Here is a 57,671-nt window from a genome sequence, read left to right on the forward strand (position 1 = left end):
AAAGGACGGAGCTGGTTTGCTCAATCCTTTAAATTATTATCTAAGAAATGTTGGAATATAAGTTGTAGAGCCGTATACGAGACCCGTACGTACGGTTCAATGAGAGGGAAATAATACTAGCTATTATTTCTCTACTCTATTGAAATAGAGTAAGAAAATTTTTTTGTTAGGAATGCGCAAGTGCAGACAAGTTAAAGGAAATTTGATGTAAATAAATTTAGGAAAACGTATATAAATCTAGTTTAATCTAAATGATTGTAGTATAATATATACAAAACTACTTTACAAAACAATCGGATTTAGTTATAATTTAAATATAGTTTAGAATTAACTAAAATAATTTAGTTGTACGAGCGAAAAGAGGGAATCAATATGAAAAAACATTTTAGCACGAAGAAAATAACTGTGTTTTGCTGTTTGATGTCAATGTTACTTTTGGCTGGTTGTAAGAAGGATCATACAAATGATCAAGGAAATGAACAAGTAAACGAACAAGTAAATGATCAAACGAATGACCAAACTAATGAATTGGAGGAGGAAGAAATGAAAGATACGAATTATTGCTTACAGATTAATGGTGAGAAGCAAGGAATTGATATTAGTGACAACTTGTACGGACTATTTTTCGAGGATATAAACTTTGCTGCAGATGGAGGTCTATATGCTGAAAAAGTAATCAACCGTTCGTTTGAATTCGATGCATCGCTTGCAGAGAATGGTCAACTTCATGGTTATGAAGTAGTTAATAATGCAAAATTAACAATATGTACAGAAGATGCATTAAATAAAAACAATCCAAGCTATGTAGAGTTAACAGCAGAGTCAGAAGATAGTGGAATGCGCAATAAAGGTTTTCTTGAAGGTATGTCTTTTGAAAAAGATGAGGAATATCGTTTTACAGTATATATAAAGAGCGATTCTTATAAAGGAAAAGTCAAAGTTGCTTTAGAAAATCGCGATGGCAATAGCATCGGCAGTGCCTACATAGAAGACGTAGATTCTTCATGGGAGAAAAAAGAAATTATAATCAAAGCAGAAGAAACCGTAGAGAAGGGAAGTTTATCATTGCTACTTGAAGAAAAGGGTAGTGTGTACATGGATATGGTCTCTTTGTTCCCTGTTAATACATATAAGAACCGTGAAAACGGACTTAGAGCAGATATGGTTAAGATGCTTGAAGAGTTAAATCCAACATTTATTCGTTTCCCAGGAGGTTGTATCGTAGAAGGAAATCCACTTGAGAATGCATACAACTGGAAAGACACTGTTGGAGATGTTGCACAAAGAAAGCAAAATGAAAACTTATGGATTGGAACAACAAAATACCCTTATTACCAAACATACGGAATTGGATTTTATGAATATTTCTTACTATGTGAAGATTTAGGAGCACAAGCAGTTCCGATTGTAAACTGCGGAATGTCTTGTCAAGCAAGAGCAGCGGGTCAAACAAACACATTAGCGGCTTTGAACGAGTTAGATGAATATATTCAAGATGCTTTAGATTTAGTTGAGTTTTGCAGAGGAGATGCATCAACAACATGGGGAAGCGTTCGTATCGGTATGGGACATACAGAACCATTTGAAATTACATGCATAGGAATTGGAAATGAGCAATGGGGTGATGAATACTTTAAGAGATATGAAAAGTTTGTCCAAGTATTCAGAGAGAAATATCCTGATATTGAATTGATTTCTTCTTCTGGACCATTATCAAGTGGAGATTTGTTTGATAATGCATGGAAAGAGATAAACAGTCATAATGATGATGCAGTTTCTTATGCAGACTTAGTAGATGAACATTACTACAATGAACCAGAATGGTTCTTAAAGAATACGAGCAGATATGATAGTTATGATAGAGAAGGCGCAGGTGTTTTCCTAGGAGAATATGCAGCGAAATCTAATACATTAGGAGCAGCAGTAGCAGAAGCGGCCTATATGACAGCACTTGAAAGAAACAGTGATATTGTTAAGATGGCAGCATATGCTCCATTGTTTGGTAACACCCTTTCTTCACAGTGGAGACCAGACATGATTTGGTTTAACAACAGTAATGTATTTGGTTCTGTAAATTACTATGTACAAAAGATGTTCGCAAACAACACAGGAGACTATATCCTTGAAAGTGCATTAGAAGGTGTAGAAGGAGAAGGCGCAACTGGTAAGGTTGGAGTAGGAACTTGGAAAACAGCAGCCGTGTTTGATGATATTAAAGTAGTTGATAATGAGACAAACGAAGTATTATATGAAAATGATTTCTCTGAAAAAGATCCAAACTTTGAAGGAAGCAGCCAAGGTATCTATGAGATTATTGAAGAGGAAGACGGCAATAAAGTTTTTGCACAAACCAATGCTTCCTATCCAACAAATGATGCCATTATGGGAAGTGCTTCCTATATAGGAGATACAAGTTGGACAAATTATACATACACAGTTAGAGCTAAGAAACTATCTGGAGATGAAGGATTCCTAATTCCTTTTGCAGTAAAAGACCAAAAGAACTTCTATCACTGGAATATCGGTGGTTGGAACAATACAAGAAGTGTAGTTGAAGAAGCTCTTGGAGGAACAAAAAACACAGTTTCTGATATTCGCAATGTTAATATTCAAGCAAATCGTTGGTATGAGATTAAAGTAGTAGTGACGAAAGATACAATCACATGTTACTTAGACGAAAAAGAAATGCATGTAATTGAAGTTCCAGAAGTGTTCCCAGTATATCAAACTGTTAGTAAAGATGAAGCAACAGGAGATATTATTGTAAAATTGGTTAACACAAAAGCAGAAGAACATAAAGTAGATATGAAATTAGAAAACTGTGATATTACAGGAGAAGGAACAGTGGAAGTTCTTTCAGGTGAGGATACGAAAGCTGAGAATAGCATTAAGAATCCTGAAAACATCGTGCCTGTAACAACAGAGATTAAAGTAACACAAGAGTATGAATATATTGCACCAGCAAATTCAGTATCGATATTCAGATTAAAAACAAATAAATAAAATTATAACTATACTACGGTGGGAAACAATGTTAGTAAAAGTCACCAACAATGTTAGTGACAAGCACTAACATATAAGAAGAAAGAGAGGGCTTTCAAATGGAAAACAATACAAACGCAACATACACAAAATATAACGTACCTTTAATTGAACAAAGAGCAGATCCTTATGTATACAAACATACAGACGGAAATTATTACTTTACTGCATCCGTACCAGCGTATGATAAGATTATTCTTAGACGCGCGACTACGATTGCAGGGCTTGCAGATGCAGAAGAAATTACAATTTGGAATAAGCATGAGTCTGGCGAGATGAGTAAGCATATCTGGGCACCAGAGATTCACTACATCTTTGGTAAATGGTACATATATTTTGCGGCAGGTGAAAGAGATGACATCTGGAAGATTCGACCATTCGTGTTAGAATGTCAAGGACAAGACCCAATGAACGATGCATGGGAAGAAAAAGGCAAGATGCAATGTGCAGATGATGATGAATTTTCGTTCCAAGCATTTTCGTTAGATGCAACGGTATTTGAAAACAAGGGTGAGTACTTCTATATTTGGGCAGAAAAAGTTAGTGTTGGAAAACAAATATCAAATCTTTATATTGCGAAGATGGAATCAGGAACAAAATTAAGTACAGTTCAAGTGTTATTAACAACTCCTGATTATGATTGGGAAAGAGTTGATTTCTGGGTAAATGAAGGACCTGGAGTGTTAAAGAAAGATGGAAAGATATTCGTAACATTTTCTGCAAGTGGAACAGGAGCATGTTACTGCGTAGGTTTACTTTATGCAGACGAAGAATCTGATATGTTAGATCCATTGTCTTGGACGAAATTAAGAAATCCCGTTCTTGCAACAGATGAGGAAAAAGGAATCTATGGACCAGGACACAACAGTTTTACAAAATCAGAAGATGGTACAAAGGATTTAATGATTTATCATGCAAGAACCTATGAAAAGATTGTAGGTGATCCATTACAAGATCCAAATCGTCATGCAATGATTCTTGAAGTAAAATGGAGTGAAACGGGATTCCCAATATTCGAAATAGAAGGGTAAGGTGCAAGATATGAAAAAAAATATCCGAAAGATAGCATTGTGTTTGTCTTTGGTGATTGCATTAACGGGATGTAAGAAAAACAATGATACAAAGAATCAAGAGCAAGTAAAAGAGACTACTGAGCAAAGCGAAGTAAAGCAAGATGAGCCAGAAGACACAACGTCTGATGATACAAAGCAAGTAGAGGAAACACCAGACGAGGAAGAAGGCTATATAGAAAGTAAATTGAATGCACAGACAGAAGTAAATTACAGTTTTAGTAATGTCGGTGTTCATGATCCATCTGTTATAGAAGTTGATGGTACTTACTATATATTTGGTTCTCATCTTGCAGGAGCAAAATCAGATGATTTAATGAACTGGGAATTGATTGGATCTGGTGTAAATAAAACAAATCCAATCATACCAAATGCCCCGGAAGAATTAGAAGAAGCACTAACATGGGCACAATCGGATACGTTATGGGCACCTGATGTTATTCAGTTAGCAGACGGAAAGTTCTATATGTACTACTGCGCATGTAAAGGAGATTCACCAGTATCTGCACTTGGAATTGCTGTGTCTGATCAAGTAGAGGGTCCATATAAAAACTTGGGAATTATCTTGAAGTCGGGAATGGATGCGAATACACCTAGTGAAGATGGAAACACATATAATGCAACGGTTCATCCGAATGTAGTAGATCCAAGTGTCTTTTTTGACAAAGAAGGACGTTTATGGATGATGTATGGTTCCTACTCTGGTGGTATCTATATATTAGAGCTTGATGCACAAACTGGTTTCCCATTAGAAAAAGGATATGGAAAGAAACTACTTGGTGCAAATCATCTTCGAATTGAAGCTCCTTATGTTATCTATAGTGAAGAAACCGATTACTACTACATGTTCCTTTCTTTCGGTGGTTTAGATTCAACAGGCGGTTATAATGTTCGAGTATGCCGTTCAAAAACTCCAGATGGCCCATATTATGATGCGGCTGGAAACGATATGATTGACTGTAAAGGTGCAGCAGGTACATTCTTTGATGATACTACGGCTGCAAAATACGGAACAAAGATTTTAGGAAATATAAAATTCAATTATATTGATGGAGAAACAGGGAAGTTAAGAAACGGATATGTATCACCAGGACATAACTCCGTTACTTATAATAAAGAAACAAACAGCTACTATATGATTTTCCATACAAGATTTGAGAACAGAGGAGAAAACCACGAAGTGAGAGTGCATCAGCTCTATCTCAATGAAGACGGCTGGTTTGTTGTTTCTCCTTATCGCTATGTAGGAGAAACACTTGGTAGCTACACAGAGGAAGATGTTGTTGGTCCGTACAAGTATATTAATCAAATGCAGGACATCTCATCTCTAATGAAGAAATCAACAGAAATCACGCTTAATGCAGATCACACGATAACTGGTCAAGTTACAGGAACATGGACATTCAAAAATGAAAACCAAATTGAACTTACGATTAAAGATGAAGTCTATAAAGGTATCATAACAAAGCAATGGGATGAGTTTGGTAAGAAAAATGTAATGATATTTTCTGTGTTATCTGAACAAGGAGTTTCTGTATTGGGAAGTGGTATTTACGCTCTTCCTGATGAGAACTAGTGAAAACGTTTAAAGAATTTTAAATTGCTATATATTTAATTGAATTATTTGGCTTGAAAGTATGTTATTACCACAACTATTTCACATTTATCTAAAGAAAGTAGTTAAAATGCATAAAAAGTGACGATAAAGCATTGACGAAACTATACATTGTATGGTAAAATTAAATTACTTTAGAAAAAGCTAAATAATATGTGTTATGGGAATGATTAGAAGAACGGAGGAAGGTATTATGCGCAAGAGCATTACAAGGCTAACTGCAATATTATTAAGTGGTTCTGTCCTAATTAATAGTGTATTTGGGTTTGCGCTAACAGTAAAAGCAGATAGTACAACAAGTACAAGTACAAGCGCAGAAGCTGGTACAAGTACAGTATATACAAGTGAACTGTTGGCTGAGAAATACACTCATGTAAGCGCGGAATATACTGCCAAACCATATGAGGGAGAGCAGATAGAGATTCCGATTGACCAAGCGTTTCAAGATGGAACAGCTACTCTGATTAATGCGACTGATATGGAAGCGTCATATGAATATAAAAATCCAGTGTTAAAGATGGAAATTGAACAAACTGGTACAGTAGCATTTGACGTAAAAGAGACAGGAATTTATTACATTAGTTTTGATTACTTATCATTTGACAGCTCGATTTTACCAGTTGAGATGACAATGAAAGTAAATGGGGAATTTCCATTCTATGAGGCAAGAAGATTGCTATTCGAAAGTGAATGGAAGAACCAAGAAGAGATGGATTATGACCGTTATGGTAACCAAATCGTAGCAATACCGAACAAGGTTATGGCGTGGAATAATAAGTATGTTATGGATGCCAGTTACCGTCATTCAGATGCATTAGGAATTGAATTGCAGGCTGGTAAGAATACAATTGAGCTTGGTGTATCAGAAGGCAATGTGTTAATCGGTAATGTGTACTTGAATAAGGAAACGAAAGTTGAAACATATACAAGTTCTGAAAAAGCAGAAGGAGATGCAATTTATACACTTCAAGGTGAGTCTCCAGCTTCAAGAAATGACTCTTCTATCAGAGCGTTATGTGAGTATGATGTAGATGTTACTCCTTACAATGTTAAGAGCAGAGAGTTAAACACGTTAGATGGTACATCGTTCAAAGATGCTGGTCAAACAGTTACCTATGAACAGAATGTTGAAAAGGCAGGCTATTATTATATCGCACTTAACTACAAACAAAGTGATAAGAGTGATTTCCCTGTATTCGTTGACGTTAAGGTTGATGGAGTAATCTGCAACACAGAATTCAAAGATTATCCATTTCCTTATGGTAAAGGATACAAAACAACAACATTACAAGATGATGATAAGAACTACCTTAGTGTGTACTTAGAAGAAGGTGTACATACCATTTCGTTTACAATAAGTATGGATCCAGTCTGTCACGTTATGGAATCAGTTGAAGCAATTATGTCAGAAATTAATAACTTATCATTAGAGATTACAAAAGTAGCAGGAACAAACAAAGATAAGTACAGAGATTTAGATATGGAATCATACATTCCAGGTGTAGGACAAAAATTAATTGATTATGCAGACGAATTAGAAGCATTAGTTGACAGCGTAAGATGTTATAACACAAAAGTAAAACAAATTGGTGTGTTTTCATCCGTATCTGTTGCGTCAAATCAGTTAAGAAGTTTAGCAAAAGAGCCAAACAAATTACCTTATCGTATCGCTGAGTTATCAACAAGCGTAAGTTCAGTAACAAGGTTTTTAGCAAATCTATTAGATGATTTGAATAAAAACAATTTATACATTGATCGTCTTTATCTATATCAAGCGAGTGCAAAATTACCTAAGGGTACAGGATTTTTTAAATCAATCGGAATGAATGTAAGTCGATTCTTTAATTCATTCTCAGAACAAGCGTATTCAGTAAGCAGTACAGATGATACACATCTTCAAGTATGGGTTAACCGTTCAAGACAATATCTTGAGATTATGCAGAAGATGATTGATGAAAGCTTTACAAAAGAAACAGGCATTCAAGTTGATTTATCCCTTATGCCAGATCAAAACAAACTTGTTCTTGCGAATGCATCAGGAGATGCACCAGATATTGCAACTGGTATCAACTATGCAATCCCATTTGAACTTGGTATAAGAGGAGCAATTAAAGATTTAACAGAATTTGATGATTTTGCTGAAATCGCATCAAGATATACAGAAGGTTTGTTAGTACCAGCAACAATTGAAGATGGAATTTATGCTCTTCCTGAGACAAGAAACTTCTGGGTTATGTATTATCGTACCGACGTTCTTGAAAAATTAGGACTTGAAGTACCAGAAACAATGGATGATGTAAGAGATATGTTACCAGAATTACAGATGAGAGGTTTGAACTTCTACTATCCTACAGCTGGTATGCTCGCAATGAAGACATTCCATGGAACAACACCATTATTATTCCAAAACGGAGCAACATTATATGGTGAATATGCAGGAGATACTACAATTAATAGTGAAGCTGCTGTAAAAGGTTTTACAGAGTTAACAGAATTATTCACGATCTATAACCTTCCTAAAGATGTTCCAAGTTTCTATCAACACTTTAGAAATGGTGATTTACCAATCGGTATTGCCGATTATTCCGTATATAACTTGTTAATTAATGCAGCACCTGAAATTGCAAACTCATGGGGAATCGCTTTAGTACCTGGAGTTGAGCAGGAAAATGGTGAAGTTGTTCATTATTCTTCTGGTGGTGCAGAAAGTACAGTAATGTTTACTTCTAACGATGAAAAAGAAGCGCAAGCTTGGGAATTCATGAAATGGTGGTCATCAGCAGAAGTGCAAGCAGAGTTTGGTCAGACATTACAAATCACATATGGTGATGAGTATATCTGGAGTACAGCAAACACAGAAGCATTTTCAGAGTTAGCAATCCGTTCAGAAGACAAGAAAGTAATTGTTGAACAAGATAAATGGATTGTGGAAGCACCTAGAATTCTTGGTACATATATGTTAGAGCGTGAAATGAGTAATGCTTACAACTACATTGTAGTAAATGGTAAGAACTTAAGAACTACCTTAGACAATGCAGTAAAACGTATTGACCGTGAGACAGAGAGAAAGTTAGAAGAGTTTGGATATATGAAGGATGGAAAAGTAATTAAGAATTATACAGTACCAACAATTGAGACTGTTAGAGAAATCCTGAACAAGACGAAATAAGATGGGAGGTAGTAAAGGTGAGAGCAGGCACAACTCATAAGAGAACGAAAATTGGAAATCGCGAAAATGCAAACAAATCGGCATACGCTTTTCTTGCTCCATACTTGATTTTATTTGCAACATTCATTATTGTTCCAATGGTAATTGCTATGGCATTATCTTTTACGAACTTTAATACGATTCAATTCCCTAGTTTTGTAGGATTTCTGAATTATGTTAATCTTCTTACACGAGATGAGATATTTATGCAATATGTATTACCAAAAACCGTGTTATATGCATTAATTGTTGGGCCAGGTGGATACATATTATCCTTTATCCTAGCATGGGCGTTAGCACAGATGTCAAAAGTTCCAAGAACAATCTTGGCATTGATTTTCTATTCACCAAGTATGACTTCTGGTGTTGCAATGACAGTATTATGGAAGATTATATTCAGTGGTGACCAAACTGGTTACTTAAACAGTTGGTTAATGCGTCTTGGAATTATTAATGAGCCGATTATTTGGCTTATCGACGCTAGATTTTTACTTCCAATCGTTATTATTGTTGCATTATGGAGTAGTATGGGTGTAGGGTTCTTGGCCATGTTAGCAGGTATCTTGAATGCAGATGAGTCTCTATACGAGGCGGCTGCACTTGATGGTGTTAAGAATCGCTTTCAAGAGATGTGGTATATTACAATACCAACAATGAAACCACAGATGTTATTTGGTGCGGTTATGGCAATCGTAGCAACATTCCAAAATGGTTTAATCGGTGTTCAGTTAGCAGGTGCGAATCCGACACCAAACTATGCAGCACAGTTAATTGTTAACCATATTGAAGATTATGGATTTATCCGTTACGAGATGGGATATGCAGCAGCAGTTTCAGTAGTGTTACTTGGAATTGTTTGGACCTTCTCTACGATATCCAAGAAATTATTCCAAGAGAAAGACTAGAGAGGAGGATTCAAAATGGCTGGTTATAAAGGAAGTAATATTAATCCTAAGAAGTTTGAGAAGAGACAGATTAAAATTATTCTTGCAGTATTACCTTTAGCGCTGTTTATGCTTCTTCCGATTATATTCATATTCTGCCATGCGTTTAAACCAATGGATGAACTTTTCGCCTTCCCGCCAAAGTTCCTTGTAACAAGACCGACACTTGATAACTTTACGAAGTTGTTTAAAGCATCAGCAATGTCTGGTATTCCAATGAGTAGATATGTATTTAACAGTTTGATCGTAACAGTCGTTGTTGTACTTGGTTCTATCTTTTTATCAACAGCTTCTGGATTTGCGTTATCAAAACTTAAATTCAAATTAAAGAATACAATATTAGAAGTTAATAATATGGCGTTAATGTTTGTTCCCGTTGCAGTTATGATTCCTAGATACTTAACAATTAATGTTCTAGGACTTACAGATACATATCTTGCACATATCTTGCCACTCCTTGCAATGCCAGTTAGTTTGTTCTTGGTAAAACAGTTTATTGACCAAGTACCAGATGCACTAATTGAAGCGGCTTATATAGATGGAGCGACAGATTTAAGAGTTTACTTTAAGATCATATTACCAATGATTAAACCTGCAATTGCAACTTCTGCGATACTTGCATTCCAACAAGTATGGGTTAACGTAGAAAGTTCGAACTTATATGTTAGTAATGAAGGTGTTAAAACATTAGCATTCTATATGAATACATTAATAGCAGCAAATAATACTGTTGCAGGTCAAGGTGTTGCAGCAGCGGCAGCGTTAATCATGTTTGTGCCAAACTTAGTACTATTTATTATACTACAAAATAGTATCATGAACACAATGGCTCATTCGGGTATGAAGTAGAGGGGGGAAAGCAAGTGAGTAAGAAAAGATTAAGAAGCGCGCTGGTTTTGTTAACAGCAGCAATTGCATTACTAACACCTGTATTATCCGAAGCGTCTACTCCATATAAAACTTATACAATGGACGGATATGGATATGTGTCAGAGACACAAAGTGCTTATTCTCCAGATTCTTCAATCACTAAAATCGGAGATTACTCATTTTCTTCACCTTCTGATATGGTCGTAACGGATGATGGATTTGTGTATGTAGCTGATACTGGAAACAAAAGAATTTTGATTTCGGATTTGGAAGGAAATTATGTAAATACAGTAGGAGAAGGAGAGCTAGTTGCTCCTACAGGTATCTATGTAACAGAAGATAAGACATTATATGTTGCGGATAAAGATGGGAAAAAGGTAGTTGTTTATAATAGTGCAGGCGTTAAGATTAACGAGTATGGAAAACCTGATCACCCATTGTATGGTGGAAAAGTAGATTTTAAGCCACAGAAAATCGTTGTTAACAGAAGTGGAAATATGTATATCATCTGTGAAGGAAATACAAACGGTATCGTTCAGATTTCACCAACAGATGGAGGAACATTCATTGGATACTTTGGTACGAACTATACATCAGTAACATTGTTACAAATGTTCCAAAGAATGATTTTTACAGATGAACAAAAGGCGAAGATGTTAAGTAACCTTCCTTCAACACCTACAAACTTGTCGGTTGATGAACAAGGGCTAATCTACACAGTTACGCAAGGTGAGAATATAGCAACACTTAAAAAGTTGAATATCGCAGGTAATAACTTAATTGAGCCAGATGCTTATGATGAGTTGCCAGCAGCGGTTACAACAGGAAACTTTGAGAATATATTCGTAGCTTCTCAAGATGGTTACATCTATGAATACAGTGATGATGGTGAAATGCTTTTTGTATTTGGTGGTCGTGATGATGGTAGAGGAAGAATCGGTCTATGTGGTAGAGTAGTTGCAATGGGAATTGATCCAAACAACAGAATCTACGTATTAGATGGTGAGAAACAACAGATTCATATCTTCAAACCAACCGAGTTTACAAACTTACTTCATGAAGCATTATATCTATACGGAAAAGGTAGATATACAGAAAGTAAAGAACCATTAACAAAAGTACTTGAAATGAATAGTTTGTTTGACTATGCCAATAAGGCAATGGGAAGAGCTTACTACCAAGAAGAAAATTATTCAGAAGCATTACGCTATGCAAGACTTGCAAAAGATTGGACTGGATATTCTAATGCATTCTGGGAAATCAGAAATGATTGGATTAGAGAAAACCTAATTATAAGTATCGTAATCATTGTAGTTCTTCTTGGAATCATTACATTCCTAAAGAGAAAGAAAGACTCCATTGGCTTCCTTGTAGCAATACGTAATAAGACAGCAGGCTTTAAAGAAAGAAGATTGATTAGTCAATTACGATATGCACCACAATTTATGAAACACCCATTTGATGGATGCTACGCAGTAAAGAGAGAAGGAAAAGATTCTTATCTTTGCGCTAACATTATCTTGGCAGGTGTAATCGTACTAAGCATTATTGGTAAATATGGTTGTGGTTTCTTATTAAAGAACGTTAGAGATGGATATTACGATTTAGTTGGAGATATCGGTAAAGTAGTAATCATATTCCTTGTACTTATTGTTTGTAACTACTTAATGTGTACAATCAATGATGGTGAAAGTAAATTCCGCCAATTATATTGTGGATATGCATATGCATTAACTCCTTATCTATTCTTTAAACCAGTAGGAATTATACTTAGTAATGTAGTAACATTCAGTGAAGTATTCCTTGTAGAATTTACATACTACTTTATGTATGCTTGGATTTTGATTCTATTGTTTATTGCATTAAAAGAGATAAACAATTACTCGTTTAAAGAAAGTATTAAGAATATCTTGCTTACAGCATTTACCGTATTAATCGTAGCATTAGTAGCATTTATCCTATACATCTTGTTCTCACAAGTTGTTGAATTCGTAGTTAAAATAGTCGGAGAGGTGGCGTATCGATTTGAATAAAATAAAAAATTGTATATTAGCAGTAACTATGTTGCTATTGTTAGCGTTACTTCCTGGACTTGGCAATTCAACAGTTGTTAAGGCGGAAGAGTATATCGTTAGTGAAAATAATGCACAGACAATTAAGGATCACAAATTAATTGCTGAAAACGATAATTATCAGCTTTATCTATATGAAGACACACTTTCAATTATTATTCGAGATAAAAAAACTGGTACAATTATGGAATCCACAGTGACAGAAGACGATGGAAAGAGTAATGCATCTTGGAAGAACTTCATGCAATCAGGAATTGTATTAGAAGTAATTGATAACGTGTCTACACAGCTTACAAGAGCAAGCCTACTTGAAGGTGCAAAAGTAAGTGTACAGACAACAGGGAATGGATTCGCAGCAGATGTTACTTATGAAAAATATGGCTTTTCTTATAAAGTAAATGTAGCATTAACAGATGATGGATTTTCAGTAGAGATTCCTGATGACTCCATTATGGAAGAGAATGCACAATATAAGATTGGTAATATCTATGTATATCCTTTCATGGGAAATACATACCTAGGTGACAGAAGTGGTTATATGTTAATTCCAGATGGAAATGGTGCAATTATTAATCTGGAAAATAATGATGGAAAATATGCTTCAGGCTTTTCACAAAAAGTATATGGCGATAACATTGGTTTCAATGAATCTTATGTATTGTCATTATTCTGGGGACAATTCCAAACAGTAAATGATGCAGAGATGATTATGGCACCTGTATTTGGAATGGTTCATTCAGATTCTCAAATGGCTTATCTAGGAATCATTGAAGAAGGCGAATACGATGCAACCATTGAAGCGTATCCAAATGGTGCTTATACAAATTACAACTGGATTACTTCAAAGTTCCGTTTACGTCAAGTATATGTACAACCAACTAGTAAATCAGGTGGTTCTACAGATAAAGTTGAAGCAGATCGTACACATAGTAACATTAAAGTTAGATATGCATTCACAAGAGGCGAAGAAGCAGACTATACAGGTTTAGCAAAAGTTTACCGTAACTATTTATTAGAAAAACAAGAAATTGTAAAGCAAGATGATGCTTTTAAGATTCGCCTTGATTTTCTTGGAAGTGATATTAAGAAATGGTTTATCTTCAATGTATCTGTTCCAATGACTACAACAAAGCAATTAAAAGAAATTATCGAAGATTTACAACAAGAAAATGTAACAGACATTCTTGCCATCTATAAAGGTTGGCAAAAAGGTGGAATTAACTCTGTTCCGATTACGAAGTATAAAGCAGATTCAAAACTTGGTGGTACAAGAAAGCTTACGAATCTCGTTAAAGATTTAGAAGAGATGGGAATTAAACTTTATCTATACCAAGATGGCCTTCGAGCTAATCCAGATACAAGTAATACTACATTCAATGTTGTAAAGAGAATTGATAAACGTCTATTTGAAGAAGACACATACAAAGATGTATTCGAAAAAATGGTTTATCTTACTCCAACAAAGAGTGCTTCTAATATTAAAAACTTGTTAAAGACGTATACGAAAAAAGGTGTTGATAACATCGCTCTTGCAGGTATCACAAATGAATTGTTCTCTTACACATATAGTGGAAGTACATATGGTAGAGTAGATACCGCTAATGTATATAATGATCTTTTGAATACAATGAGCGAGAGCACAGATTTAATTTTAGATGAGCCATTTGCTTACTTATGGAAGTATGCAAGTGCATTGTATAACATTCCAGTTGGTTCTTCTGATTATATCTTTGTTGACGAAGACGTTCCATTTTTATCAATTGTATTAAAAGGTATTATGCCTCTATATAGTGATTATGTTAATTTTGAAGCTGATAAACAAGAGAACTTCCTTAAACTTGTAGAAACTGGTATCAGTCCTTCCTTCTACTTAACATATGAGGATACATCAAAATTAATATATACAAATTCTTGTGATCTCTATTCTGCAAAGTATAGTGTTTATAAGAAAGATGTAGTTGAGTATTATACAAAGTTAAAAGAAGTAAACAATGCAGTACAGGGTGCTTGCATTGAGAACCATGAAAAACCACAAGAAAATGTAGCAGTTGTTACTTACGATAACGGCGTAAAGATTTATGTAAACTACAATAGTTATGCTGTTTCGCTTGATGGAGTTACAGTTGATGGCATGTCTTATAGGGTAGGTGAATGAAATGAGTAGAGAAAAGACAGTAAAAAGAAAACCTGGACAGCTGAAAAAGAGAGAGGAACGCGTTGGTTACTTATTCGTGTTCCCATGGATTATCGGTATGTTACTGTTTGTAATATATCCATTGATACAATCATTTCAGTATGCATTCTATAAGATTAAAATGACACCAAAAGGAAGAATACTGAACTGGGTAGGTATGCAGAACTACCGTGATATCTGGCAAAAGGATGTAACGTTTCCTACGGAGTTAGCAGGTTATGCAATGAATACACTTTTAGCTGTACCAGTAATCGTAGTATTCGCATTAATTATTGCATTACTTTTAAATAGTAAGATTCGTTTTAAAGGGTTCTTCCGATTAATATTCTTCTTACCAGTTATTATTGCCAGTGGTCCTGTTATGGCACAGTTAGCAGACCAAGGAGCAGCAACAATTCCATCAATGAACTCAGTAATGATTGAGCAGTTCTTAAATGGTTTTCTACCAGGAATGATTGCAGATGCAATTGCAAACCTGTTTTCAAACATGATTATGATCTTGTGGTATTCGGGAGTACAGATTCTGTTATTCTTAGCAGCAATACAAAAGATTGATAAATCATTATATGAAGCAGCTAGAATTGATGGTAGTTCAACTTGGGAAGAGTTTTGGAAAATTACACTTCCAACAATTAAATCAATGATATTATTAGCAGCAGTATATACCGTTATCTTCTTATCAAACAATGAACAGAACAGCTTAATTGTATTAATTCAAAGTGCAATGTTTGATGTTAGTAGAGGATATGGTTACGCATCAGCGATGGCTTGGATGTATGCGATTATCGTAACAGCAATTGTAGCATTTGTAGCAGTCTTATTAATTACAAAGAAAGACGTTTATGCTAAGAAAGAAAAAGCATACAAAAAAGAAGTAAGAAAGCAAAATAGAACATTAGCAAGAGTTCAAAGAAAGGGGGCAAGGTATGAACATAAAAGGCAGAAAACTAACAATTAACCGAGACAAAGCAAAGAAATTTATCTTTGGTACGAAAGACAAGCAAGGTTTTGGGAAAATGACAGTTGTATATGCATTATTAATCTGCATTGGATTTGTTTACCTGTACCCACTACTTTACATGATTAGTAGAAGCTTTATGCCAATTGATGATTTGCTTGATACTTCCGTAGACTGGATACCAAGTACCTTATATGTAAAGAACTATATCGATGCAGCGAAATCAATGAACTTCTGGAAAACATTTGGTCAATCTGTCATTATAGCTGGATTACCTACATTATTAAACGTTGTAATGTGTGCCATTATAGGATATGGTTTTGCAAGATATAATTTTAAAGGGAAAAAATTAATGTTAGGAATATTAATCTTCTCTTTTATCTTACCATCACAGGTAACAATGATGCCAAACTATGTATGGTATTCTGATTTAAAGATTTTAAATTCTTTGAAAGCGTTTATATTCCCAGCAGCACTGGGACAGGGATTAAAGAGCCAGATATTTATACTGATATTCTTTAACTTCTTTAGTCAAGTTCCACAGGCACTGATAGAAGCAGCAAAAATAGATGGTGCAGGACATTTTAAATCATTTATGAAGATTGCATTACCATCAGCAGCACCAGCGATATTGGTTGTATTCCTATTCTCAATTGTTTGGTATTGGAATGAATCATATCTAACACAATTATATGTATGTGGTGCTGTATCAAAGAGTGATTGGAGTACACTTGTTGTATCCTTGAAGAACTTTGCGGACTCCTACACGAGTCAGGCGAGCGTCTCGGGCAACGGTATGGTAAGTTTGAACGAATCCATTAAGATGTCAGGAACAATGCTTAGTATATTACCACTACTCATTATGTACTTCGTACTTCAACGTCAATTCGTTGAAAGTCTTGATAGAACTGGTATTACTGGTGAATAATTATCTGATGCCCCTTTTACGTATTGGGCTAAGGAAAAGGGGCGAAAGATAATTCATCATTCATTAGAAATATAGAGCAATTGCTCAAACATGGTGTATTTAAAAAAAGGAGGGTTTTTTATTATGAGAAAAATGAAAAAATTCATGAGTCTTTTAGTAGCAACAGCAATGTGTGTTGGAATGCTTAGTGGATGTGCAGGATCATCTGGCAACAAAGACAACAACACAAAAGCAAACACACAAGAACAAACAGATACTACAAACAACACAGCAACAGATGATGCAACAACACCAGATACAACAGGTGATGATGCAGCAACAGATCCAGTAGCAAGTACATTACCAGAAATGACAACAGAGAACATTACATTAACTTATGTTCACTTTGATAACGATCCACTTGTTCAATTTCTTGCTGAAAAGTTCATGGAAAAATATCCAAACATCAAAGTTGAAACACAATACTATCCAGCAGACGGAGAATATAACAATACATTACTTAACATGGTTAACAATGGTGAAACTCCAGACTGTATGATGATTCTTGGTAACTGTGATTTCGCATTATCAAATCAATTACTTGGTGATATGACAGCATACTGGGAAGCAGATGCTGAAAACAACAACATTCTTCCTACAATTAACGAAGCAAAAATGGGATACTACGGAACAGACGTAAAATACGGAACTCCAATGAAATTCTTCCCAGATGCAATTTATGCAGATATGGCAGTATTCGAAAAAATGAACGTAGATATGCCTTCAACAAGCTGGACTTGGGATGAAATGATCAACTCAATCAAAGCAGTTACTTCTCCAAGTGATGGAATCTACGGATTCAATCAATATCATTCACTTGTAACTTACTATCCAGTAGCAGCAGATCCAAACTGTATCGGTGAATTCGGTTGGGATGGAACTTCATTCAACATGGAAAACTGGGCAAAAGGTGTTAACCAATGGGCAGAACTTGTAAACGGTAAATATCATGCACCATTCTGGGATACAGATGAAAATGAAGCTTGGACAGGCGATAGAACAGCTTGGGCTGGTTCAACAGGAAAAATTGGTTTCCAATTAGATGCTTGGTGGACTTACCTTAACTTATTTGATACAGATGAATGGAAAGAAAAAGGTATTGAATTCGTTCCTTACACAACTCCTGTAGTGGAAGGTTCTGGATCTAAGAACGTATTTGGTGTACTTGACTTTGGTGGTATTTCATCAGGAACAGAAAACCCAAGAGAAGCTTACGAATTATTAAAATGGATGGGCTGGGGAGCAGAAGGTTGGACTTACAAAGTTGAAGGTTACAAAACTTTAACAGCAGCAGATGGTACTCCAATTTACAAACAATCTATGCCACTTCCAATTACATTAGATGAAACTGTATGGGCTGGAATCAAAGAATTCTATCCATCAGCAACAAAAGCAAATCCTACAGAAGCAGACTTAAAATATGGTCCATATTTTGATGCATTCTTTGAAAAATGTATTAACGTAATTCCTTTTGGTGATACTCAAATCCCAGGATTCGTTACTTTCATTGCTGAAGCATACGCTGGAATCGAAGATTCTGTTCGTATCGATGGAAAGAACGCAGCTGACTATGTAAGCGAATTAGAGCAAAAAGCAAACGAATACAACAAAGCAGCTTTATCTGAATGTTTTGGACAATAATTAAATTGGGATTTTCAATTTAATTAAGTAATAATTGCTCCATACCTTCACATAGCGATATAAGATGCTATGCACTTATGTGTGTGAATGGTATGGAGTATTTTAAGTATGAGAACACTTTTCTAAGGAGTAGTGTGTTACCTCATTTCTGTAAAATGCACTTTATCTCAGATTCAAATGAGATAAAACACTAAATTTTAGAATGGAAAGGATGACTTACTATGGTTAAGTATGTAATTAATGCAACAGCAAAAAAAAGTAAGATTCATAAAGATATCTATGGACATTTCTCAGAACATCTAGGAAGATGTATCTATGAAGGTCTTTACGTTGGAGAAAACTCTGACATTCCAAACACAAACGGAATGAGAAATGACGTTGTAGCAGCGTTGAAAGAAATTAAAATTCCAGTATTAAGATGGCCAGGTGGATGTTTCGCAGATGAATATCACTGGATGGACGGAATTGGACCAAAAGAAAACAGAAAAAGAATGATTAATACACACTGGGGCGGTGTAGTAGAAGATAATAGCTTCGGTACACATGAATTTATGGAATTATGTCGTCAATTAGAGTGTGATGCTTATATCAATGGTAATGTTGGTAGTGGTACAGTTCGTGAGATGTCAGAATGGGTTGAATATTTAACATTTGAAGGCGTTTCTCCAATGGCTGAGCTTAGAAAAGAAAACGGAAGCGAAGAATCATGGGATGTTGAATACTTTGGTGTTGGTAATGAAAGCTGGGGTTGCGGCGGTAATATGACACCAGAATACTATGGTGATCAATATCGTAATTTCCAAACATATGTTAGAGATTACAAACCAGGTAAGAGAATTAAGAAAATCGCATGTGGTGCAAACGTAGATGATTATGAATGGACAGAAGGCGTATTAAAGACTTGTTTCAGACATTCATTACCATTCCAACATGGATTTATGGATGGACTATCTCTTCACTACTATACACATCCAGAAGGATGGGAAATCAAAGGAAGTGCAACTGACTTTGATGAAAAAGTATGGTACAAGACAATGAGCAAGACTCTATACATGGAAACATTGATTAATCGTCATGGTGCAATCATGGATAAATATGATCCAGAGAAACATATTGCAATGATTATCGATGAATGGGGAACTTGGTTTACTTGTGAACCAGGAACAAATCCAGGATTCTTATATCAACAAAACACAATGAGAGATGCCCTAGTTGCTGGTATTAACTTAAATATCTTCAATAAGCACTCTGACCGTGTTAGAATGGCAAATATTGCACAGATGGTAAATGTATTACAAGCTGTTATCTTAACAGAGGGCGAAAAGATGGTTCTTACTCCTACATACCATGTATTTGATATGTACAAACATCATCAAAATGCTACTTTATTAGACAGTTTCATCGAAACAAAACAAATCGGTTTAGAAGATGAGTTTATGGTTCCAAACTTAAACGAATCGGTATCAATGGATGAAGAAGGTACAATTCATATTACACTTTCTAACTTATCAATAGAAGAAAGTTACACAATTGATACAACGATTCTTGATAAAAAAATAACATCGCTTAAAGGTGAAATTCTTACAAATGATATGAAAGCATTAAACACTTTTGAAAATCCAAATGCAGTTCATGTGGAAGAATTTACTGGTATGGAAATCACAAACAATGGAGTGAAAATAGAAATTCCAGCTTGTAGTGTTGTACATATTGAGGTAAAATAATAACATAAAGTGTTCGTTCAATATATAATTTACATAATGATTGAGCGGGCACTTTTTGTACAATAGTATAATTTGTACAAGATAAAATACGGTCCTGTATAGTTGTAGTTACACTTTGTATGTTCTATGTATGGGAGGTATATAGAACGATAGGACAAGATGAAAAAGAGAGGAGTTATGCGAGATGAAAAGTTTAAGAATGAAAGTTATTATTCCGTTATTGTTAATTGCGTTAGTTGGAATTGGTTCGTCACTTATGGGCCTTATTTCTTTAAAGCAACTTGGATCAGCAGGCAACGAAATTGCGGCAGAAAAAGTTCCTGTAATTATTACATTGGATGCTATTTCTGCTAATGTAGAACAGCTACAGCAACTACTTTTAACTCATAGTGTAATGAACACAAAGGAGGACAAGCAAGTTGTAGAGAAGAGTATTGCTACATCGGTAGCTACGATAAAAGCTTACCTTGAGAAGTATAAGGAGCTTACGGAGGATGCAACTACTTATAATGAATTAATTAGCGCTTATGATGAGTATATGAAGAATTATGAAGAAACAATGAGTCTAAGTGCGACAAACAACACAAGAGAAGTATCTGTTAAAGTAAATGGTGTACTTGCAGATATCTTCGGAAGATTAAATGAGAAAGTGCAGTCTTTAGTTAAGCAAGAACAGATTAATATCGGTCTTGCAAAAGGAGAACAAGATAATATATATGATAATGCTGTAATTATTGTATGCGCTATGTTAATTATTATGGTAATTATCTTTATTGCTAGTGTTTTTGTTACAGCAAAAACGATTATTATGCCAACGGTTGCATATGAGAAGCAGTTAAAAGAGATTACGAATAAGATTAATCAAAAGAATGGTGACTTAACACAACGTATTCCAGTGTGTACGGATGATGAGGTTGGTAAGCTTGTAAAAGGTGTTAATATGTTTATCATAACATTACAACGAATTATGAGCGAAATCGTATCTTCTTCAGTAGATTTAGATTCTACATTCCAAACAGTAAACGACAGTATTTCAAAGGCAAATGGAGATTCAGAAGATATCTCAGCTACAATGGAAGAAGTTGCAGCTACAATGGATACCGTATCTTCAACAATTAATGGCGTTAATAAGAGTACAGAGTCTGTTGGAAAAGATGTAGATAATGTAATGGAAATAACACGCGACATTCATGAACATACAATGGAAATGAGAAAACGTGCAGAAGAATTAGAAAGAACAGCTGTTACAAATAAAAATGGAACAAACGAGATTTTGGAAAATGTCCTTGAGAAATTAGACCAAGCAATTGAAAACAGTAGAAGCGTAGCAAGAGTAGATGAGTTAACAAATGAAATACTTAGTATCTCAACACAAACAAATTTACTTGCGTTAAATGCATCAATTGAGGCTGCTCGTGCTGGAGAAGCAGGAAGAGGGTTTGCAGTTGTAGCAGATGAAATTAGACAACTTGCAGAAAACAGTAGAGAGACAGCGAATAAGATTCAAAACATTAATGGTGTTGTAGTTAGTGCTGTTAATGAATTAAGCTCTAATGCAAATGAAATTATGAAATATATCTCGACAACAATATTACCAGACTACGATAACTATGCTGTATCTGGAAAACAATATCGTGAAGATGCAGAAGAAGTTAGTGCAGCAATGGATACTTGCTTGAACAAGATGGATGATTTGACAAATCATATTAATACAGTTGCAAGACAAATCAGTCAAATTGCGGTAGCTGTTGAAGAGAGTAGTCAAGGTATTACGATGTCTGCCGAAAGTACTACAAAATTAGTAGGAGAAATTAATCATGTATATGAGAACGTAGAGTCAAGTGTACATGTAGTACAGAATTTGAAACAGCAATCAGATGCTTTTACGAATTTATAGGCAGGGAAGGGAGAGAGAGCAATGAGAAAAAAGATATTGACAATCGTTCTTGCTGGAATGCTTGTAGTGATGCATGCAGTTCCTGTTCTAGCAACTGAAGTTGGTACAGAAGATGTAGCATCGTCAGAAGAACCAGTTGTAGATGAACAACTTCCAGAAGAACCAGTACCAGAAGATAAAGGAGAACCGGTTAGTTCGGGTGAACTTGTAGATGTAGATGTAATCGATCTATCCTTGCATACAGAAACAAGTGGAGAATTTACATCGATTTATACATATAGTAACCCATTCAAAGGGAAAGATACTTCGCAAGGTATTATCTTAGAATTCTACGCAAAACCTACATGGGAAGTGCATGAACTTGGTGCTATCTTCTCTTTCAACGGAAGCGGTGATTATGATGGTAGACTGTACTTTTCACCAGGTTCTTACTTAGGATTTAATAGTGCTCCTTTTGGTGGTTTCTTTGATGCAAACTTGTTTAACTATACGCTTGTTAAAGATTATATTAAAGACGGCGCTAAGATGCGTATTGAAATCTTACCTACTGGATTCGCATTATATGCAAACGATGAACTTTGCTATGATCAATCGATTTTGAGTGATCCAAACGCAGGTGCAGGTGATTTCACTCCGACTTCAGATTTCTCAAGTGTTTTAACATGGATTGCAGGCGCAGATGTACTTAACTTCGGTGCAGGTTCATGGTGGAACGCAGTTGGTTCGAACGAAGCAAACATTAATCTTTCAGAAGTAAGTTTCCGTTTGCAATCAGGTACGGTAGTATTCGACCAATTAAAAGTTGACAAAGGATTAGTGGAATCTCTTGGTGGTAGCGTTGGAGCTGTTGATGAAACATCTGGAACTTCTGATATCGCAATTGAAGAGGTGCAAGTAGATATATTCGATATTAATTCTGTTGAATATGAAAGAACTTCTGTATTGCCTGTTATGGCTGTCCTAGTTGTAGTTGTAGCAGTAGGTGCAGGAGCAGTTGTATTCTTTGCAACGAAGAAACGTACTTATGATGATGTGTAGGTAGTGGATGCAGTTTGATGCAAAACTTGGGAGGTTTTCGAAGCTTCTTCGTTGTCGTTCTATAATACGAAACACGCTACACACCTAAGGACTTCTAAGTGTGTAAGGGGAGGTTACTGAAAAGGGTACGGAAACGCCTTCGATTCGGCATCCTGCCTCGGCGTCCATGCCGAGCCTTCCTAGGTGGTGAGTTACACACTAAGAAGTACTATAGGTGTTTCGCTATCGTTTCTTAAGAGTGTTCTTTACTCTTTATTATAGAACGGCAATGAAGAAGCTAGGGAAGGTAGTGAAGTTTTGCATGGCTACTTTGTTGATACACAAGTAAGAGTAGAGTGATAGTAATGATTAGGACACTTCATGATGTAGAGATTTTGCTCTATGTTTGAAGTGTCTTTTTTGGAAGTGGAGGAAAGAATGTCTATAGAAAATCAAGCAACATAGTGCTCTTTGAAGGTGTTAGAGTAATTGGAGCAATTATTAGGGATATTATAGCAAAAGGATATATGGTATAATGTTACTCATAGTATTACTGCGAGAGGAGGGAGTATATTGAAAAAACGATTACCATTGATACTAGTGACGCTGTATCCATACCTAATTATACTTTCATTTCTAGGGCTTTTTGAAAAGTCTGTTTCGTTTATTTTTCCTGTGTTAGTTGTGTTATATTTTGTAGTACTGATTTGCTCAATAGGCACACTTTATACAGCCATTGTAAATAAACGAGACGAGCAAGAGCTGTTACGTATGAATATGATAATGAAGGTAGTACAGATTCCATCATACATACTTATATTTATCTGCGCCTTAATATGTCTGTCAACGATATTTACGTTTGCATTATCATTTTTTCTATTGTTTTTAGACTGCTTTACTATCTTTTTAACAGGCTTAGTTGGAGTAGCAGCTATAATAAGAGCATGTGAGGAAGGTAAACTTACAAGAAGAAGTGCTGTAATCCATGGACTCTTACAATTTGTATTCTGTATCGATGTTATTAGTGCGATTATTGTTTATGTGAAAGCGAAAAGACATAAATAAATCGAAAGTAAAATGAAAAGAATAGAGGAATAACAGAAAAAGGAAGGTGTATGCCTTCCTCTTTCTGTTATTTCTCTTCTATTTTATTATATGTATATTCTTAGATAATTGCGAAACTCTCAATAAACTTGCCTGTTTCTTGGGTCACATACGTTAACTAAGAAACGATAGCGAAACATCTATAGTACTTCTTGGTGTATGCTGTATAGCAAGGAAGGCGAGGCAAGGATGCCGAGCCAGCCTGAGCTGAGGCAGGATGCCGAATCGAAGGCGGTTCCGTACCTTTTGAAAATTTATCTGCATACACCTAGAAGTACTTAGATGTGTAGCGTGTTTTGTGTTAGCGTATGCGAACCAAGAAACTTAGACACCTATAAATAGAGTTTCGCAATTATTTTTTATAGATTCTTAAACTGTGCCATATACAGATTATAGTAGATGCCCTTCTTCTCAATTAACTCTTTTGCACTACCTTGTTCTTGAATGTTACCTTTATCGATAACGAAGATTCGGTCAGCTTTTTGAATCGTAGAGAGACGGTGAGCAATAACGAAAGAAGTACGACCCTTTAAAAGTGTTTCAATACCTTCTTGTACGAGTAGCTCTGTTTGTGTATCGATACTAGAAGTGGCTTCGTCTAAGATAAGAATCTTAGGTTTGGAAACCATTGTTCTAGCGAATGCAAGCAATTGTCGTTGACCAATTGACAAGCCACTACCACGTTCTTTTAATTCTGTATCATATCCTTTTTCTAATTTCATAATGAAATCATGTGCATTAACTGATTTTGCAGCTTCCATAATCTCTTCATCAGTAGCATCAAGTCGTCCGTAGCGGATATTTTCCTTAATAGTACCAGAGAATAAGAAGTTATCTTGTGTCATGACACCCATTTGTTGTCGTAGACTTTCGATGGATACTTCTTTTAGATCATAGTTATCTACCAAAATCTTACCCTTTTGAATATCATAAAAACGGCTAATAAGATTTACGATTGTAGTTTTTCCCGCACCTGTTGGACCAACAAGGGCAATTGTTTCACCAGCTTTTACAGAGAAGTTAACATCATCAAGAACTAATGTATCCTCGTCATAAGAGAAGCTTACGTGGTCAAAATGGATATCACCTTTAATATCAGGTAATTCGGTTACATTGCTATCATCTACGATATCAGGTGCGGTATCAAGGATTTCAAAGATACGTTCAGCACCGGCAATATTAGTGATTAATTGATTGTAGAAGTTACTTAGGTTTAAGAGTGGACTCCAGAACATAGAAATATATGTTCCAAATGCAACTAATAGACCAACAGAACCAGGCCCAATACCTAGAATTTTAATACCAACAAAGTAAAGTGAGGCAGAACCGATACCCCAACATAGGTCAATAATAGGTCCAATCGAATCGTTTAATGTGACAGCATGGATAAAGCTGCTACGGTGTTCTTGAAGTAAATGATCAAAGGTTTCCGTAGTTTCGTCTTCTGCAGTAAGACTTTGAATAATACGAATACCAGATAAATCTTCATGTATAAATGCATTTACATTGGCACTCTTTTTGCGGAATATTCTCCAACGTAAATGTGAGAATCGTTGTACGCAGTAGATACCAATTGCCATGAGTGGTAAGCTGATTAAGGCAGCTAGAGCGAGTTTGTAGTTCTTAATTAACATAATAACAACTACGGCACATACCGTAATAAAATCAGGAATTAAAGTAGTAACACTGTTTGTTAATACATCTTTGAGTGAATTAACATCACCAATAATTCGAGATAATACCTTACCCGTAGGGCGGCTATCAAAGAAACTAAAGCTTAGTTTTTGAATATGTGTATATAATTCTTGTCGAATCTCTAATAAAATCTCATTAGAAATCTTGGACATAATATACATACGGACTTTGATTAAAAAGACCATAATAATATTAATGATTGCAGCAAAGATACCAAGACGTATTAAACCATCTGTATCGTTGTTTTGAATATAATTATCGATTGCTTCTTCTATTATCAATGGATTAAGTAGTGCAATTACAACACAGATTGCCATAATAAATAATACAAAGATAATTTGGAAACGGTATTTTAACATATAACGATAGAGACGGAGTAAAGTAGCAATTTTCCCAGTATCCGTCGATTTTTCGTCGCTTTTATATGAATCAACAGCCATTATACAGTCACCTCCTGTGTGCTTTCTAAGTAGTCACCATATTGGCTCATATATGTTTGATAGTAAAGACCATGTTTAGCAAGAAGTTCTTCGTGTGTGCCTCGTTCTGCAATACTTCCACCATCTTCAAGAATAATAATTTCATCAGCATGGCGTACTGCGGAGATACGGTGTGCAATAATAACCTTAGTTGTATTACCAAGTTGCGTAAGGGCTTCTTGAATTGCATGTTCTGTTTCCATATCAAGTGCGGAAGTTGAGTCGTCTAATACTAAGATTGGTGCTCTCTTAGCTAAGGCTCTAGCAATACTAATTCGTTGCTTTTGTCCACCAGATAGACCAACACCACGTTCGCCAATAACGGTATTGTACTTATTGTCTAGTTTTTCAATGAATGCATCTGCTTGGGCATAAGCAGCAGACTCAATCATAAGTTCTTTGTTTACTTTATATTTGTCACCCATTTTAATATTCTCTTTGATTGTATCAGAGAATAGGAATACATCTTGCATAACTAAGGATATGTTACTTCTCAAGTTTTTCAAAGTAAGGTCCTTAATGTTAACGCCATCTACCTTAATAGAACCATCACTTGTTTCGTAGAAACGTTGTAAGATATTAATAATAGAGGATTTACCTGTACCAGTCGCCCCCATGATACCAATTGTTTTACCAGCATCTACATGGAAAGAGATGTCCGTAAGAATCTGCTTGCCGTTTTGTTCGAATGAAACATGTTCAAAATCAATTACACCATTTACAGTATCAAGTTGAACTGGATTTTCTGGATCTGTAATTTCAGGTACATTTTCGTATAGTTTCCGAATTTTCTTAGTAGAGGCTACTGCAGATGAGAAGCTGTTTGTTAACCAGCCAAGCATCTCCATAGGCCAAACAATATTTGTTGAGTAGATTGAGAATGCACTTAGCTCACCTACAGTAATCTCGCCATTAATTGTTAGAATACCACCATATATAATAACCACGATAGGAAGTAGCTTTGTAATGAATTGGAATAATGGTTGATAACGAACCAAAGCCTTAGATTGTTTCATATTAAGCTCATAATAACGGTTATTATGAGATAAGAACTTTTTGATTTCGAATTTCTCACGAGCAAATGCTTTAACGGTACGTACACCCGCTAAATTTTCTTGGGCAATCGTGTTTAAAGCAGCGTTTTCTTCACTAATTTCTTCATAGATAGAATCTAATTTTCGTTCCATTATAATTGCAAAAAGCGCAACCAGTGGCATTGCAAGACATGGAATGATAAATAATTTTTTACTTATGTTAAACATGCAATATAAAACGATTGAAGTATGAATAACAACTTCAATAATAAGCATTCCAACAAAACCAAGACCATCCCAGATACGGTCTACATCGTCTTTTACACGTGCCATTAATTCACCTGTGTTAGTTTTGTCAAAAAAACTAATAGATAGGCTTTGAATATGTGTGAATAGGTCACGACGAATATTCATTCCAATCTTTGAACTAACACTATCAAATGTGTATTCTTTAAGATATTGAAAGATGCACCTTCCAACACCAATACATATTGTAATAATAATTAGCTTGTTAAACAATTCCATCTTACCACCAATAATAACATCGTCAATAAAGCTTCCTGTAATTTTGGGTGTAAGCATATCAAGGGATACGCTAACTACCATACATGCGATGGCAAATATATAGACGTACCAGTATCTTGTAACATATCTTGATATCTTCTTCATGAAATTCTCCCTTCTTTTGTTAAAATCATTAAGTCATAGTTTGCGAGTTTCCATTGGTTTTAATACAACTCTCCATGAATAAATCTCCTCAAAAAGCACAAAAAGAGACCGTGGCAAGTTCACCACGGCCTTAAAAGTCAATATAAAAAGACAAAAATAATTCTTCCGTACTTTTATAATCGTACAAAAACGACAGAGGAGGTAATCTCACGTATAGATTGCTGTATTAAGTTTTCAGTTGTTGCATTAACATTAATTAATTTAAATCTAAACATAGCTTTTACCTCACTTTCTTTCATATTCTTTTGCCATTATAGCATTTATCTGGTAAATGTCAATATATTTTACTAAAAAAAATTAAACAATTATTAACTTTTGGTTAATATTCTGAATATTCAAAAATTGTTCACAAATATATGGTATACTGTAAATAATGGAAAGTGATAAAATTGCTTTACGGTTTGAGTAGAAAAAACGTTAGAGTTTACACATTAATTGCAACACGCACAAGGTTTACTTGGTGCAGATGGGGGTTTTAGCATGGAGCTACCGATTTTTTATGATGAAGCAGAAGAATGGAGTAATGCGCTGTTACTATATAATTCTGCATTGAAAGAAATTAATACAAAACTTGAAATACTAAATAATGAGTTTAAATTAGCTCATCAATATAATCCGATTGAACATATTACTTCAAGAGTGAAATCTCCACAAAGTATAGCGAAGAAGATTCGCCATAAGGAGAAGGAGTTAACAGTGGAGAACATTGTAAAGTACATAAATGATATTGCTGGAATACGAATTATATGTTCGTTTACATCTGACATTTATCGAATTGCAGATTTAATTACAAAGCAAAGCGATATTAAAGTATTAAAAGTAAAGGATTATATTATGCAGCCGAAAAAAAATGGCTATGCCAGCTATCATATGATAGTATCTGTTCCAATATTCCTATCAGATGCAGTTATTGATACAAAAGTGGAGATACAGATTCGTACAATCGCAATGGATTTCTGGGCTAGTTTGGAGCATAAGATTTATTACAAATTTGAAGGAAATGCACCTGAAAGAATTCGAAGTGAATTGAAAGAGTGTGCAGACATCGTTACTTATCTAGATCAAAAGATGCTATCTCTAAACGAAGAGATACATATCTATAGTCATGATGAGGCAGCAGAATATAAAGAGATTATGTCGGGAAACTATAGAAAGATGATGAAAGATTCCTATGGTAGTGTAATAGACGATGATGAGGAGGAAGACGAGGTTGATATCTCGAATTCAGAGGTTTTCTCAGAAGAAGATATTGATAGTGAGCAAGTTGAACAGATTATGGAGGACTTAGCTACGAACAATATTATGAGTGCGAATGCGAAAGAAACTATAAAAGGTGAGAAAAAAGAAAAGAAGGGATTAGGTTCATTCTTAACAAAGGTTATAAGCAATTCATAATAGACAGAATGGTAAAGGAGGAATGTTAAGTAATCAAAAATATAGATATATGTGCTCCAGTACCCTATAATGTGTTTATCATATATATGTGAAAAATATTATGAACACATCAAATATCACCAATTACAAACCAAAGGATTTTACGGAACTAGTAGGTGTATTATTAAAAACATTGTATCAATTTTGTATGTATTTAGTAATAGAGTAAGAGGTCTAAGCAAATACAAAAATCAGATAAAGGATGATGATGAAATTGCTGAGGAGTTACAAGACAGAAATAAAACCAACAGAGGAACAGATACAAAAAATTAATAGAACCTTTGGAGTTTGTAGATTTGTATATAATTTCTATCTTGCTCATAATAAAGAAGTATATGAGAAAGAGAATCAATTTGTGTCTGGTATGGATTTTTCAAAATGGCTAAACAATAGTTATATCAAAGAAAATCCAGAGTTTTTCTGGATGAAAAAGGTAAGTAGCAAATCCGTAAAGCAAAGTATTATGAACGCAGAGAAAGCATTTAAAAGTTTTTTCAAAGGACAATCCCGATTTCCTAAGTTCAAAAAGAAGGGAAAATCAGATGTAAAAATGTATTTTGTAAAAACAGATGCAAAAGTGATTATTCCATGCGAGAGACATCGAATTAAAATTCCTACTCTTGGCTGGGTGAGATTGAAAGAAAAGAATTATATACCAACAAATGCTACTACTCATATCATTAAAAGTGGAACAGTTTCTTGTAAAGCAGGAAGATATTATGTATCTGTACTTGTAGAGGAACAAGAATCGGAAAAACCTTTATTAAGTGATGTGGGAATAGGAATTGACTTGGGTGTAAAAGTGTTTGCTATTGTGAGCAATGGCATGACCTATAGGAATATCAATAAAATTAGTAAAGTTAAGAAATTAGAAAAGCAATTAAAAAGAGAACAACGCTGTCTATCGAAAAAATACGAGGACTACAAAAAGCGTAGAAAGAAAGGAGAAGCTACTAGGCAAAATATCCAAAAACAGCAGCTAAAAGTACAGAGACTTCATCATAGAATAGAACAGATTCGTACAAATCATATCAATGATTGTATTAGTGAGTTGGTAAAAACCAAGCCATCTTACATAACAATTGAGGATTTGAATGTATCGGGAATGATGAAGAATCGGCATCTATCCAAAGCAGTTGCTTCCCAAAAATTTTATGAGTTTCGAATAAAATTAGAAGCAAAATGCAAGGAATATGGGATTGAATTAAGAATTGTAGACAGGTGGTATCCATCGAGTAGACTTTGTCATGAATGTGGAAGTATTAAAAAAGATTTAAAACTTTCAGACAGAGAATACGTATGCGAATGTGGATATCACTGTGATAGAGATTTGAATGCGAGTCTTAATTTAAGAGATGCAATGACTTACAAAATAGCATAATCAAGCATTTGTAAGTATGTACGGCTGGCTAGGTCGGAATTTACGGTTGTGGACTATACAAGAACTTGTGAGTAGATTTTGTAGAAATACAAATCAAAAGCATATAGGATGAAACAACAAAAATCTCGATATGGGTAGATTTGTCCATATTTTGAGTAGCAGACAGAGTATGCTTACATTTTTAGGTACAGGTGGAGCGTTTAATACGGAAAGAGGAAACACAAGTGCTTATTTTGAATTAGGTACAGAACTTTTTATTATAGATGCAGGTGAAGATGTATTTGCTAAGCTAGTGAAGAAAAACTTGTTTCAAGGAAAAACAAGAGTAAATATATTCGTAACACATCTTCACAGTGATCATGCAGGAAGTCTAGGAACATTAATAGCATATTTATTCATTAAGGTGTTTAATCTTGACCGTAGCAAGGTGTGTGTATATTTTCCATCAGAAGCAATTACAGAGTTTTTGGCTTTGCAAGGAATTAAACAAGATATGTATACATTCTTTATTAATCGTTGGGATGAATTATATGTTGATGGCTATGAGAAGCAACCTGAGTATGTATTTGAGCCAACCCGCCATACCGATGAGCTGAATCGTAATAACGAAACAAATTGCTATGGTATAGAGTTCTCATTAAAATCAGATTTTGGCTTTTTCTATAGTGGGGATACTTGTGAATTCAATCAGAAGTTAATGAATACGTATGCATTTGACTATATCTATCATGAAGTGACATCAACAGAAGGTGCAACGGTACATTTTCAATATAATGAATTGCTTGCATTAACAAAAGATATGCCAGCAGATCAGAAAAAGAAGATTACATTAATGCATCTTGATTCCGATTTTGATATAGAGAAAGCGAAAGCAGATGGTTTCTCTATTGCAGGTGAAGAATCGTAATTTGAAGGGCTTAAATTGATTGCGTTATAAATATAATTTGAAATGAAAAAGAAGGCTGTTGCAAAATGAAATTTTCCTATATGTATCGTAGGAAGAACACATTTTGTAACAGCCATTTAATTTTTGTTAATTCTATAATTTTAGACCAGCTAATAAACCTGCAAGTCCAGTACCAGCTTCCTCGCCAGAAGTGTATTCAACAGAAGCTTCTTCAACATCTTCAACGATTTCTGAATCCTCTTGAACCGCTTTCATACTAAGGCTTACTTTACCTTCTTTTACATCAATAATCTTAACCGTAACTTCTTCTCCTTCTTTAACAACTTCGTTTGGAGATTTGATACGTTTTCCGCAGATTTGAGAGATATGAACAAGTCCAGATAGACCATCGCCGATATTAACAAAAGCACCGTATGGTGTGATTTTCTCAATTACACCGGTAGTTACTAGACCAATCTGTAAGTGAGAGATTTTATTTGTCTTTGCTAAGGATTCTTCTTCTCGCAATACTTCTCTTGCAGATAATACAAGTTTTTGTTTCTCTTCATCAACAGTAATAATAACAGCTGTTAACGTTTGTCCAACATAAGCTTCTACATCCTCAACATAATGAGTTGCTAATTGAGAAGCAGGAATGAATGCACGAATGCCCTCGACATAAGTTACAACACCGCTATTAACAGAAGACGCTATTTTTACTTCATAACGTTTTTGGGATTCCATTGCTTCTTTTAGTGCATCCCATGCAAGAATGTCAGTAGCACTTTTTTTAGATAGAACAAGATTACCTGTTCTTAAATCTTCTCGTAAAACAGTAGCAGTAATAGATTCACCAATCTGTACATCTGCTTTAATTGAAAACCGTGGGTCATTACTTAACTCTTCTATAGGTATGATTCCCTCGGTATAGTAATTAAGGTCAACAGTAACTTCTGTATCAGAAACACCAATTACTGTTCCAGTGAGAATGTCGCCTTCTCGTATCTTCTTGAACGATTGGTTTATCTCATCTTTAAAATCCTCCATAGAAAGTGTTACTTCTTGTTCGGTTTTTACTTCTACATCTTCGTTTTCTTGCTGATTCATTATGTCACCTCATCTAATTTATTTTACTCTGTTTACTAAAGCAAATCATTCTCCTTCATATATCTTCCAAAGGCAGCATCATCAATTAAAATATGACCAAAAATCCAATCTTGTAGGAATTCTTTTATATTGCACAGAATTTCATATGGTGTTTGACTAAGTTTTTTTAAGTCAATGCCCAATGTATATTGTACAATTTTATCATGTGCCTTTTTTTGATGTTCAAAATCAGAATAATTATTTTTTTTCATAAGTTCTTCTTCGTGATAGAAATGGTATGCAACAAATTCTCTTAACTCTAAAACAATATCAAGGAGTTGTTTGTTTGTGACACCAATGCAATGGCAAATTATAAGCTGTTCCACATCACGTCCGATACGGAAAAGTTCCTTATGTTGCGTATCCATAATAGGAACTCCGATTTCCATATCATTACACCAATCGAATTTAAAATCTAACATAGTATCACTCCCCTACTGAGCAACCACATTTGCAGTCTTATTCAGTTTTTTCTATATATATTAATTATAGCAAATTAGTAAAATGGAAACAACTTAATAATGAGAAAAACGTATCAATTTTTACGTTTTCATAGCGTTAGTAAAGCGTTTTGTTATAGGTATAAATTTACAAGGGGAATTTGTGTAAATACTTTTGTATAAAATATTCCAAAACTAATTTTTTGTTGTATAAATATGCTATAATAAATTAACATTTTAATGATAAGAAAGAAGGAAAATTATGCCAGCATTTTTGAAAGAGATTGAAGCATTTAGGGGAACTGGAGAGAAGAATGAGCAAGGAGAGAGTCTTGAAAGCTTTTTAGAGAAATATGATGCAAATAAATATGAGAATCCCAGTGTAACTGCGGATATGATTGTGATACAGCATTCAAAAGAGTTTGATACTGTGGAACAAGGATTAAAAGTACTTATGGTAAAGAGAAGAAATCACCCAAGTATTGGTTTCTGGGCGTTGCCAGGTGGATTTGTTAACATTCGCGAAGATATTGATTTAGCGGCAAAGAGAGAACTTCTTGAAGAGACGGGAGTAGAAGATGTAGCAATTGAGCAGTTATATGCATGGGGAGAGGCATGGAGAGATCCAAGATCAAGAATTGTTACGGTTGCATACCTTGCTCTTATTGATGAGAGCAAAGAAGTAAAAGCTGGTGATGATGCAGCAGATGCTGCTTGGTTTGACATTGTGTTATGTAAGAAGGAAGTAAAAGAAGAGGTTAATGGACAAGGAAAGTCAAGAATTAAGACCATATATGAATTAAAACTTGTGAATGAAGAGAAAGAAGTAGAATTAACAGCAGAGGTAGAAGTTTCTTATAATAAAATAGGCATTATCAAAGAGCGAGAATATCAGGTGATTTCATCAAATCAGATTGCATTTGATCACCCTAGATTTATTGTACAAGCATTGTTGCACATTGAGGCAGCGTTATAAATTAGTTATCGTATGCTAATTAAGAAGCGGTCAAAAGGTATTTTGCCCCCAACGGATACACGGATTGCTACGCATTTCATGCAAGCATGATCTTTTGACTCTTGTATTATTATATTTAATTATCCAATTGTTTCGCAGAGGCATATACTATATAGAAGCCTAAAAATTGGAGATAAGTTATGAGCTATAATAAAGATGATTATATAGAAGACGGTACAGACAAAGATGTAACAGAAGATATAGTAGAGATCATAATCGAAGATGTAGACGAGAATGTAGATCAAGGCGATGTAGAGATATATCGTAGAAGGCCACCGAGGCCACCACAACCACCGAGGCCACCACACCCACCGAGGCCACCGCAACCACCAAGGCCACCACAACCACCGAGGCCACCGCAACCACCGAGGCCACCACAACCGCCGAGGCCACCGCAACCACCAAGACCGCAACCACCAAGGCCACCGCAACCACCGAGACCGCCAAGACCGCCACATCCAGCACCACCAAGAGGAATGTGGATTTCTAATGCATTTATTGAGAGGATTTCAAATGAAAGAGACACCATTTTGGCAACGGTTGTTTATAGAGAGAATCCAAGGAGTAGAGAACAGACGGTTCGTTTAGTTGTATCGAGACAAACAAAAATTACGGATATGAATGGAAGAAGGTTAAGACCAAGTGATTTAGAAGTAGGTATGGTGATTGATGCATTTATCTCAACGGCAATGACTAGGAGCATACCACCACAGGCAGAAGCTTTTGAAATCATTGTAGTAGGAAGAAGAGCGACGATACAAGAGTCAGTTGGAAGAATTGTTCAGGTAGATACAAGGAATAATTTTATTATTGTGGCGACTTCGGATCACAACTTTAATATAATTCGTTTTAATGTTGGTCCTGAAACGGTGATATTGGATTTGCTTGGACGAAGGATTCGTCTAGGAGAATTGTTCCCAGGTTTAAGAGTAAGAGTAGAACATGCAACATTTATGACGGCGAGTATTCCTCCGCAAACGATAGCGTTTGTAATTAGAGTAATTCGATAAAAGCTAAAAAGAGGTTGCCTCAACTGATACTACGGATTGCTACACATTTCATGCTCTCGCAATCCTAAAACATTCGAAATTCGCTCTATTCGAGCAACTTTCTTATGTTTTGTGAGTCCCAAAGTCATGCTTTTTTATGCAAGCATGACTTTGGGACTCTAGTATTTGTATTATTGAGGAGTGCCGTTTGTTATTGTACCATTCTTAATAGAATAAGTACCTGTTGAATTTAAGGCGTAGTTATTACCACCATTGTTGTCCCAGTTATTATTTCCATCGTTGAAACAACATTTTAGAGTAGTGTTAGTACCTAAATCAATTGTAATTACTTTATATCCATTAACAGAAGAAGACATACGAACGCCAGGTGCACTTGTCCAAGAATCATTACCTACTTGATAATGAATGTTTGGAGAACTCCAAGTAGTATAGTAATATACTGTAATGGTATTTGAGCTGCTACCGCTTGGCTCACCGCTGGTAACGTTACCATCATTGATAGTATAAGTTCCAGGAGTAGTGAACGTATAGTTTAACTTATTATTGTTATCCCAAGTTCCACTTCCGTTGTTAAAGCAAGCAGTTAAAGCAGTGCTTGTACCTAAATCAATTGTAATTGTTTTGTAACCAGCTACATTTGAAGTTGACATTGCTACTCCTGGAGAAGTAGTCCATGCACCAGTACCAACTTGATAGTGAATGTTAGCGTTGCTCCAAGTTGTTTTGTAGAATATAGTAACACTATTGTCTACAACAGCTTGTTTCTTTCCATTGCTATTATATGTAGCGTTATCTTCAACTGCAAATCCCTGTAATTTGGCGGCAGGAACTTGGTTTACTTTATCATTAAAGATAACTAATGGTTGACTGAAATCTTCTGTAAATGTAAGACTGTATAGACCAGTACTTTCTTTTTGCATTGCAGTACCTGGCCATGCATTCAATAATTGTACAGTCGTTCCACTTTCATCGTATACATATGCATAGATGGAATCAGACCAAGAAGATGGTTTTTCAAAATAAATTGTTGTACCTGCACCTTGTTCTACTTTTTTCGTATTGTAAGTTTGTGTAACAGTAGTTCCGTCAGAACCAACACCTGTAAGTGTAATCTTGTACTCAGTATTAACTGGGTCACCAGCACCAATTGTTAATGGTTCTCCATTTGTATAGTAAACAACATTGTTTGCATTTACTTTATAGTATGCAGATGCTGTATTTTGTGCTTTTAGTGTAAATGTAACCGAATCAGAAGTAAATGTTGCTTTGAAGTTATCAAGAGATACACTTGGTGTATTGTCAGTGTAGTTCATTAATACAACAGAGCTACGTGCTGGAATAGTACCAGTAATAATATGATTCTTTACTTCGAATCGGCTGTGGTCATCAGTAATACTGTAATATGTACCATCTTGTAATTGCGTTTGGCAATTGATGTAGTAACTGTTATATTTTGCATTAACGATAACGTTACCAATTGTTCCGCGTTGAATCATAAGAACATTGGAATCTCCATTAGGATTTTCTAAGTTCTCAGATTGTCCAACCATTGCGTTTCTGAATTTGTTAACAGCAGCAACCTCATCATCTTTGTATAAATCACTTCCGGCAATACCGATTTGGTTTGTTCCCCATTTGTTTGATGGGCCTCCACCATTAGGTCTACTAAAGAATAAAGGTGCGCCATCTTTTCTAGCAGAGATTACTGCCCAAGCTAATTTTACTTGTTCATCGTTAAGTTGTGACCAAGTACCATCGTTGATGTAGTTGTCATGGGATTCTACCCAAGTTACTAAATCAGAAGTATTTACTCCGCTTGGAACATCATAAGATTGGATTGAACCTTTGTTTAAGTTGTTACTTGTAATGGAACTACGAATTTTTGAACCGTAAGAGCTAGTAGTGGTAGAACCAATTTCCCTTACATAAGCATCAAGACGTTCATTGTCTCCTTGAAGTACTTCTCCATAATTAAAGATGTTGCTTGCATTTGTAATTTCTTTTGTTACTCTTGACCAGAAATTATTTGTAACGCCACTTGGTCTGTCATCATCAGATAATCCGATGTGTTTTGCAGTGTCATAACGGAATCCATCAGCACCACATGCGATACAATCATTTAAGAAGTTGATAAAGTAGTTTTGGAATCCCCAATTTTCCGTATCTACATCTGGAAGTCCACCGTCCATAGAGTAACGTGTACATTGAAGGCGGTTAGAGTATGAATTACATTTAGTAAATCCAGTGCTATGATATAGATTTCCGCCCGCTGAATTTTTTAAATTAGAAGATACTTTGTTCGTGTTGTTTGCTGTGTGGTTTGGAACAACGTCAACGACAATTTTAATACCGTATTTGTCTGCTTCCGCACACATTGCTTTGAATTCTTCACGTGAGCCTAATTGGTAATTTCCGATTGTCCAATCTGTTGGTTGATAGTGCCACCACCAGCAGCCACCTTTTCCATCATCGCTTCCGCCATAAAGTTTCATAGTAGGATAACTGTCATCTACAGCGTTGATAGGTGAAGTTTGGATACTTGAATATCCAGCATCAGCTATGCTTTTCATGTTTGCTTTAATCGTATTAAAACTCCAACAAAATGCATGTAAGATAGCACCATCGCTAATTTTTTCTGTAGGTGCAACACTCACTGAGCTAGTATCTGAGTTTGAAGTACTAACAGTTGAGCTTGCGAAAATAGTGTCATAATTAACTGAAGAAATGGATAGAGCTGCAACAAGAAGTAGTACTAGCAGCCTTTTAAAAATGTTTTTTTGATTCCCTGAAATTTTTGAAAACAATGTTTTAACCTCCCAAATTTAAATATATAGTTTGTAGTACAAAAGAACCTCCTCCCCATGTAAAGTATATATGTTTTACATACGTCATTTTATATAGCATATGCTAAGTTAAGATGACAATATTAAAACCTTGAGAAATGTGTTAAAGCATAAAAGGATATTTGTAGAAATTAGTAATTCATTGACTTGCTTTAGGATAATCGAAAAACGAACATATTACAATATCTAAAAAATACAATGTTTTTGGTAAAAATATAGTAATAATGCACAAATGTATCGAAAGATTTCGATTAAATCAAGGAAAAAAGGGAAGACAAAAAAGAGCGAATTTTCAAAAATTTTTTGAAAATTCGCTCTTTAAATTGGAAATCTAGTAATTTGTTCCGAAAATAGTGCTGTAAAAATGTATATTATTGACAGTTTCTCTGCGGGATTTTTATGACAAATTATATTTTAAAGCTCTGATAGAATTAAATATTGCAATCAATGCAACACCAACATCGGCGAAAATTGCTAACCACATAGAACCCATACCAATAGCAAGTAGAACAAGAACAATAGCTTTGATACCCAGTGATAAAATAATGTTTTCTGTTACAATTTTACGAGTTCGTTTGGCAATTTTAATTGCATCTGCAATTTTTGATGGTTCATCTGTCATAATTACGATATCAGCGGCTTCAATGGCTGCATCAGAGCCAACACCACCCATGGCAATACCGATATCAGCTCTAGCAAGCACTGGAGCATCGTTCATTCCATCGCCAGTGAAGATGATATTCTTCTTCTTATCTTTCATCTGAAGTAATTCTTCAATTTTGTCTACTTTATCACCTGGCAATAACTCAGAGTAAATGGTATCAAGACCTAATTCCTTACCAACAATTTCAGCAGAAGCCTTAATATCACCTGTTAACATAACAGTTTGAATTCCAAGTTCGTGTAAGGTAGAAAGTGCTTGTTTGGAATCTTTTTTTACTTGATCTGAGATAATAAGATAACCAACAAATGTATCGTTAATAGCAACATATACAACACTTCCTAATGTATTAACAGGTGCTTCATCAAAAGCAATGTTAAACTTTTTCATAAGTTTTGTACTCCCAGCAAAAACAGTTTGTTTTGCGAAAGTAGCACGTATTCCATGACCAGCGATTTCTTCGTAATTGCTTATCAGATTCGATGCAGAATTTATATTAGCCGCATCCGTAATTGATTTGGCAATCGGATGATTGGAGTAGCTTTCCGCAAGACCAGTTACATAAAGCAATTGATTCGATGCAGATTGCAGTTGGTTACTTTCTTCGGCTGAGAGTACATTGGCAAGGGCTGTTTCATTAGCAACATGAATCGTAGTTACTTCGAATACACCTTGTGTTAATGTTCCTGTCTTATCAAAAACAGCAGTTTCCACAGAGTTTAGTGCTTCAAGGTAATTGCTTCCTTTTACAAGAATTCCATGTTTGGAAGCACAGCCGATGCCACCAAAGAATCCAAGAGGAATTGATATTACTAAGGCACAAGGACAAGACACAACTAGGAAACCACAAGCACGATAAATCCATAGTGAGAAATCATACGAGCCAGTAAAAATCGGAGGAAGTACAGCCAACAATAGCGCTAACAAAACAACAACAGGTGTGTAGATTGCAGCAAATTTAGTAATAAAGTTTTCTGTACTTGATTTACGGTTAGAAGCATTCTCAACGAGGTCCAATACTTTTGCAACTGTTGAATCAGAATATAGTTTGCTAACCTTAATAAACAAAGTACCACTTCCATTAATACTTCCACTTAATACAGAATCCCCAGCAGAAGCACTTCGAGGAACAGATTCCCCAGTTAAAGAAGAGGTATCAACAAACGAAGAACCTTCAATAACTTCACCATCAAGAGGAATTCTCTCGCTTGGTTTTACAATGATAACATCTCCAATCGCTACTTCTTCAGGATCAACAGTTACAACGCCAGAAGGAGTTTGTAGATTCGCATAATCAGGTTTTAAGTTCATAACAGACTTTAATTGCTTTCTTGAATTATCAACGACAATGTCTTGAAGAAGTTCACCAATTTGGAACAAAAGCATAACGGCGAGTGCTTCTGGGTATTGCTTAGTAAAGAAAGCACCAAGTGTAGCAACAAACATTAGGAAATTCTCATCAAATATCTGACCATGAGAGATATTCTTCACAGAGGTAATAAGAATCTCATAGGATAGAATAAGGTATCCAACAACCAATATAATGAGTCCAAGAGGATTAGGAATATCAAATACAATCGGAATAAAACCAATAATTGTTCCAATTAGTAGAGTAAGTATCTTTTTCGCTAAAGCCCCTTTCGAGTGGTCACCACCATGCTCATGACTGTGAGAATGAGCCGAGCTAGATTTTTCATGGTTATGTTCGTCTTCATGATGATGTTCTTCGCCACAGCCACAATCCTCGTGTTCATGATGCTGCTCTCCACCACAGCCACAAGCCTCATGTTCATGATGATGATGTTCTCCACCACAGCCGCAAGCCTCGTGTTCATGATGATGATGTTCCCCACCACAATCACAAGCCTCATGTTCGTGAGAATGCTCTTCCTCACGGTGAGGAGTGGCAGGTCTTATGTTAGATTGAATAGGCGATACAATCACCTGACTTTCAATATTACTACAGATTGTCTGAAGCGTAGGTAGAATCTCATCTAAAAGCTTATCATCCTTAAATGTAACAAATAATTTCTTATTAACAAAATTTATCTGAGCATCCTCAACGATATCTAAAGAATTAATTTTCTTCTCCATCTTAGCCGCACAATTAGCACAGCCAAGATTCTCTACATTGAATGTATATTTTTTGGAATTCATAATAGTAAGCCCCTTTCTATATTGTCTTGTATAGGTATGTAATTGCGAAAATGTGATTTATAGTTTCTGAATTTGGGTTATAGTATATTAATAAAAAAATTAAGTGTATTGAGCGTCTTACAATTAATGAGTGAAATTCAGGTGGCAAAAGGTTAATAATAACCTCAACAAAAATACTGGGTAATATTTATTCAATCATCAAAGTTACTCGCATTTGTATGCCAGTAAAGTAGACGTGCAAAACTTCGATACCTATCCTTGCTTATTCACTGGCGTTCTCTAATAAAAAAACGATAGCGAAACACCTATAGTACTTCTTAGTGTGTACATCTATAACCTAGGAAGGCGAGGCATGGACGCCGAGCCAGCCTGAGCTGAGGCAGGATGCCGAATCGAGGGCGTTTCCGTAACTTTTCAATATCTGTCTGTACACACTTAGAAGTTCTTAGGCGTGTAGCGTGTTTTGTGTTAGAGAACGCCAGCGAATAAGCCTCGAAAACCTACAAAGTTTTGCACCGCACTATCTTTATCACTCAAGGACATGTGAAAGACCTTGATCGAAGATTCGTTTTACGTGTTCATCGGCTAAAGAGTAGAACACGGTTTTTCCAGCTTTGCGATTCTTAACAAGCTTAGCTGTTTTGAGAACGCGGAGCTGATGGGAAATTGCAGATTGTGTCATGCCAAGAAGTTCTGCAATATCGCATACACACATTTCGGATTCGAAAAGTGCACATAGGATTTTAATTCGTGTAGTATCACCAAAAATCTTAAAAAGTTCGGCAAGGTCGTATAAAATTTCCTCGTCGGGCATAATAGATTTAACAGAAGTTAAAAGCTCTTCGTGTACACAATCACAAGAGCAAGTTTCAGCGTGTTTTGTATCGATCATAGATATCTCTCCTTATATGTAAAATGTGTGACTAAGTAAACATATGAATAACTGTTCATATAACGATTATAAGATATAAAAAAGCATTTGTCAACACAAATTATCCCTATTGACAGTTTGTATACCGATTGGTATACTGGATTTAATAAGGAATATTGGAGGTGTGCGGTGGAACAATTACAAGAGATGGATAACAGAGAAAAGATATTAGAATGTGCGTTAAGTCTGTTTTATCAGAAAGGATACGATGCAGTAGGGGTACAAGAAATTGTTACGTTAGCAGGAATAACAAAGCCAACTATGTACTACTATTTTAAAAGTAAGTATGGTTTACTGGAAGCACTTTTACAGGAACGCTGTTGCAAGATAAATGAGCAGTTGCGTGAAGCAGCGTATTATAATGGAGATTTGGTGCATACACTAGAACAGTATGCAAAAACAATGTTCACCATAGCGGAATCCGATATTCGATTTTATTACCTTATCCTATCTTTGTTCTATTCTGCAAGGGAAAATGAAACATATAAAGCAATTAGCCCATATATGAAAGAGCAATTTGCTATAATACGAGGAATTTTTGAACATGCAGCAGGATATCTAGGTAATATGAACGGAAGACAAGAACAATTTGCAGTAGGTTTTTCGGGTATATTAAACAACTATATACTTGTATATTTTGAAAGAGAGCATGCAGCAGGTAGATTTGTTAATGATAGAGCAATCTATTCTCTTGTTCATCAATTTATGTATGGAATTGTAGTGTAGGTAGCAACCGATTGGATAGAGTGGCTTATAAATGTTGCAAAGCGGTTTTACGTCACTGGTCACGAAGCGAACAGTAACATTTTCACAGAAGGGAATGATTGATATGACAGCAAAATGGTATGATAAGGCGGTTTTTTATCACATATATCCACTTGGTCTTTGTGGAGCAGAGAAATTAAATGATGGAATTACAACAACACATAGGATGGAAGAGTTGGAAGAGTGGATACCCCATATGGTGAAGATAGGATGTAATGCGGTATATATTGGTCCGTTATTTGAATCGGTAGGACACGGCTATGAGACAACAGACTATCGGCAAGTTGATCGCAGATTAGGAGACAACGATGATTTTATTCGTTTTGTTAAACTATGTCATGAAGCTGATATTAAAGTTGTAGTAGATGGTGTCTTTAATCATACAGGAAGAGAATTTTTTGCATTTAAGGACATACAAGAGAAAAGAGAGGGATCAAAGTATCGTGATTGGTATTGTAATGTAAACTTTGGTTCTAATACAGAATATAATGATGGATTTTCATATGATGGATGGCGAGGATACCAATTGCTTGTTAGATTAAATCAGAGAAATCCAGAAGTAAAACAATATATATTTGATGTAATACAGTACTGGGTCGATGAATTCAATATTGATGGAATTCGTTTGGATTGCGCGGATGTACTTGATTTTGATTTTATGAAAGAGATGCGAACATTCTGCAATACAGTGAAGGAAGATTTCTGGTTAATGGGAGAAGTAATTCATGGTGATTACAGTAGATGGGTTAACAATGAGACATTGCATAGCGTAACAGATTATGAACTTCACAAAGGACTGTATTCTGGACATAATGACCACAACTACTTTGAGATTGCGCATACAGTAAAACGATTGTTTGATTCAAATGGTGGAATTGTTAAGAATGCGAATCTATATAGTTTCTTAGACAATCATGACGTAGATAGAATTTATAATAAACTAGTAAACAAAGCACATCTGATACCAGTACATTTCTTACTATATACATTACCAGGAATTCCATCGATTTATTATGGTTCTGAGTTTGGAATAGAAGGTAGGAAAGAGAACAATTCTGATGATGGAGTACGTCCAAGATTGGTATTATCGGATTATATAGACGAGCCGAGTAAGAATGAATATAAGGAATTAACGAAACTACTTGCGTTATTAGCGGGAATAAGAAAGAGTAGTCAAGCTTTACAACAAGGAATGTATAAGGAACTCGCTCTTACAAATCGACAGTATGCGTTTGCAAGAATTGACAGGGAAGATGTAGTAGTAACTGCAGTTAATAATGATGATAACGAAGCGACAATGAGTATTTCAATACCAGTGGCTTGCGATAAAGTAACGGATGTACTGACAGGAGAAGAATACCTAGTTGAGAATGGAAAATTGAATATCGTACTTCCAGCCAACAATGGATTGGTATTACAGTGTGTGAAGTAGAAAGACTATAGTAGTATTAAAAAAGAATAAAAAAGGGGATGTTTACACAATGCTTGAGAAGATAAGTAAGTACATTAATCCGATTCAACTACAAGAGCTCTATAAGGAAATCAACAATTGTCCACATAAATTATTGGGAGAACATAAAGTAAAAGAAGGACAGTTGTTTGTTACATTCCGTATCCATGCGAAGGAAGTAGCAATTATAGATAAAGAAACCGGTGTAGAATATCCTATGTTGCCGTATGAAGATAAAGGGTTATATGTCGCCTTGAATAAAGGAAAAGCCATTAAATCATATGAGATACAAACAAAATATATTGATAATACGACAGTTACGATTGCAGACCCATACTCGTTTGATTCTCAAATCGGTGATTTGGATACCCATCTTTTCAGCCATGGAACACATTATGAGATATATAAGAAGTTTGGTGCGCATGAGATGACAATTGATGGTGTGAGAGGGATACATTTTGCGGTATGGGCACCGAATGCTAGAAAGATTAGTGTTGTAGGCGACTTTAACTGTTGGGATGGAAGATTACATCCAATGCGAATGCTAGAAAACTCAGGTATACATGAGCTGTTTATCCCAGGGGTAGAGATTGGAGCTGTCTACAAATATCAAATAAGGACTAGAGATGATAAGGTATTACTTAAGTCAGACCCTTACGCGAATTCTTCGGAACTTAGACCAAAGAACGCCTCTGTTGTAGCAGATTTAACAAATTACAAATGGGAAGATAAAGCATGGCAGAAAAAGAAAGAGAATAGGAATCGTGATTCCTTAAGAAAAGACCCGATATCAATCTATGAGATGCATCTAGGTTCTTGGAGAAAACATAACGATGGAACGGAAGACGGATTCTATAATTACCGTGAGTTAGCAGTGGAAGTAGCAGATTATGTAGCGGATATGGGCTATACTCATGTTGAACTGTTAGGAATAGCAGAGCATCCATTCGATGGGTCATGGGGTTATCAAGTAACAGGATACTATGCGCCAACGAGAAGATATGGTACGCCAGAAGACTTCATGTTCTTTGTAGATTATCTTCACAGAAAAGGAATTGGAGTAATTCTTGATTGGGTACCTGCACATTTTCCAAAAGATGAGTTTGCTCTTGGGAGATTTGATGGAGAACCAGTATATGAACACCCAAATCCTAAGATGGGAGAACATGCGGAATGGGGAACCTATATATTCAATTATTTTAAAAAAGAAGTTATTAATTTCTTGCTTGCAAATGCATTGTTCTGGTTAAATGAATTTCATATAGATGGATTGCGTGTAGATGCAGTAGCTTCCATGCTATATCTTGATTATGGAAAGAAAGACGGCGAATGGATAGCAAATAAAAATGGTGGCAGAGAGAATTTAGATGCCGTAGAATTCTTCCGTCATATGAATGCAATTATTCAGGAAAAGTTACCTTGGGCAATGATGATTGCAGAGGAGTCTACCTCTTGGGCTGGAGTTACTGCACCAGCGAGTATGAATGGTCTTGGCTTTCTATACAAGTGGAATATGGGTTGGATGAATGACTTCTTAGAATACATGAAATTAGACCCTTACTTTAGACAATTTAATCATCATAAATTAACATTTAGTTTGGTGTATGCGCACAGTGAGAATTTCATACAAGTATTGTCACATGATGAAGTAGTACATGGAAAAGGTTCTATGATACAGAAGATGCCAGGAGAGTATGATGAGAAATTCTCAAATCTACGTGTAGCATATGGATTTATGTATGCACATCCAGGAAAGAAGTTATTATTTATGGGACAAGAGTTTGCGCAATGGCAAGAATGGAGTGAAGCAAGAAGCCTTGACTGGGGAATACTTGAATACGAAAGACATGCACAGATGCAAACATATATGAAAGCGTTAAATCATCTTTATAAAAAATATAATGCATTTTATGCAAATGATTGTGAAACGACTGGATTTGAATGGATGGACTGTTCGCATTCAGAGTTAAGTATCATTGCATTCACAAGAAGAGCAACAACAAAGAAAAACCAACTTTTAATTGTTTGTAATTTTACACCTGTAGATCGTGAAAAATATGAAATAGGTGTTCCTGCATCAGGAACATATACACAAATTTTCAACTCAGATGCTGTGGAGTTTGGTGGAAATGGGAATGGTATTGTAACTTCTGTCAAAGCGAAAGCAGAGAAGTATGCTAATCAGCCATACAAGATACAGATAGAGGTTCCAGGGCTGTCATTTATGGCATTTCGCTATAATGAATAACTTGAAGGCTGTAGTTCAGAATGGTTATAAAGTGCACTAATATAGTGTACATATATAAAGAAAAAAGTGTAAATAATCAAGTTGTATCGAATAACTCACAAATAATTAATTAAAAAGACCATATCTATTGACAAATCTCACAAAACGTGTTACTATAAAAAAGGTCGTTGAACAGTAAAATGACTAGAGGATTTGTTGACGTTGGGGAACGCAGAGAGGGCAAAGACTATAATGAAATAGGACTTATTAAAACGTACGCTTGTGGCGGGTGTACCTTTTTAATAAGTCCTATTACTTTTTTGTTCTAAAATAACTTAAGTTTTTAAGAGCTATGGTCGAAATACATTATAGTGAAACTATACATAAAGAGGTGAGTGAAATCAATGAACGTACAAAATGTTAAATCTCAGGCAACTGGTACAAATATGGTATCATCAAAAGCGGATAAAGATAATCTTCTATCACTGGGAAAAGTGGGAGATGAGATCGAAGGAGTAATAACAAGTGTTTCGGATCAGATTTCCATCAACTTTAATGGAAAGGAAGTAAACCTTCCTAAATCGTCAGTGCAAGGTGCCACGGAAGGCACTATTAAAAAATACAAGATAATGGATATATCGGCTACGAGTGTTATTCTTAAAGAGGTTGGAATCAATAAAGAGGCTGCAAAGAGTATACAAGCATACTGTACAAAAGTGGAATCAGACCAAGCATCTTTTAATAAACGATTAGAAGAAGCGGCAGAGAATAAGGGAGAAGAAGCGGATGAGGATTTAGAAGATACAGCAAACCGTATGACTGCCGACGATTCAGAAGATCTTGAAGCCGAAGGTTATGATTACAAACAGTATGAATTAGAGCGTTTAGAACGTGCGTTAACTCGTGTTAAAGAGCAGAGAACTGAGAAGGAACAGAGTGTTAAGAAACAGATAGAGAGTAATAAAGAGTTTAAGGAAGATGTAAAGAAGATTGCAAAGCATATCCTAGAGAAATCACCTTATGCGGAACAGATTATAGAGAGACTTGAAAATAGTAACTTGCCAATTACAGAGGCGAATATCTCGAAGATAGTAAATGGTATGAATCTAGCGGAGACAATTCCGAATCTTTCGAAGGAATCGTTTGAATATCTAATTGGTAATGAGTTAGATATTACAATTGGTAATATCTATAAAGCAAGTTATAGTGCATTTGGTACAAATACAAGTCCACTATCAAGTGAAGACTTTGATGAAATACAAGGACAAGTAGACAGTGTTATTGAAGACGCTGGATATGAAGTTACAGAGGAAAGTAGAAGTCAAGCAAAATGGATTCTTGATAATAGATTGCCATTGACAAAAGAGACTTTGAATAAATTAAATAGCCTTGTGAATTTGAGAGATAATTACGACTCATCAGCGGTATTAGACAAGATGATTCGGACAATGGAGCAAGCAGTAGCAGTAGAAGACACTGTGCTTACAGATAAGAGTACAGATGAGATAGAGAAATTAATAAAAGATATCAAGTCAATAACAGATGAAGCGATTGCTCAAACTGCACAAAAATATGATGGAAAAGAGATTACAATAGATATCTTGAAAAAAGAGCAAGAGCAGATGAATCAAATGCTTGCTGCGACAGAGTCAAACAAGACTACAGAGCCTGTGGTTATTGAAATGAACGAGGCAGCAGTTAATGATATTGATATTAAAGCGATTACAGCGAAACGCCAATTAGAAGAGATTCGTTTGAAGATGACATTAGAGTCTGGACAAAAGATGGCGGAAAAAGGAATCAATGTTAATACAACAGGTCTTGAACGTGTGGTTGAAGAGCTTCGTAATATCGAAGACGATTATTATAGGAATTTATTAAAAGAGACGGGAACAGAGCAAACATCTGAGAACGTTGCAATTCTTCGTGAAACAACGCAGAAAGTAAATGATTTAAAATGGATGCCAAGTAATGTACTTGCGGATACATTTACAAGTAGAGAAGATGCTACAATTGATTCCTTGCATGAAGCGGGTACGATGAGCCATGCTAAGTTTAATGCTGCGAATGAGTCGTATGAAACATTAATGACTGCACCTAGACAAGATATGGGTGATTCGATACAGAAAGCATTTAAAAACAGTATGACAGAAATCTTAGATTCGTTAGAACTTGAAGATACAGTAGCGAATCAGAGAGCGATTAGAATGCTTGGCTACAATGGAATGGAAATTACGGAAGAAAACATAGCCTTAATGAAGGAATATGATGAGAAGGTAAATTACGTACTTAAGAATCTTACCCCTTCTGTAACTATGGATTTTATTCGTGGGAATAAGAACCCAATTGATATGCCATTAGATACTTTGAATGAAGAGATTAAGCAATTCAGAGATGAGAATGGAATATCAGAGGAAGATGGATATGCGAGATATCTTCGTAAGTTAGAAAAGCAAGATGGAATTACGTCTGACGAAAGAGATGCCTATATAGGAATTTATCGTTTACTACATAATGTTGAGAAAACAGATGGAGCAGCGATTGGTTCTTTAGCAAGAAGCGGACGCGATATTACACTTGAGAATCTTCTCACAGAAGTTAGAACAAGAAGAACAGGAAGTATGGATAAATCGGTTGATGATTCATTTGGAATGCTAACAGACATCACATATAAATCCGATTCGATTACATCACAGATTAGTAAAGGATTTGAAGCAGAGCAGTCTAAGGGAAGCGATACTGACTCGATTACAAATTATAATCAAATGTTATTAGATGATATTCTTGCAAGTATTACACCATCACAAGTGAAATCAATTATGGAAAATGAAGATTGGTCAAGTCTTTCATTAGAGAAGTTAAGAGATATGCTTAACGAACAGCCAGAAGATCAAAAAATCAAGCAAGAGTATTATGAAGAGCAAGTAAAAGAGCTACGTGATTTGGCGGAGAATAGCGAAGAGGGAATTAAGTTCCTTTCGAATCAGAATGTGCCAGTAAGTATTCAAACAATTCAAGAAGCGCAGGTTCTTTTAGATACTGAGAATAATTTATATAAACAAGTTTTAAACAAGGCAAAAGACACAGAGGATGCTAAAAATGATTCGGAAGAAGCATTAAATGCAATTGCAGAAACATTTGAAGATAAAGAAAGTTTACAAAAAGGAGTAGCTGATTTTGCGAAAGTTGCCGATACTATATTAGGGAATCAAATAAGCAACCCTGATATTAATGCGGAACAAGTTAGTTCTCTTCAGCTATTACGTGGAGCAATTAAGCTATCGAACGCATTAAGTAGCAAGGAGTATTATGACATACCAATTAAAGTAGGAGATAGTATAACGAATATCTCTTTAACGGTATTAAATAATACAGGAAAGCAAGATAGTAAGGTTTCAATGTCTGTTCAATCAGAACGTTATGGACTGATTGAAGCAGAATTTAAAGTACATGATAGACAAGCAAAAGGACTTATCCTATGTGATAATCAAGAAGCAAATGAGATAGTTAAGGGTAATATTGATATTATTACTGATAGCTTAGAGAAACAGAATATTTCTCTTAGTCAAATGGATATTGGAGTGGAGAAACTTCATAACCAGTCTTATAAGGCAAGAGGATCGGCATCAAACCAAGAGAGTAAGGAAGCGAATGGTGAAAATGCGGTTACGACAAAAGAATTATATCAAGTGGCTAAGTCATTTGTTGTATTAGTAAAAAGAATGGAACAAAATAATTAGAGAGAGGATATGGTGACACAATGAGAATTAATCATAATATTTCAGCAATTAAAGCAAACATGCACCTTAATACTACAAATACAAAGATGGACAAGAGTTTAGAGAGATTATCTTCAGGTTTAAAAATCAATCGTGCAGCAGATGATGCAGCAGGTATGGCAATTTCTCAAAAGATGAAAACACAAATTGCAGGTCTTGAAAAGGCATCAAACAATGCGGCAGATGGTATCTCTGTAATTCAAACAGCAGAAGGTGCATTGAACGAAGTGGAATCGATGTTACAAAGAATGAGAGAGTTAGCAGTACAAGCATCTAATGGTACGAATACAACAGATGATAGAAAAGCAATCCAAAAAGAAATTGACCAATTAAATCAAGAAATCGAAAGAATCTCAGATACAACAGAATTTAATACAAAAAAATTATTAAATGGAGACATTGACAGAAAATCATATAGTAGCAATTCCAAGGTAAACCTTGTAGCGTTATCGGATTCTGTAAATGTAGGAGCATACGAAGTAACTGTTTTAACATTACCAACACAAACAACAGCAACAGCATCAGGAGCAATTACAGCTGGAGAAGCTGGCAAGTTCTGTTTAAATGGTGAAGATGTTGAAATTCTAGATACGGATACCGCAGATCAAATCTTTGAGAAAATTCGTGATCTTGGGGATTCTATGAATATTAGTGTAGAAAAAGATGCTGCTGGTATAATGAAGTTTACAAGTAAAGAATACGGTAAAGACTGTAAAATCGAGATACATTGTAGTAGCACAGAATTAAGTGGTAAATTAGGTGTAACAGGTATAGCAGCAACGCAAGGTGATGATGCAAAAATTTCGCTTGATAAGGGATTTAATGCAACAGCTACTATGTCTGCATCAGGAAAAGACGTAGTAATTACAGATCATAGCGGATTTAGTATGAAGATAGAAATTGATCCAGGAGCAAAAGAAAATGACAAAGCAAAAATCGACGTACTTGCTTCTGGCCCAATGATTCTTCAAATCGGTGCGAATGAAGGACAAACAATGGAAGTAAGAGTTCCAGAAGTTACTCCAAAAACATTAGGTATTGACATTGTGAATATGACAACACAAGACGGAGCAGAAAGAGCGATTACATTACTTGATGATGCAATTACAGAAGTATCTGCTATCCGTGCAAAATTAGGTGCTTATCAAAACCGTTTAGAGCATTCTATCGCAAACCTTGATACAACAGGCGAGAACATGACAGAAGCGTTATCAAGAATTGAAGATACTGATATGGCAGAAGAGATGGCTCAATATACACAGATGCAAGTATTATCACAAGCAGGAACTTCAATGCTTGCACAAGCAAATCAACGTCCTCAAACAATTCTTTCATTACTTCAAGGTTAGGACGTGGACGACATAGTGAAAGGAACGCGTGTATTGTATGAACAATGAAGATTTAAAAGCATTTACTACAAGAGTAACGCAAGCAAATGGAAGTGAACTTGTGGTAATTGTTTATGAGATTATAATGAACGATATAGAGAGTGCCAAAGAAGCATTGGTTGCTCAAGATTATACAAAGTTTACGCGCGATGTGAATCATGCAGTTAAATTTGTGAACGAACTGATTAACACATTAGATTTTCAGTATGCAATATCCTATGATTTAATGCAGTTGTATTTGTACTGCAATAAACGACTATTACAAGCTACATTGAAAAATGAAGTGGAACCTCTTGAAGATACAAAGAAAGTTCTTGAACATTTACTAGAAGGCTTTGTAGGAGTTGCAAAACAAGACCAAAGTGCTCCTGTTATGAGCAACACACAGCAAGTTTATGCAGGATTAACCTATGGAAAAGGTTCGCTTAATGAGATGTATGTTGATCCAAATCAAATGTCACGAGGATTTCGTGCATAATATGAGATACTAGGTAAGAAAAAGGAAGTTTGCTTTTGATGGCAAACTTCCTTTTTTCGTTTATATCGTGCCAAACATGGCACTAAATATCATCTAAAACAGGCTTTTCGGCTGTTTTCTTAGCAACTGCACTGTTTGAGCAAGGAGCAGTTGAACTTCTGTTAATAAATTTGGCACGTAGTAACATCTTACTAATTGTAACATTATGAACTAGACCATCAAGTAATAGGAATGCACTCTTTCCTAAATCAATTCGATCTTGTCTTACCGTAGTAAGTGGTGGTTGAAGTTGAGAAGCAATTGGAAGATCATCGAAACCAATAACGCTTATGTCTTCAGGAACACGAAGCCCCATCTTAGTTACCTCTGATATAACACCAGAAGCAATTAAGTCGCTGGCACATATAATTGCTGTTGCGCCACCCTTTAAGAAGGTTGGAACATGGTATTTGGCGCAATCTGGAACATAATAACCATATTCAATTAATTCTTCACGAGGTGTTAAATCAAACGATTCCATGCTTTGAATGAATGCTTGATTACGTTGTTCTGATACCATAGAATTCTTAGAACCATTTAGAAAAGCAATATTTGTATGGCCAAGCTCGTGCAGATGTGAAACTGCGGTATGAATACCTTCAAAACTGTCTGTTCCAACATAACCTACATGATTATTGTTTTCTATATAGTTATCAAAAAGTACAGTTGGAACGGTTGTCTTGTAAAGTTGTTTTACCCAGTCATCATGAAGAGCAAAGCCCAGTAGGAAAGCACCGCTATATCCGTTCTTTAACATGAACGTATCAAACTTCTCTTGTGTTTGCATATTGAGATTTGTAGGAATAACTGTTACATCCCAGTGGCGTCTGGCAGCGGAAAGCTTGAAGCCGACAATAATCTCATAACCAAACTGATCAATATTCTCATAATCCATATTTTCAATTAGGATACATACTTTTCGACTTCCTTGACTACGCATCTTTTTCGATGCATATCCCATCTCGACAGCAGTATCCAGTACTAATTGACGCATCTCGTCACTTATATCGCTAGCTCCGTTAAGTCCCTTTGAAACGGTGCTAACAGCAATGCCTAATTTATTGGCAATATCTTTAATAGTAGCCATTTTGTTTCTCCTTTCGTATATATGAAATAGGTGGGCGAAACTCGATTTACACTGTGTAGGCTTTTTGCTTATCGTACTCTAACACAAAACACGCGTCACATCTAAGTACTTCTAGGTGTATACAGGCAGATTATCCAAAAGTCACGGAAACGCCCTCAATTCGGCATCCTGCCTCAGTGCGGGCTGGCTCGGCGTCCATGCCTCGCCTTCCTAGGTTGTCTAGTATACACCAAGAAGTACTATAGATGTTTTGCTATCGTTTTTTAGTTAGAGTACGATAATCAAAAAGCAGTCAAGTGTATTGAGAGTTTCGTAAGTACCTAATATAAAGACTGATATACAATATCCAATGTAAAAAGTATACTACCTGCAAAAGGGAATTTCAATAAATTAAAATTAATTCGTGAATATGTTAAATTTAATTGCGGAAATTTGTTGATAAATATAGAATACGACTGCACAAAGGCGCAAAAAAGCATACTGCTATTCATACATAACGTTTGCAGTAACAAAAAGCCATAGTGCTTCTTATTAATTTTGAACGAGTAGTATTGACAAGCATATAGTGAAATGCTATAATTCAGTAAAGGATTTCGAAAATTTCCGAAAATATTTCAGAAAGGAGAGAAATACATATTGCATATATTTCCGTGTGGTTTATAGAATTAGAGGGGAAATACGTTGAGTTTTATACAAATACACTAGCTACAAGGCATGTTTAGAGGAAATTAGGAAGTTCAAAAGTAATTCTAAACAAACAACGAGCGGTATTAACAAAAAATAATATAAAAAATAACTATAAAACTCGAAACTTCTATTGACAAACCATGGTCAAAGTGTTATTGTAATTATAACATTTCGAAACTTATCGAAAATATATGAGAGTGTAGAAGAGTATGGCGAAGAAAAATACAGAATTAACAAGAGGAGCTGGATTATTATTACCAGTAAGCAGTTTACCTTCCCCATATGGTATAGGGACATTTGGAAAAGCAGGTTTTGATTTTGTAGATGTATTAGTAGAAGCAAAACAAAAATACTGGCAAGTCCTTCCATTAGGGCCAACAAGTTATGGAGATAGTCCATATCAATCATTTTCCGCATTTGCAGGAAATCCTTATTTTATAGATATTGATACATTAATAAGTGAAGATCTATTAAAACAATCAGAAGTAGATAACTATGTCTGGGGTGATGAGGAAAACAGAGTCGATTACGAAGCAATCTATAATAGCACATTTGCTATTTTTAAAAAAGCGTTTGAACGAAGTAATCATCAAACTAAGAAAGAGTACATACAGTTTTGTAATGAGAATAGTTATTGGATTGAGGACTACAGCCTTTACATGGCAATAAAGAATCATTTTGATAACCAAGAATGGCTTCTTTGGGAAGAGGATATTCGTTTTAGAAAACCGAAAGCCATAAAGAAGTATCAAGAAGAGTTAAGTGAAGAGGTAGACTTTTGGAAGTTCTGCCAGTTCAAATTCTATGAGCAATGGTTTGCATTGAAGAACTATGCGAACGAAAAAGGAGTTCAAATAATTGGAGATATTCCTTTATATGTTGCAATGGACAGCTCTGATGTGTGGGTACACGGAGATTTATTTGAACTAGATGAAAGAAAGAACCCAATTAACATTGCAGGTGTTCCACCAGATTGTTTCTCAGCAACTGGTCAGAGATGGGGAAATCCATTATACGATTGGGAGAAGATGGAGCAAGATGATTTTGATTGGTGGAGAAAGAGAATGCAGTCGTCAGCAAAGCTTTATGACATTGTACGCATTGATCACTTCATTGGTATTGTAAGATATTTCAGAATTCCTGCTGAATGTGAAACAGCAGAGCATGGTAAATATAAAAAAGGACCAGGTAAGAAATTAACAAAAGTAATTAAGGAATCAATAGGAGATGCAAAGATTATTGCAGAAGACCTTGGTGTAATTATTCCATCAGTAAGAAAACTTATGGATAGCACAGGATTCCCAGGAATGAAGATTCTGCAATTTGCTTTTAATAGTGGTTCTAGTAATGAGTACTTGCCTCATAATTATAGTTCAAGTAACACTGTAGTATATGGTGGCACACATGATAATCAAACGATGGAAGGTTATCTTAAAACTATAGGTAAAGAGGAAGAGAAGTACGCATTAGAGTATCTTGGAATAAAACGAAAAAAAGATATTTCAGATGCTATCGTAAAAGCAGCTTATGCAAGTAATGCGGCAGTGGCAATATTCCAAGTACAAGATATTCTTAAACTAGGTGATAGTGCAAGAATGAATCTTCCATCTTCGTTAGGTGGTAATTGGCAATGGAGAATGACAGAAGGTCAATTAGCAGAAGAATGTATTGAATGGCTGAATAAATTGGCAGATACATACGGAAGATAATGAATATGTAACAATAGAAACTTCAAATATACTTTCAATTAAGGCAAATGCTAAGGAGGAGTAAATCGTGAGTAATTTTAAATCAAATGTAAAAACAATACTTGAACTTGATTATTCAACTACAATCAAAGAAGCAACTACAATTCAATTATATAATGCAGTATCAAAAGCTGCGATGCAAACTGTAAATCCAGAAGAAGGAATTGAAGCAGAAGGTAAGAAAGTGTGTTACTTATCAGCTGAATTCTTAATCGGAAGATTAGTATATAACAACTTATTAAACCTTGGTTTATTAAATCAGTTTTCTGAATTAATGAGTGAAAACAATATCGATATTCGTATCTTTGAAGAAATCGAAGATGCAGCACTTGGTAACGGTGGTCTTGGAAGACTTGCAGCATGTTTCCTTGATTCAGGAGCAACAATTAACGTTAGATTGAACGGTTATGGTTTACGTTATAAATACGGTTTATTTAAACAATACTTTGAAGATGGATTCCAAATGGAAACAGCAGATGACTGGTTAAGATGTGGAGATCCATGGTCAGTAAGAAGAGAAGAAGAAAAGATTCTTATTGAATTCAAAAATCAATCTGTATATGCAGTACCATATGATACACCTGTTATTGGTTATGGTGCAAAAACAGTGAACACACTTCGTTTATGGCAAGCAGAAGCATTAGAAAGCTTTAACTTTGAAGCATTTAACGATTCAAAATACGAAAAATCAGTAAAAGATAGAATTGATGCAGAAGCAATTACGAACGTATTATATCCAAACGATAATACAGATGCAGGTAAGAGATTACGATTAAAACAACAATATTTCTTCTCAAGTGCATCGTTACAAGATGTGATAAGAAAGTATAAAACCGTTTTCGGTAACGATTTCAGTCACTTCTCAAGCGAGTATGCAATCCAATTAAATGATACGCATCCAGTAGTAGCAATCCCTGAATTAATCCGTTTATTCATGGAACAAGAGGGAATGACATTCGCGAAAGCATTTAAGATTGCGAAAGAAACATTTGCTTATACAAACCATACCGTTATGGCAGAAGCGCTTGAAAAATGGTGGGTAAAATTATTTAAAGCAGTAATTCCTAACGTATACAAATATGTTGTTATGATTCACAAAGCATTATTAAAAGATTTAACTGCACTTGGAATCAAAGAAAAAGATCAAAAGAAATATTACATTATCGATGAAAATGATTTGATTCATATGGCTCGTTTAGCAATCTATGCAAGTCATTCAACAAACGGTGTTGCTTGGATTCATACAGAAATTCTTAAAAATGATGCATTACATGAATGGTATGAAATCTATCCAGAACGTTTCAATAACAAAACAAATGGTATTACACAACGTCGTTGGTTAGCTCTTGCAAACATGGAGTTATCTGGATTCATTACAGACAAGATTGGTAACTCATGGATTACAGATCTTGATAAATTAAAAGACTTAGAGAAATTCAAAGATGATAAAGCAGTAATCAAACAATTTGGTGATATCAAAAACATTAAGAAACGTCAACTTGCTGATTACATCAAGAAACAAGAAGGAATTGAAGTTGATCCAGAATTTATCTTTGATATTCAAGTTAAGAGATTACATGAATATAAGAGACAATTATTAAATGCATTCTCTATCCTAGATATCTACTACGGATTAAAAGAAGGAAGAATCAAAAACTTTAATCCAACTGCATTTATCTTTGGTGCAAAAGCAGCTCCAGGATATTTCAGAGCAAAAGGTATTATTAAGTTCATCAATGAAATTGGAAAGATGATTTCAGAAGATAAAGAAGTAAATGATAAACTTCAAGTAGTATTTGTTCATAACTACAACGTATCGTATGCGGAAATGATTACTCCAGCAGCAGATATCTCAGAAC

The 57,671-nt window shown here is 35.3% G+C and carries 36 protein-coding genes and 3 pseudogenes (1 of these 39 running past the window's edge); 29 read left to right on the forward strand and 10 right to left on the reverse strand.

What is annotated here, in order from left to right:
- The first annotated feature begins 372 nt into the window (after positions 1-372).
- From RMR19_RS03845 to RMR19_RS03915, 15 genes are all read left to right on the forward strand, one after another.
- Complete coding sequence (locus RMR19_RS03845) at positions 373-3,003, forward strand: alpha-L-arabinofuranosidase C-terminal domain-containing protein (RefSeq protein ID WP_310602176.1); 2,631 nt, start codon at positions 373-375, stop codon at positions 3,001-3,003.
- A 98-nt stretch (positions 3,004-3,101) separates the two neighbouring features.
- Positions 3,102-4,073: a glycoside hydrolase family 43 protein gene (locus tag RMR19_RS03850; RefSeq protein ID WP_310602177.1), complete on the forward strand. Its 972-nt coding sequence runs from the start codon at positions 3,102-3,104 to the stop codon at positions 4,071-4,073.
- A gap of 10 nt (positions 4,074-4,083) precedes the next feature.
- A complete protein-coding gene (locus tag RMR19_RS03855; RefSeq protein ID WP_310602178.1) occupies positions 4,084-5,688 on the forward strand; it encodes a glycoside hydrolase family 43 protein in 1,605 nt (534 codons plus the stop codon).
- A gap of 232 nt (positions 5,689-5,920) precedes the next feature.
- Positions 5,921-8,896, forward strand: a complete 2,976-nt coding sequence (locus tag RMR19_RS03860) for an extracellular solute-binding protein (protein ID WP_310602179.1) — start codon at positions 5,921-5,923, stop codon at positions 8,894-8,896.
- 17 nt (positions 8,897-8,913) lie between these two features.
- Positions 8,914-9,840, forward strand: a complete 927-nt coding sequence (locus RMR19_RS03865) for a carbohydrate ABC transporter permease (protein ID WP_310602180.1) — start codon at positions 8,914-8,916, stop codon at positions 9,838-9,840.
- A 15-nt stretch (positions 9,841-9,855) separates the two neighbouring features.
- The gene (locus RMR19_RS03870; RefSeq protein ID WP_310602181.1) at positions 9,856-10,728 is read left to right on the forward strand and encodes a carbohydrate ABC transporter permease; all 873 of its coding nucleotides are present in this window, start codon (positions 9,856-9,858) and stop codon (positions 10,726-10,728) included.
- A gap of 14 nt (positions 10,729-10,742) precedes the next feature.
- Positions 10,743-12,782, forward strand: a complete 2,040-nt coding sequence (locus tag RMR19_RS03875) for a YIP1 family protein (protein ID WP_310602182.1) — start codon at positions 10,743-10,745, stop codon at positions 12,780-12,782.
- Positions 12,775-14,976 (forward strand): DUF5696 domain-containing protein, encoded by a 2,202-nt coding sequence (locus RMR19_RS03880; RefSeq protein WP_310602183.1) that lies wholly within the window; start codon positions 12,775-12,777, stop codon positions 14,974-14,976. Before RMR19_RS03875 ends, RMR19_RS03880 begins: the two co-directional genes overlap by 8 nt.
- Position 14,977: 1 nt before the next feature.
- The gene (locus tag RMR19_RS03885) at positions 14,978-15,973 is read left to right on the forward strand and encodes a carbohydrate ABC transporter permease (RefSeq protein WP_310602184.1); all 996 of its coding nucleotides are present in this window, start codon (positions 14,978-14,980) and stop codon (positions 15,971-15,973) included.
- On the forward strand, positions 15,942-16,901 hold the full coding sequence (locus RMR19_RS03890; protein WP_310602185.1) for a carbohydrate ABC transporter permease: 960 nt from the start codon (positions 15,942-15,944) through the stop codon (positions 16,899-16,901). Before RMR19_RS03885 ends, RMR19_RS03890 begins: the two co-directional genes overlap by 32 nt.
- A 123-nt stretch (positions 16,902-17,024) precedes the next feature.
- Positions 17,025-18,581, forward strand: a complete 1,557-nt coding sequence (locus RMR19_RS03895) for an ABC transporter substrate-binding protein (RefSeq protein ID WP_310602186.1) — start codon at positions 17,025-17,027, stop codon at positions 18,579-18,581.
- 221 nt (positions 18,582-18,802) lie between these two features.
- Positions 18,803-20,305: an alpha-N-arabinofuranosidase gene (locus RMR19_RS03900; protein WP_310602187.1), complete on the forward strand. Its 1,503-nt coding sequence runs from the start codon at positions 18,803-18,805 to the stop codon at positions 20,303-20,305.
- Positions 20,306-20,489: 184 nt separating this feature from the next.
- Entirely contained in the window at positions 20,490-22,202 is a 1,713-nt protein-coding gene (locus tag RMR19_RS03905) for a methyl-accepting chemotaxis protein (protein WP_310602188.1), read from the forward strand.
- A 21-nt stretch (positions 22,203-22,223) separates the two neighbouring features.
- A complete protein-coding gene (locus tag RMR19_RS03910) occupies positions 22,224-23,240 on the forward strand; it encodes a hypothetical protein (protein WP_310602189.1) in 1,017 nt (338 codons plus the stop codon).
- Positions 23,241-23,792: 552 nt separating this feature from the next.
- Positions 23,793-24,284: a hypothetical protein gene (locus RMR19_RS03915; RefSeq protein WP_310602190.1), complete on the forward strand. Its 492-nt coding sequence runs from the start codon at positions 23,793-23,795 to the stop codon at positions 24,282-24,284.
- Positions 24,285-24,682: 398 nt separating this feature from the next.
- Here the strand turns inward: RMR19_RS03915 and RMR19_RS03920 are convergent, their stop codons facing one another.
- Positions 24,683-26,458, reverse strand: a complete 1,776-nt coding sequence (locus tag RMR19_RS03920; RefSeq protein ID WP_310602191.1) for an ABC transporter ATP-binding protein — start codon at positions 26,456-26,458, stop codon at positions 24,683-24,685.
- The gene (locus RMR19_RS03925; protein ID WP_310602192.1) at positions 26,458-28,200 is read right to left on the reverse strand and encodes an ABC transporter ATP-binding protein; all 1,743 of its coding nucleotides are present in this window, start codon (positions 28,198-28,200) and stop codon (positions 26,458-26,460) included. The genes RMR19_RS03920 and RMR19_RS03925 overlap by 1 nt, the downstream gene beginning before the upstream one ends.
- A 540-nt stretch (positions 28,201-28,740) precedes the next feature.
- Here RMR19_RS03925 and RMR19_RS03930 point away from each other — a divergent pair.
- From RMR19_RS03930 to RMR19_RS03940, 4 genes and pseudogenes are all read left to right on the forward strand, one after another.
- Positions 28,741-29,352 (forward strand): annotated as a pseudogene (locus RMR19_RS03930) (GTP pyrophosphokinase); the annotation flags it as partial.
- 403 nt (positions 29,353-29,755) lie between these two features.
- A pseudogene (locus tag RMR19_RS22125) lies at positions 29,756-29,839 on the forward strand (IS607 family transposase); the annotation flags it as partial.
- A gap of 60 nt (positions 29,840-29,899) precedes the next feature.
- Positions 29,900-31,075: an RNA-guided endonuclease InsQ/TnpB family protein gene (locus tag RMR19_RS03935; RefSeq protein ID WP_310602235.1), complete on the forward strand. Its 1,176-nt coding sequence runs from the start codon at positions 29,900-29,902 to the stop codon at positions 31,073-31,075.
- Positions 31,076-31,244: 169 nt separating this feature from the next.
- Entirely contained in the window at positions 31,245-31,982 is a 738-nt protein-coding gene (locus RMR19_RS03940; RefSeq protein WP_310602193.1) for an MBL fold metallo-hydrolase, read from the forward strand.
- A 132-nt stretch (positions 31,983-32,114) separates the two neighbouring features.
- Here RMR19_RS03940 and RMR19_RS03945 read toward each other — a convergent pair whose 3' ends face one another.
- Both RMR19_RS03945 and RMR19_RS03950 read right to left on the reverse strand, forming a co-directional pair.
- On the reverse strand, positions 32,115-33,068 hold the full coding sequence (locus tag RMR19_RS03945) for a 30S ribosomal protein S1 (protein ID WP_310602194.1): 954 nt from the start codon (positions 33,066-33,068) through the stop codon (positions 32,115-32,117).
- 35 nt (positions 33,069-33,103) lie between these two features.
- Positions 33,104-33,529: a bacteriohemerythrin gene (locus RMR19_RS03950; RefSeq protein WP_310602195.1), complete on the reverse strand. Its 426-nt coding sequence runs from the start codon at positions 33,527-33,529 to the stop codon at positions 33,104-33,106.
- 280 nt (positions 33,530-33,809) lie between these two features.
- On the opposite strand from RMR19_RS03950, the gene RMR19_RS03955 reads away from it, so the two are divergent.
- Complete coding sequence (locus tag RMR19_RS03955; protein ID WP_310602196.1) at positions 33,810-34,523, forward strand: NUDIX hydrolase; 714 nt, start codon at positions 33,810-33,812, stop codon at positions 34,521-34,523.
- A gap of 249 nt (positions 34,524-34,772) precedes the next feature.
- Here RMR19_RS03955 and RMR19_RS03960 read toward each other — a convergent pair whose 3' ends face one another.
- Positions 34,773-35,018 (reverse strand): hypothetical protein, encoded by a 246-nt coding sequence (locus tag RMR19_RS03960; protein WP_310602197.1) that lies wholly within the window; start codon positions 35,016-35,018, stop codon positions 34,773-34,775.
- 20 nt (positions 35,019-35,038) lie between these two features.
- Here RMR19_RS03960 and RMR19_RS03965 point away from each other — a divergent pair, with 20 nt between their 5' ends.
- The gene (locus RMR19_RS03965) at positions 35,039-35,572 is read left to right on the forward strand and encodes a hypothetical protein (protein ID WP_310602198.1); all 534 of its coding nucleotides are present in this window, start codon (positions 35,039-35,041) and stop codon (positions 35,570-35,572) included.
- A gap of 170 nt (positions 35,573-35,742) precedes the next feature.
- Here RMR19_RS03965 and RMR19_RS03970 read toward each other — a convergent pair whose 3' ends face one another.
- The 4 genes and pseudogenes from RMR19_RS03970 to RMR19_RS03980 all read right to left on the reverse strand — a co-directional run bounded on the left by RMR19_RS03970 (position 35,743) and on the right by RMR19_RS03980 (position 42,122).
- On the reverse strand, positions 35,743-38,376 hold the full coding sequence (locus RMR19_RS03970; RefSeq protein WP_310602199.1) for a carbohydrate binding domain-containing protein: 2,634 nt from the start codon (positions 38,374-38,376) through the stop codon (positions 35,743-35,745).
- Between the two features lie 436 nt (positions 38,377-38,812).
- Positions 38,813-40,696, reverse strand: a complete 1,884-nt coding sequence (locus RMR19_RS03975) for a heavy metal translocating P-type ATPase (protein WP_442871525.1) — start codon at positions 40,694-40,696, stop codon at positions 38,813-38,815.
- A 366-nt stretch (positions 40,697-41,062) separates the two neighbouring features.
- Positions 41,063-41,233, reverse strand: a pseudogene (locus RMR19_RS22130) (cation transporter); the annotation flags it as partial.
- A 529-nt stretch (positions 41,234-41,762) separates the two neighbouring features.
- The gene (locus RMR19_RS03980; protein WP_442871526.1) at positions 41,763-42,122 is read right to left on the reverse strand and encodes an ArsR/SmtB family transcription factor; all 360 of its coding nucleotides are present in this window, start codon (positions 42,120-42,122) and stop codon (positions 41,763-41,765) included.
- 171 nt (positions 42,123-42,293) lie between these two features.
- Between RMR19_RS03980 and RMR19_RS03985 the strand changes: the two genes are divergently transcribed.
- The 6 genes from RMR19_RS03985 (at position 42,294) to RMR19_RS04010 (ending at position 52,251) form a co-directional block, all read left to right on the forward strand.
- Positions 42,294-42,890, forward strand: coding sequence for a TetR/AcrR family transcriptional regulator (locus RMR19_RS03985; RefSeq protein WP_310602202.1), 597 nt, complete (start codon positions 42,294-42,296; stop codon positions 42,888-42,890).
- A 31-nt stretch (positions 42,891-42,921) separates the two neighbouring features.
- Positions 42,922-44,361 carry an alpha-amylase family glycosyl hydrolase gene (locus RMR19_RS03990; protein WP_310602203.1) on the forward strand — a complete coding sequence of 480 codons (1,440 nt, stop codon included), beginning with the start codon at positions 42,922-42,924 and terminating at the stop codon, positions 44,359-44,361.
- Between the two features lie 49 nt (positions 44,362-44,410).
- Positions 44,411-46,627: a 1,4-alpha-glucan branching protein GlgB gene (gene glgB, locus RMR19_RS03995; RefSeq protein ID WP_310602204.1), complete on the forward strand. Its 2,217-nt coding sequence runs from the start codon at positions 44,411-44,413 to the stop codon at positions 46,625-46,627.
- A 383-nt stretch (positions 46,628-47,010) separates the two neighbouring features.
- Positions 47,011-50,346 (forward strand): DUF6240 domain-containing protein, encoded by a 3,336-nt coding sequence (locus RMR19_RS04000; protein WP_310602205.1) that lies wholly within the window; start codon positions 47,011-47,013, stop codon positions 50,344-50,346.
- Positions 50,347-50,366: 20 nt separating this feature from the next.
- Complete coding sequence (locus RMR19_RS04005; protein ID WP_310602206.1) at positions 50,367-51,734, forward strand: flagellin N-terminal helical domain-containing protein; 1,368 nt, start codon at positions 50,367-50,369, stop codon at positions 51,732-51,734.
- Positions 51,735-51,771: 37 nt separating this feature from the next.
- Entirely contained in the window at positions 51,772-52,251 is a 480-nt protein-coding gene (locus tag RMR19_RS04010; protein WP_310602207.1) for a flagellar export chaperone FliS, read from the forward strand.
- Positions 52,252-52,333: 82 nt separating this feature from the next.
- Here RMR19_RS04010 and RMR19_RS04015 read toward each other — a convergent pair whose 3' ends face one another.
- Complete coding sequence (locus RMR19_RS04015; RefSeq protein ID WP_310602208.1) at positions 52,334-53,377, reverse strand: LacI family DNA-binding transcriptional regulator; 1,044 nt, start codon at positions 53,375-53,377, stop codon at positions 52,334-52,336.
- Positions 53,378-54,273: 896 nt separating this feature from the next.
- Between RMR19_RS04015 and malQ the strand changes: the two genes are divergently transcribed.
- Positions 54,274-55,773 (forward strand): 4-alpha-glucanotransferase, encoded by a 1,500-nt coding sequence (malQ, locus tag RMR19_RS04020; RefSeq protein ID WP_310602209.1) that lies wholly within the window; start codon positions 54,274-54,276, stop codon positions 55,771-55,773.
- Between the two features lie 67 nt (positions 55,774-55,840).
- On the forward strand, positions 55,841-57,671 hold the 5' portion of the coding sequence (locus RMR19_RS04025) for a glycogen/starch/alpha-glucan phosphorylase (RefSeq protein WP_310602210.1). Its footprint extends 509 nt past the window's final position; the window shows 1,831 of its 2,340 coding nt (coding positions 1-1,831); the start codon lies at positions 55,841-55,843; its stop codon lies beyond the right edge, outside the window.

It is taken from the genome of Anaerosporobacter sp. (genome assembly GCF_031551385.1).
Taxonomy (GTDB): Bacteria; Bacillota; Clostridia; order Lachnospirales; family Lachnospiraceae; genus Anaerosporobacter.

Coding starts and splice junctions, on each gene's coding strand:
- RMR19_RS04000 (WP_310602205.1), top strand. CDS start 47,011: ATGAACGTACAAAATGTTAAATCTCAGGCAACTGGTACAAATATGGTA.
- RMR19_RS03945 (WP_310602194.1), bottom strand. CDS start 33,068: ATGAATCAGCAAGAAAACGAAGATGTAGAAGTAAAAACCGAACAAGAA.
- RMR19_RS03990 (WP_310602203.1), top strand. CDS start 42,922: ATGTTGCAAAGCGGTTTTACGTCACTGGTCACGAAGCGAACAGTAACA.
- RMR19_RS03890 (WP_310602185.1), top strand. CDS start 15,942: ATGAACATAAAAGGCAGAAAACTAACAATTAACCGAGACAAAGCAAAG.
- RMR19_RS04015 (WP_310602208.1), bottom strand. CDS start 53,377: ATGGCTACTATTAAAGATATTGCCAATAAATTAGGCATTGCTGTTAGC.
- RMR19_RS04010 (WP_310602207.1), top strand. CDS start 51,772: ATGAACAATGAAGATTTAAAAGCATTTACTACAAGAGTAACGCAAGCA.
- RMR19_RS03855 (WP_310602178.1), top strand. CDS start 4,084: ATGAAAAAAAATATCCGAAAGATAGCATTGTGTTTGTCTTTGGTGATT.
- RMR19_RS03860 (WP_310602179.1), top strand. CDS start 5,921: ATGCGCAAGAGCATTACAAGGCTAACTGCAATATTATTAAGTGGTTCT.
- RMR19_RS03905 (WP_310602188.1), top strand. CDS start 20,490: ATGAAAAGTTTAAGAATGAAAGTTATTATTCCGTTATTGTTAATTGCG.
- RMR19_RS03950 (WP_310602195.1), bottom strand. CDS start 33,529: ATGTTAGATTTTAAATTCGATTGGTGTAATGATATGGAAATCGGAGTT.
- RMR19_RS03965 (WP_310602198.1), top strand. CDS start 35,039: ATGTGGATTTCTAATGCATTTATTGAGAGGATTTCAAATGAAAGAGAC.
- RMR19_RS03845 (WP_310602176.1), top strand. CDS start 373: ATGAAAAAACATTTTAGCACGAAGAAAATAACTGTGTTTTGCTGTTTG.
- RMR19_RS03870 (WP_310602181.1), top strand. CDS start 9,856: ATGGCTGGTTATAAAGGAAGTAATATTAATCCTAAGAAGTTTGAGAAG.
- RMR19_RS04005 (WP_310602206.1), top strand. CDS start 50,367: ATGAGAATTAATCATAATATTTCAGCAATTAAAGCAAACATGCACCTT.
- RMR19_RS03885 (WP_310602184.1), top strand. CDS start 14,978: ATGAGTAGAGAAAAGACAGTAAAAAGAAAACCTGGACAGCTGAAAAAG.
- RMR19_RS03895 (WP_310602186.1), top strand. CDS start 17,025: ATGAGAAAAATGAAAAAATTCATGAGTCTTTTAGTAGCAACAGCAATG.
- malQ (WP_310602209.1), top strand. CDS start 54,274: ATGGCGAAGAAAAATACAGAATTAACAAGAGGAGCTGGATTATTATTA.
- RMR19_RS03910 (WP_310602189.1), top strand. CDS start 22,224: ATGAGAAAAAAGATATTGACAATCGTTCTTGCTGGAATGCTTGTAGTG.
- RMR19_RS03920 (WP_310602191.1), bottom strand. CDS start 26,458: ATGGCTGTTGATTCATATAAAAGCGACGAAAAATCGACGGATACTGGG.
- RMR19_RS03955 (WP_310602196.1), top strand. CDS start 33,810: ATGCCAGCATTTTTGAAAGAGATTGAAGCATTTAGGGGAACTGGAGAG.
- glgB (WP_310602204.1), top strand. CDS start 44,411: ATGCTTGAGAAGATAAGTAAGTACATTAATCCGATTCAACTACAAGAG.
- RMR19_RS03900 (WP_310602187.1), top strand. CDS start 18,803: ATGGTTAAGTATGTAATTAATGCAACAGCAAAAAAAAGTAAGATTCAT.
- RMR19_RS03940 (WP_310602193.1), top strand. CDS start 31,245: ATGCTTACATTTTTAGGTACAGGTGGAGCGTTTAATACGGAAAGAGGA.
- RMR19_RS03925 (WP_310602192.1), bottom strand. CDS start 28,200: ATGAAGAAGATATCAAGATATGTTACAAGATACTGGTACGTCTATATA.
- RMR19_RS03850 (WP_310602177.1), top strand. CDS start 3,102: ATGGAAAACAATACAAACGCAACATACACAAAATATAACGTACCTTTA.
- RMR19_RS03935 (WP_310602235.1), top strand. CDS start 29,900: ATGATGAAATTGCTGAGGAGTTACAAGACAGAAATAAAACCAACAGAG.